Here is a 56,164-nt window from a genome sequence, read left to right as displayed (position 1 = left end):
TCGAAGAACCCGAAGGACAACTTCGACTTCTTCCCGCTGACCGTCGACGTCGAGGAGCGCTCCTACGCCGCCGGCAAGATCCCCGGCTCGTTCTTCCGCCGCGAGGGCCGCCCCTCCACCGAGGCGATCCTGGTCTGCCGTCTGATCGACCGGCCGCTGCGCCCCTCGTTCGTCGAGGGCCTGCGCAACGAGGTCCAGATCGTCATCACGGTCCTCAGCATCGCGCCGGACGAGTTCTACGACGCCCTCGCGATCAACGCCGCGAGCGCGTCCACGCAGATCTCCGGCCTGCCGTTCTCCGGCCCGGTCGCCGGCGTCCGCCTGGCGCTCATGTCCGACGGCTCCGGCAACGACCAGTGGGTCGCCTTCCCCAAGGCCTCCCAGCTGGAGAACGCCGTCTTCGACCTCACCGTCGCGGGCCGCGTCGTCACCAACGAGGACGGCTCCTCGGACGTCGCCATCATGATGGTCGAGGCCGAGGCCACGGAGTCCTCCTGGAACCTCATCAAGGCGGGTGCGACCAAGCCCAGCGAGGACGTCGTCGCCGAGGGCCTCGAGGCCGCCAAGCCCTTCCTCCGCGCACTCGTCGAGGCGCAGGCGAAGCTCGCCGCCGAGACCGCGAAGCCGGTCAAGGACTACCCGGTTTTCCTGCCCTACGCGCAGGAGACCTACGACAACGTCGCCGAGCTCAGCTACGACGAGCTCGTCCGCGTGTACCAGATCGCCGACAAGGTCGAGCGGCAGGACGCCGACGACGCCCTCAAGGCGCGCGTCAAGGAGCAGATCGCCGAGCGCATCGCCTCGGGTCAGCTGTCAGCCGAGGCCTACAACCAGGTCGGAGCGGCGTACAAGTCCGTCACGAAGGTGGTCGTCCGCGGCCGCATCCTCCGCGACGGCGTGCGCATCGACGGACGCGGCCTGGCCGACATCCGCCCGCTCGACGCCGAGGTGCAGGTCATCCCGCGCGTCCACGGCTCGGCCATCTTCCAGCGCGGCGAGACCCAGATTCTGGGTGTCACCACGCTGAACATGCTCAAGATGGAGCAGCAGATCGACTCGCTGTCGCCCGTCACCAAGAAGCGGTACCTGCACCACTACAACTTCCCGCCCTACTCGACCGGTGAGACCGGCCGCGTCGGATCGCCGAAGCGTCGCGAGATCGGGCACGGCTTCCTCGCCGAGCGCGCCCTCGTGCCGGTGCTGCCGAGCCGCGAGGAGTTCCCCTACGCGATCCGCCAGGTCTCCGAGGCGCTGAGCTCCAACGGCTCGACCTCGATGGGCTCGGTCTGCGCGTCGACCCTGTCGCTCCTCAACGCCGGAGTGCCGCTGCGCGCCCCGGTCGCGGGCATCGCGATGGGCCTCGTGTCCGACGTCGTCGACGGCCAGACCCGCTACGCGGCGCTGACCGACATCCTGGGCGCCGAGGACGCGCTCGGCGACATGGACTTCAAGGTCGCCGGAACCGCCGAGTTCGTCACGGCCATCCAGCTCGACACGAAGCTCGACGGCATCCCGTCGTCGGTGCTCGACGCCGCGCTCAAGCAGGCCAAGGACGCCCGCACCACGATCCTCGCGGTGCTCACGGCGGCCATCGACCAGCCCGACGAGATGGCCCCGACCGCGCCCCGCGTGATCTCGGTGCAGATCCCCGTCGACAAGATCGGCGAGCTGATCGGCCCCAAGGGCAAGACGATCAACGCGATCCAGGACGAGACCGGCGCCGACATCTCCATCGAGGAGGACGGCACCGTCTACATCGGAGCCGTCGACGGCCCGTCGGCCGAGGCCGCGCGTGCGCAGGTCAACGCCATCGCGAACCCGACCAACCCCGAGGTCGGCGAGCAGTTCCTCGGAACCGTCGTCAAGCTCGCGACGTTCGGCGCGTTCGTCTCGCTCCTCCCCGGCAAGGACGGACTGCTGCACATCAGCGAGGTCCGCAAGCTCGCCGGCGGCAAGCGCGTCGAGAACGTCGAGGACGTCCTCGGAGTCGGTCAGAAGCTGCTCGTCCAGATCACCAAGATCGACGACCGCGGCAAGCTGTCCCTCGCGCCCGTCGTGGCCGAGGAGGCCGAGGCAGAGGCTCCCGCCGAGAGCTGATCCCTCCTGCACGACCGTGACGCCCGTTCCACTCCGGTGGGGCGGGCGTCCGTCGTCGGCGGGGGCATGGGGTACGGTGGCGGGACCGCGCCGCACCGCCCCGACCGGAGGACTCCGTGACCGACCCGACGCCCCTGGCCACCGAGCCGGAGACGCCCCTCCTCTCACGCACCCTGGGTCGGACCGGCCTCCCCGTGCATCCTCTCGCCCTCGACGGCTCCGTCTTCGGCTGGGCCGCCGGGATCGACGACACCACCGAGGTGCTCGACGCGTTCGGCCGTCTCGGCGGCACCCTGATCTCGACCGCGGACCACTACGCGACCGGTCGGAGCGAGTACATGATCGGCCGCTGGCTCGAGCAGAGCGGGCTGCGCGAGCGGATGCTGGTCGCGACGAAGGTCGGCCGGCACCCGGACGCGCCGGGCCTCGCCCCGGAGGACGTCCGCATCGCGATCGAGGGGAGCCTCGAGCGGCTCGGCACCCGGATCGACCTGCTCTCGTTCGACAGCGAGGACCCCGGGATCCCCATCGCCGACAGCCTGGCGGCGGTCGCGCCGTTCCTGGCGGACGGCTCGGTCGGCGCCCTGGGCGCCGCGCACTTCAGCGGAGCCGCGATCACGGCGCTGCACGAGACGGCGACCGCGTTCGCGCTGCCGTCGCTCTCGGCCGTCGTGTCGGAGTACAGCCTGATGGAGCGCCGGACCTACGAGACCGACGTCGCCCCCGAGGTGGTGCGGCTCGAGCTCGGCACCCTCGCGCGGCTGCCCCTGGCGAGCGGCTACCTCACCGGCGCCCTGCGCAGCCGCACGGACGAGCCGGAGTCGGCCCTGTTCGAGGCGGGCCTGGACTACGTCGGCCGCCACGGCTCCCGCGTGCTCGCGGCCCTCGACGAGATCGCCGGGGCCCACGGCACGGAGCCCGGCGTGGTCGCGCTCGCCTGGGTGCTCTCGCACCAGGAGGTCTCGGCGGCGATCGTCCGGGCGCGGAACGCCGCGGAGCTCGAGTCGCTGTTCGCGGCGGCCGCGCTCCCGCTGACCCGCAGCGACGTCGCTCAACTGGACCGCGTCTCCGCCTGAGGCCCTCGCCCGCTGGTCCACCGCCGTCGGGCGCCGCGCCCCGCGCCGTGCTCGGAGCGGGGCGCGGCGAGGTTCAGCGGCGCAGGATGCGCGCCTCCCACGGGCCGAGCGTCGACCCGGTCGCACCGGCGACGTTGCCGAGGACCGTCTCGGCAGCCGCCCACTCCTCGAGCAGCGGCACCTCGAGCGGCTCACCGGACACGTTCCCGACGACGAGCAGCTCGCCCGGTCCGGTGCGCGTGAAGGCGAAGAGCGCGGGGTGCTCGGGCTCCAGCAGCGCGAAGCGGCCCAGCTGCACCGTCTCGTCGGCGTGCCGCAGCGCGATCAGCGCCCGGTAGTACTCGAAGACCGACCGCTCGGCGGCCCGATCGGCGGCGACGTTCACCTCGGCGGCGTTCGGGTTGACCGCGATCCACGGCTCGCCGGTCGTGAAGCCGGCCTGGAGGCTGTCGTCCCACTGCACCGGCGTGCGGGCGTTGTCGCGGCTCTGCGCGCGCAGCCCGGCGAGCACGGTCGCCGGGTCCTCGCCGCGCTCGCCGACGGCCTCGGCCCAGTAGTTCAGGGACTCGACGTCGCGGAAGTCCTCGATGCCGGCGAACGGGACGTTCGTCATCCCGATCTCGTCGCCCTGGTAGATGTACGGCGTGCCGCGCTGGAGGTGGAGGAGCGTCGCCCAGAGGGTCGCGGACTCGTAGCGGTGCGCGCCGTCGTCCCCGAAGCGCGAGACGAGACGCGGCTGGTCGTGGTTGCCGAGGTACAGGCTGTTCCAGCCGCGCTCGGCCAGGCCGTCCTGCCAGCGCGCGAGGTTGGCCTTCAAGGCGACCAGGTCCAGCGGCACCGGGTGGAACTTGTCGACTCCGTGGTCGATGCCGACGTGCTCGAACTGGAAGACCATGTCGAGCTCACGCCGCTCGGGATCGGTCACGAGCACCGCCTCCTCGAGGGTGACCCCGGGCATCTCGCCGACGGTGAGGAAGGAGCCCTCGCGGTGCGCGAACACGGCCTCGTGCATCTCGCGGAGGTACTCGTGGAGCCGCGGACCCACCCCTCCGACGATGCCCGCGCCGCCCTGCTCGCCGTCGACGGCTCCGACGTCCTTCGAGACGAGGTTGATCACGTCCATCCGGAAGCCGTCCACTCCGCGGTCGAGCCAGCGGTTCATCATCGCGTGCACCGCGTGCCGCACCTCGGGGTTCTCCCAGTTGAGGTCCGGCTGCTGCACCGCGAAGAGGTGGAGGAAGTACTCGTCCGTCGCCGGGTCGAGCGTCCAGGCCGGGCCGGAGAAGTAGGAGCGCCAGCCGTTCGGCTCGGCGACGTCGAGGCCGGCGCCGGCGGCCGCCTCGAGCTCGCGGCCGGGCTCGGCCGAGCGGCGCCCGCGGCGCCACCAGTACCAGTCGCGCTTCGGGTCCTCCTGCGAGGAGCGGGACTCGACGAACCAGGCGTGCTCGTCGCTCGTGTGGTTGACCACGAGGTCCATCACGATGCGGATGCCGCGCTCGTGGGCCTCCGCGAGGAGCAGGTCGAACTCCTCCAGCGTCCCGAACCGCGGGTCGATGTCCTCGTAGTCCGAGATGTCGTAGCCGTTGTCGTGCTGCGGCGACGGGTAGACCGGCGAGAGCCAGATCACGTCGACCCCCAGGTCGGCGAGGTGGTCGAGCTTCGAGCGGATGCCGCCCAGGTCGCCGATGCCGTCGCCGTTCGAGTCCGCGAACGAGCGCGGGTAGATCTGGTAGACGACGGCGCTCGTCCACCAGGGCGCTGACGTCTCCCGCTCGGGGGAGTCGGAGGTCGGGGCGGCGGTCTCGGAGGGGGTCGGGGCGGCGGAGTCCATGGTCGCGAATCTAGCCCGGACGGCCGACACGGAGGGGCCCGCCGCACCGCTCGCCGGCGCGAGTCGACCCCGCCGGCGGCGCCCGTGTAACGATCTGGTGAACCGTGCGCGACCCGGCGGAGTGGCGGCTACGGCGCTCGGATACTCTCTCCCCTGGCGGGACCCGAGCCGCCGCAGGGAGAGTGGTGGCGTGCCCAGGGACAGGACCGGCGCCGTCGTGCGGGCTCCCCGTCACAGTGCCGTCCCGCTCCCGCCCGCGGCCTCCCGCGCAGCCTCCTCGAGCGGCGTCCTCGCCGAGACCGGCCCCGTCGAGCCGACCGCCGTCGCACCCTCGCACCGCCGGCCGATGGGCGACTCCGGCCACGATCTCTTCCCCTTCGTGCTCGACGCGGCGGCGCTCGGCCGCGACGACGGTGCCGCGCTGCTCGAGCGCTACGCGGCGTGGGGCGGCAACGGCGTCGTCGTCACCGACTCGAGCCTCGCGGAGGGCGTCGGCGGCTGGCCCGCCGGACACCGCGACCGGGACCGCTTCCTCCTGATCGGCCGCTTCGCCGCTCCGGTCGGCGCGCCCGCGACGCCGCGTGCGCTCGTGGACCGTGTCGAGGGGGCGCTGCGCCGCCTCCGCACCGATCGCCTCGATGTGCTGGCGGTCCGCCCCGACGGGGCCGGGCGCCTCGACGAGCTCCTCAGCGCTGTCGACGTGCTGCTGGCGCGCGGGCTGGTGCGGTCGGTGGTCGCCTCCGGATTCTCCCCGGAGGAGCTGTTCGAGGCGCGCGTCCTGGCCGCCCACGGGCTGCCCCGCCTCGCCGGCGCGGAGGTCCGCTGGAACCTGCTGGAGCGGCCCGGCTCGGAGGGCGATCTCGGCCTCGTCGCCGCCGGCCAGGGACTCGCCCTGCTCGCGACCGTCCCCCTCGCCCACGGGTTCCTCCGCGGCGCCGAGCGCACCCGCCGCGAGCTCGGCCGCCTGCCCGACGGGGCACTCGCCGCCGCCCACCTCGGGCGCCGCGGACGCCGGGTCCTCGCCGTCCTCGACGCGATCGGTGCCGAGCTCTCGGCCGCTCCCGCCGCCGTCGCCCTGGCCTGGCTGCTCGGCCGGCCGCGGCTGACCGCCGCGACGGTCGCCCCGCGCTCACCCGCCGACGTGGACGCGCTGGTGCGCGCGGTCTCGCTCGAGCTCGACCCCGGACACCTGGCCGCGCTGGAGCGCGCGCGCCGCTGACCGCGCCCGTCCGCGACGCCCCCTGCACCTCTCCGGCCACGGCGCGACAGCCCGGCTCGGGCCGCCGTCGCGGTGGCCTAGGGTGGGCACGATGAATCACGGAGTCGCACTGCCCCTCGACCAGCCGGAGACGTCAGTCCGGGCCGCAGGCGGATCCACGGTCCGCCGCTCCGTCCTCCCGAGCGGTGTCCGCATCCTCAGCGAATCGGTGCCCGGCGCCCGCAGCGCCACGATCGGCTTCTGGGTCGCCGCGGGTTCTCGCGACGAGCGGCCCGGCCGCCCCGCGACCGCGGGCGAGCCCGCCGTGCCCTCCAACGTCGGCTCGACGCACTTCCTCGAGCACCTGCTGTTCAAGGGCACGCAGAAGCGGTCCGCCCTCGACATCGCCGTGTCCTTCGACTCCGTGGGCGGGGAGCACAACGCTCTCACCGCCAAGGAGTACACCTGCTACTACGCCAAGATCCAGGACCGCGACCTCCCGATGGCGGTCGAGGTGATCGCCGACATGGTGACCTCGAGCCTGATCGATCCGGACGAGTTCGAGACCGAGCGCGGGGTCATCCTCGAGGAGCTGGCGATGGCGGACGACGATCCGGCCGACGTGGCGGGCGAGAAGCTGTTCGAGGCCGTGTTCGGCGACCACCCGCTGGGCCGCCCGATCGGGGGCACCGCCGCGACCATCGGCGAGGCCACCCGGGACGCGGTCTGGGCGCACTACCGCGCCGCCTACCGCCCGCGAGACGTGGTGATCACCGTCGCCGGCGCCGTCGACCACGAGGCGCTCGTCGCGCTGCTCCAGCGGGTCCTCGTCGCCGACGGCTGGGACCTCGGCACGGCGGCCCCGCCCGTCGAGCGGCGCGTCGGCGGCCGTGCGTCCTACACCCGCGGCAGCGCCCTGTCGGTGGTGCACCGCCCCACCGAGCAGGCGAACCTGCTGGTCGGCTTCCCCGGTCTCGCCGCGGGCGACGAGCGGCGGATGACGATGGGCGTCCTCAACTCGATCCTCGGCGGCGGCATGTCCTCGCGGCTGTTCCAGGAGGTGCGCGAGAAGCGCGGCCTGGCCTACTCCGTCTACTCCTTCGCCCCGTCCTACTCGGACGCGGGCCTCTTCGGGCTCTACGCCGCGTGCACCCCGGCGAAGGCGGGGACGGTCGCCGAGCTCCTGCTCACCGAGTTCCACCGCCTCGCCGAGGACGGCGTCACCGACGACGAGCTCGCCCGCGCCCGCGGCCAGCTCTCGGGAGCGGCGGCGCTCGCGCTGGAGGACTCCGACACCCGGATGTCGCGCCTCGGACGCGCCGAGCTGACCTTCGGCGAGTTCGTCGACCTCGACGAGAGCCTCCGCCGACTCGCCCTCGTCGGCGCGGAGGACGTCCAGGCACTCGCGGCAGACTTGGCCCGGGGGCCGTCGTCGATCTCGGCCGTCGGCGCGGTCGACGAGTCGGCCTTCGCCGGGATCGCCGGGATCGAGAGCGCCTCCGCGATCTGATCCGATCGTCGAACGCCCGCTGACCGCGCACCGCCGCGCCGCACCAGGGAGGACCCCGTGTCCCACTACATCTACCTCGTCCGCCACGGCGAGCAGCAGGACGCCGAGCACGGCATGCCGGACGGCCCGCTCTCGGCCCGTGGTGAGCGCCAGGCGAGGCTCATCGCCGAGCGGCTCGGCGGAGTCCCCTTCACCGGAGCGTGGCACTCGCCGCTGCGCCGGGCCGAGGAGACGGCCGCGCGCTTCCAGACGCTTCTGCCGAGCCTGCCGCTCCAGCCGTCCTCGCTGCTGTTCGACTGCATCCCCTCGGGGCCGACCCCGGACATGCCCAAGGCGTTCGAGCCCTTCTTCGGCAGCGTCACCGCGGCCGAGATCGAGGCGGGGCACGCGCAGATGCAGGACGCGGTGGCCGAGTTCCTGGCGCCGTCGCGCGAGGACCGCCACGACCTCCTCATCACCCACAACTTCGTGATCGGCTGGTTCGTCCGCCACGTGTTCGACGCTCCCGACTGGCGGTGGCTGGGCCTCAACCAGGCCAACTGCGGGCTGACGATCATCCGCGTCCGCTCCCGCAAGCCGCCGGTGCTCGTCGTGCACAACGACCTCTCGCACCTGCCCGTGGAGCTGCGCACCGGCCTGCCCGAGGCCCAGCCGTACTGAGCCGCGGGCTACGCTGAGTCGGTGACTACCTCCGTCGCCGTGGTCGGCGCGTCCGGCCGACTCGGCTCGTTCACCTGCTCGCTCATCGAGGCGTCGAGCGAGTTCTCGCTCGTCGCGCGGCTCGGCTCGCGGAGCGATCCCGCCGAGATGCTCGCGGCCGACGTCGTCGTCGACATGACCGTGCCGGCCGTCAGCCAGCAGATCGTCGACTTCGCCGTGGCCAACGGGAGGAAGGTGCTCGTCGGCACCTCCGGCTGGACCGGCGACCGGATCGCGGCCCTCCGGCGCAGCGTCGCCGAGCAGCCGGAGTCCGGCGTCGTGATCATCCCCAACTTCTCGCTGGGCTCGGTGCTCGCGACCGCGCTGGCCACCGTGGCCGCGCGCTTCTTCGACGCCGCCGAGATCGTCGAGACCCACGGCGCCCGCAAGGTCGACTCGCCCTCCGGGACCGCGGTCCGCACGGCCGAGCTGCTGCTTCGCGCCCGGGCCGAGCTCGGTCCGGTGCAGGCTCCGCACACCGACCAGCGGGCCCGCGGCCAGCAGGTCGCGAGCGTCCCGGTCCACAGCCTCCGCCTGCCCGGAGTGGAGGCACGCCAGGAGGTCGTCTTCGGCGGCACCGGCGAGACGGTCACCATCCGGCACGACACCACCTCGCAGGCGTCCTACGAGCAGGGCGTCCTGCGCGCTCTCGACGCGGTCCGGACGACCACGGGCGTGGTGGTGGGCCTCGACGCGCTGATCGACCTGCGCGCCGCCTTCGACGCCGCGCCTCTCGACGAGCGGCCGGTCGACGAGCAGCCCGTCATCGACCGGGCTCCGTCCGGCCAGGCCGCCGCAGCGACGAGCACCCCGTGAGGACCCGCATCGGCGTCGTCCTGATGGCGGTCCTGCTCGCCCTCTACCTGTTCGTCTGCCTGCAGTACTCCGTCGTCGCCTTCGCCGCGGCGACGGTGCCCGGCATCGTGATGGGCGTCGGCCTGCTGATCCTCGGCGCCGTCGGCGTCTGGGGGCTCGTGCGCGAGCTGCTGTTCGGGCTCCGCGCCGAGAAGCTGGCCCGTCGGCTGGAGGGCGAGAACGCGCTGCCGCAGGAGGTCCTCGACTCGCGGGCCAGCGGGCGTCCGCTCCGGGAGGAGGCGGACGCGCTGTTCCCGCAGTACGCGGAGGAGGTCGACGCGCAGCCCGGGAGCTGGCGTGCCTGGTACCGCCTCGGCCTCGCCTACGACGCCAGTGGCGACCGCAAGCGCGCCCGAGGCGCCATCCGCCGGGCCATCGCGCTGGAGCACGAGGCTCCGGCCTGACCGCTCGGCCGCGACTCGAGCGCGGCTCTCCGGGCGAGAACCGCTCGGGCGGCCGGGATCAGGCGAGCACCCACTCCAGCGCCGCGCCGACCGTGCGGTGGCGGAACTCGAAGCCGTCGTCGAGCAGCCGCTGGGGGACCAGGCGCTGGCTCGAGAGCAGGAGCTCGTGCCCGGCGTCGCGCAGCGCGAGCTCGATGATCTTCTCGGGGACGGCCAGCTTGAACGGGCGGTGCAGCTGCTCGGCGAGGGTGCGCATCACGTCGTTCGCGGTCGCCGGCACCGGTCCGGCGAGGTTCACCGGGCCCGAGAGCGAGGACGTGAGCAGGTGGCGGATCGCCGCGGCCTCGTCGTAGAGGCTGATCCAGGGCCAGGCCTGGTTGCCGCTGCCGAGGGGTCCGCTGAGGCCGAGCTTCGTCAGGGGCAGGAGCGGCTTGAGCGCGCCGCCGTCGCCGAGGACGAGCCCGGTGCGAGCGGTGACCACCCGCGTGGCCTCGGGCGCGAGGTGAGCGGCCTTCTCCCAGCGGTCGACGACGTCGGCGAGGAACCCGTCGCCGCGCGAGGACTGCTCGGTGAGCTCCTCGCCCGGGCGGTCTCCGTAGTAGCCGACCGCGGAGGCGTTGATCAGCGTCGTCGGCGGGGTCGAGGACATCCGCATCGCGTCGGTGAGGGTCTGCGTGGACTGGATCCGCGAGTCGAGGATCTCCCGCTTGTAGGACGCGGTCCACGGCAGGCGGCTGATCGAGGCGCCGGAGAGGTTGATCACGGCGTCGACGCGGTCGAGCACGCTGAAGTCGAGCATGTGCGAGGTGGGCGCCCAGTGGAACTCGTCCGGGCTCGACGGCGCGTGGCGCACCAGGCGCAGGATCTCGTGCCCCTCGGCGCGCAGCTGGCGGGTCAGCTCGGAGCCGATCATCCCGCTGGCGCCCGAGATCAGGACGCGGAGCCGGGGAGCGGACGCGTCCGGCCGGGCCGAGGGCAGCTCGGACGGCGTCGACACGTGCTCGCCCGGCGTGCGCGCGGCGCGCCGCGGCGAGCCGGAGTCCGTGGTCCCGTCGTGGTCGGAGTGCCGTGCGGATGAGTCGCTCATGGTGCCTCCCGGAGCCGGTCGCGGGCCGCCCGCGAAGCGGACCCAGCCTAGAGCCTCACGCCCGGGAGCCGGCCGAGCGCCCGACCAGGCCGGCCCGCGCGAGCACGAGGTAGAGCTCGCAGCCCAGGCAGAGGCCGAACACGGCGTTGAGGAAGGCGGCGAGGAAGGCGACGGCCGCGGCGACCGGAACCGATCCCGGGACGCCGGCGACGTGCAGGAGGACGCCGGCGCCCGTCACCACCAGGCCGATCAGCTGGGCGAAGCGCGGGGGGCGGGCGTCCTCCCACTCGCGCGGCGGTGCCAGGTGCGGCCGGACCACCCGGCGGAACAGCACCGCCCAGGGGCCGGATCCGACGCCGCGCGCGGCAGACCAGGCGAAGAGGGCGGCGAGCGCGAGCAGCAGGAGGAAGCCGGGCTGGGAGAGCCGGCCGTCGAGGTCGGCCCGGGCCGCGGCCGCGAGCCCGAGGCCCACGGCCGTGAGGAGGAGTGCGGCGGTGACTCCGGCGGCGACCCTCGGACCGCGGGGATCGACGGTGCCGGACGGGGGAGTGGCGCCGGTGGTGGAGGGGGAGCGGGTGCTCATCATGTCTCCTGGAGTCGGTCGAGCTCGATGGTCAGGGCGGCGCGGGTCGGAGCGCCGCCGATGCGGCTGCGCGGCACTCCGTCTCGATCGAGCAGGAGGAGCGTGGGCGTCTGCCGGACGCGGAAGCGCGCCGCGAGGTCGGGGCGGTGCGTCAGATCGACGTCGAGGTGCGCCAGCCCGGGCCGCTGCTGGGCGAGCTCCCCGAGCATCCGTCGCACTGCAGGGCACCGCGTGCAGACGTCGGTCGAGAACTGCACGACTGTGGCCCGGGTCCCGAGCACTGCGCCGGGGACGAGCTCGCCGGGGTCGATCGCGGGGTCCTGGCGCGAGGGGGCGCTCGCGACGCGCCCGGAGCGGGCCCGATGGACAGCCCCGAGGACGACGCCCAGCACGACGAGGCCGAGCAGTGCGGCGAGGATCGTCACGGACTCCATCCGAGAAGCGTAGGTCGGCGCAGGCGCTGCGCGGACGACTGTTTCGGGATGTGACGACGGCCGCGGTCGGAGCGTGGTCTAGGTTCGATCCGTGACCGAACAGAGCAGCCTCAGCGCAGACCCGAGCAGTCCCGTCTTCCGCAGTGATGTCGTCGTCGAGCTGGTCCGCGCGAGCGCCCACGACTCGGACGTGCTGTTCGCGGCCCGCGTCTCGACCCAGGGCGAGAAGACTCTCGCCGAGGCGCTCGACGGCGAGGAGTCCGACGCCGAGCTGCAGCGCAAGCGCGACCGCGGACTGATCAACTACCTGATGCGCGACCGCCACGGCTCGCCGTTCGAGCACAACTCGATGACCTTCTACGTGCAGGCGCCGATCTTCGTCTTCCGCGAGTTCATGCGGCACCGCATCGCCTCCTACAACGAGGAATCGGGCCGCTACCGCGAGCTCCGCCCGGTCTTCTACGTGCCCGGCCCCCGCCGCAACCTCGTGCAGGTCGGCAAGCCCGGCGCCTACTCCTTCGAACCGGGCACCGCGGAGCAGGCCGAGCTCGTCGCCGAGGAGACGCGCCGCGTCAGCACGCAGGCCTACGAGTCGTACCGGCGGATGCTCGGCGAGGGCGTCGCCCGCGAGGTCGCCCGGATCGTCCTCCCGCTGAACATCTACTCGTCGATGTACGTCACGCTCAACGCCCGCTCGCTGATGAACTTCCTCTCCCTGCGCACCAAGCGCGAGGACTCGACGTTCCCCTCCTTCCCGCAGCGCGAGATCGAGATGGCGGCCGAGCAGATGGAGACGCACTTCCAGGAGCTGATGCCCCTCACGGCCGCCGCCTTCACAGCGAACGGCCGCGTCGCCCCGTAGCCCGCCGCCCGGCGAGGACGAGCGGGCCGTCCCGCCCGATCGCCTGCTGCCGTCCGCGCGGGCGGCTCCGGGAACCTCCTCCCGGCGGCGCGGCGGCGACCCGCTACCCTGGCAGCGTGTCAACTCCGGAGAATCCCTTCGGCCAGGTCCTGGTCGCCCTGGTCACCCCGTTCACCGCCGACGGCGAGGTCGACTGGCCCGGTGTCGAGAAGCACATCGACGACTGCATCGCAGCGGGCGCGGACGGCATCGTGGTCACCGGGACCACGGGCGAGACCAGCACCCTGACCGACCCGGAGAAGATCCGCCTCGTCGAGGTCGGCCGCTCGGTCGCCGGGGGCCGCGCGAAGATCATCACGGGAGGCGGCTCGAACGAGACCGCCCACGCCATGCAGCTCGCCCGTCAGAGCGAGAAGGCCGGCGCCGACGGCAACATGATCGTCACCCCCTACTACAACAAGCCCACGCAGGCGGGCGTGCTCACCCACTTCCGGATGATCGCGGATGCGACGGACCTGCCGGTGATCCTCTACGACATCCCCGGCCGCACCGGCGTGCCGATCCGCTACGAGACGATCCTGCGGGCGGCCAAGCACCCGAACATCCTGGCCGTGAAGGACGCGAAGGGAGATCTCTCCGAGGTCAGCCGCGTGCTCAACCAGACCGACCTGATGTACTTCTGCGGCGACGACGCGAACGTGCTGCCCGAGCTCGCCATCGGCGCCACGGGGCTCATCGGCGTCACCGCGAACATCGCCGCCGCGCCGTATCGCACGATCGTCGACGCCGTGAACGCGGGCGACCTCCACGCGGCCACCCGTGCGCACCAGCAGCTCGAGCCGCTCGTGCGCGCCGTGATGACGCACGTCCCCGGGACCGTCGCCGCGAAGTACATCCTGCACGGCCTCGGCCGCATCTCCTCGCCGCGCGTGCGGCTGCCCCTGGTCGGCCCGGAGGAGTCGGAGGCGGCGCTCATCGAGGACGAGCTCGGCCTGGTCCGCGACATCCCGGGCGTCGACTTCCGCAACTTCCGGCCCGACCGCAACGCCGCGGCCGGCGGCGCCCTCCCGAAGGTCGCCGGCACCACCCGCTGAGCCCGAGCGGCACGTCCCGAGAAAGCACCGCTGGAGAAGGAGGGCGCATGCCCGGTCCCGTGATCATCCCCGCCCCGCTCGCTCCGGGAACGCTCCGGATCATCCCCCTCGGCGGCCTCGGCGAGATCGGCCGCAACATGACCGTCTTCGAGATCGACGGCAGGCTCCTGATCGTCGACTGCGGCGTGCTCTTCCCGGAGGAGGACCAGCCGGGCGTCGACCTGATCCTCCCGGACTTCACGCCCATCCGGGACCGGCTCGACGACATCGTCGGAGTGGTCCTCACCCATGGCCACGAGGACCACATCGGCGCCGTCCCCTACCTGCTCCGGCTGAAGCGCGACATCCCGCTGATCGGCTCCACCCTCACGCTCGCCCTCGTCGAGGCGAAGCTCAAGGAGCACCGGATCACGCCGTACACGCTCACGGTGAAGGAGGGCGACGTCGAGAACCTCGGGCCCTTCGAGCTCGAGTTCGTCGCCGTGAACCACTCGATCCCGGACGCGCTGGCCGTGTCGATCGTCACCGACGCGGGCTCGGTGCTGCACACCGGCGACTTCAAGATGGACCAGCTGCCGCTCGACGGCCGGATCACCGACCTGCGCGCCTTCGCCCGCCTCGGCGAGGAGGGAGTCGACCTGTTCATGGTCGACTCCACCAACGCCGACGTCCCCGGCTTCACGCCGAGCGAGCGCGACATCGGCCCGGTCATCGAGAGCGTCATGGCCAGGGCGACCCGCCGCGTCATCGTCGCGAGCTTCTCCAGCCACGTGCACCGGGTGCAGCAGGTGCTCGACGCGGCTCACGCCACGGGCCGCCGCGTGGCGCTGCTCGGCCGCTCCATGGTCCGCAACATGCGCATCGCCGCGGATCTCGGCTACCTGCACGTCCCTCCGGGAGTCCTGGTCGACATGAAGAAGTCGGGCGACGTCCCCGAGGACAGGATCGTCTACATGTCCACCGGGTCGCAGGGCGAGCCGATGGCCGTCCTCAGCCGGATGGCCAACCTCGATCACCAGATCGAGCCGGGGGAGGGCGACACCGTGATCCTCGCCTCCAGCCTCATCCCCGGCAATGAGAACGCGGTGTACCGGGTCATCAACGGGCTCACGCGGCTCGGAGCGACCGTCGTGCACAAGGGCAACGCGAAGGTGCACGTGTCCGGGCACGCCGCGGCCGGCGAGCTCCTCTACTGCTACAACATCCTCAAGCCGCTGAACGTGATGCCGGTGCACGGCGAGTACCGGCACCTGGTCGCGAACGCGCAGCTCGCGCGTGAGACCGGGATCGCGGAGGAGAACACGATCATCGCCGAGGACGGCACCGTGATCGACCTGCTCGACGGCAGGGCGACCGTCGTCGGACGGCTCGACCTGGGGTTCGTCTACGTCGACGGATCGTCGGTGGGCGAGATCACCGACGCCGACCTCAAGGACCGGCGGATCCTCGGCGAGGAGGGCTTCATCTCGATCATCGTGGTGGTCGAGGCGGGCACGGGGCGGATCGTCGTCGGCCCCGAGATCCACGCGAAGGGCTTCGCGGAGGACGACAGCGTCTTCGACGAGGTCAAGCCGCGGATCGCGGCCGCGCTCGAGGAGGCGGTGCGGAACGGGGCGAGCGATCAGCACGCGCTCTCGCAGGCCGTCCGTCGCGTCGTCGGCCGCTGGGTCAACACCTCCTACCGCCGCCGGCCCATGATCGTGCCGCTCGTCATCGAGGCCTGAGCCTCCCGGCCGGCGGCGGATCGGCGCCGGCCGTCGCGGCGCGGGTCACCGGCCCTGACGGGGGCGGCGGGTACGGTGGCCTCATGGCGACCAGTACCAAGACGACCTCGCGCGGGCGCGGCAGCGCGACTCCGCGCTCCGGCGCGCCGCGATCCGGACGGGGCTCGGGCAAGGCGGCCGCCGAGACGAAGACGGTGGCCTTCGAGTCCGCCCCGCGCACCAACCCCGCCGTGCGGCTCTGGATGGCGCTGGCCCACCTCGCGGGCGGCGCCGCCCGCGCCCTCGGTCCCGAGCGGCTGGCGAAGGAGGAGCGCCGCGACGGCGTCCCCTTCCTGCTGCTGCTGCTGGCCGTCGCGGGCGCGGTGGTCGAGTGGTTCCTCGCGACCGACCCGGTCGCCCTGGTGCTCGACGCGTGGAGCTTCGGCGGCTTCTTCGGCCGGGTCGCCTACGTGCTGCCGGTCGTCCTTCTCCTCTTCTCCCTCTGGCTCTTTCGGCACCCCCGGTCCGTCGACGACAACGGGCGGATCGGCGTGGGCGTCATCACGCTGCTCGTCGCCTCCGCCGGCATCTGCCACGCGCACCTCGGCCTGCCGCAGCCCGGCCAGGGCATCGCGACCATGGCGGCCGCGGGAGGCGTCCTCGGCTGGCTGGTGGGCGCCCCGCTCGCGGCGATCGCCACCGTCCCCGGCGCGACCGTGCTGCTGTCGCTCGTGATCCTGCTGTCGCTGTTCATCATCACCAAGACCCCGCCGAACCGCATCGGCGCGCGCTCGCGGGAGCTCTACGGCTACCTCTTCGGCGCCCCCGTGCTCGACGACGAGGAGCGCGCCCGCCTCAAGGCCGAGCGGGCCGCCGCCAAGGCCGCGGCGAAGGCGGAGGCCGAGCAGGAGGAGGACGCGCAGCAGGACGGCGGAGAGCTGCCCTGGTGGCGGCGCACCGAGTCCGGGCGCGAGGACGAGCCGACCGCGCAGACCGAGCTCCCGATCGACTCCTTCACCGAGGTGCTCGAGGGCACCGCTCCCGCCCGCGGCCGCGCGAAGGGCTTCGACACCGCGCTCGAGGAGCGCGACGACGAGGCCCACCCGCCGACCCGCTCCTACGCCACCGAGGTGCTGGACGAGGCCGAGACCGCCGAGGCCGCGCTCGCCCGCTTCGAGCAGACGGGCGCTCCCCGCGGTGCGACCGGCGTGGTCGACGACGACGCGACCGAGGTCATCCGGCTCGACCGCCTCGACGTGGCGCCCGCCGTCCCGATCCCGCCCGTCATCGAGACCGGCCCGATCGCGCCCCTCGACGAGGAGGACCCGACCGCCGGTTTCGACTCCTCGTTCGAGGACGACGCGCCGTACCGCCTCCCCTCGGCGGCCGCCCTCTCGACGGGCACGCCCTCCAAGGCGCGCTCGGCGGCCAACGACGAGATGGTCCGCGCCATCACCGAGGTGCTGCAGCAGTTCAACGTGGACGCGACGGTCACCGGCTTCTCCCGCGGCCCGACCGTCACCCGCTACGAGATCGAGCTCGGCCCCGGCGTCAAGGTCGAGCGCGTCACCGCGCTCAGCAAGAACCTCTCCTACGCCGTCGCCAGCAACGAGGTCCGGATCCTCTCCCCGATCCCGGGCAAGAGCGCGATCGGCGTCGAGATCCCCAACACGGACCGCGAGATCGTCTCGCTGGGCGACGTCCTCCGCTCGCCGGCCTCGACGACGTCCACGCACCCGATGACCATCGGCGTCGGCAAGGACGTCGAGGGCGGCTACGTCGTGGCGAACCTCGCCAAGATGCCGCACCTCCTGGTCGCCGGCTCCACCGGCTCCGGCAAGTCCAGCTTCGTCAACTCGATGATCACGAGCCTGCTGATGCGCGCGCGCCCGCAGGACGTGCGGATGGTCCTGATCGACCCCAAGCGCGTGGAGCTCACCATCTACGGCGGAGTGCCGCACCTGATCACTCCGATCATCACGAACCCCAAGAAGGCCGCCGAGGCGCTGCAGTGGGTCGTGAAGGAGATGGACATGCGCTACGACGACCTGGCGTCGTTCGGGTTCCGTCACATCGACGACTTCAACGCGGCCGTCCGCGCGGACGAGATCAAGCTCCCCGCGGGCAGCAGCCGCGTCCTCAAGCCGTACCCGTACCTCCTCGTGGTGGTCGACGAGCTCGCCGACCTGATGATGGTCGCCCCGCGCGACGTCGAGGACTCGATCGTGCGCATCACCCAGCTCGCGCGCGCCTCGGGCATCCACCTCGTGCTGGCCACGCAGCGGCCGAGCGTCGACGTGGTGACCGGCCTCATCAAGGCGAACGTGCCCAGCCGCCTCGCCTTCGCGGTGACCAGCGTGACGGACTCGCGGGTCATCCTCGACCAGCCGGGAGCCGACAAGCTCATCGGGCAGGGCGACGGCCTCTTCCTCCCCATGGGCACCAACAAGCCGATGCGCGTCCAGGGCGCCTGGGTCCGCGAGGACGAGATCGCGAAGGTCGTCGAGCACGTCACCCGTCAGGCGCAGCCCGAGTACCGCCAGGACATCACCGTGCAGGCGCAGCGCAAGGAGATCGACTCCGACATCGGGGACGACCTCGAGCTGCTGGTCGCGGCGGCCGAGCTCGTCGTCAGCACGCAGTTCGGCTCGACCTCGATGCTGCAGCGCAAGCTCCGCGTCGGCTTCGCCAAGGCCGGCCGGCTGATGGACCTGCTCGAGTCGCGCGAGGTCGTCGGCCCCTCCGAGGGGTCGAAGGCTCGCGACGTGCTGGTCACCGCCGAGCAGCTGCCGGGCGTCCTCGCGCGCATGCGCGGCGAGGACCCGGGTGAGGGGCCGGCCGCGCCGTCCTCGGTCGCCCCGGACCCGTACGCGGATCCGCTGGCCGAGCCGACGGGGCCCGCCGCCACCGACTACCACGACGACGACGAGGGGTCCGGCGAGGACGCCTGGACGCTGACGGGACGCGAGTGACCGACCCGGTCGCCCGCACTGCGAGGAACGGCGGAGCACGATGACCCACCCCACCGCACCGGCTCCGGCCGCGTCGGGCAACTGGAACCTGCCGAACGCGATCACGGTCGTTCGGATCCTGCTGGCGCCCGTCTTCTTCTGGCTCCTGCTGGCCGACGGGGGGCAGGACGGCGGGATCCGGATCGCCGCGGCGCTCCTCTTCATCGTCGCGATCGCCACGGACGGCATCGACGGGCACATCGCCCGGAGCCGGGGCCTCGTGACCGATCTCGGCAAGCTCCTGGATCCGATCGCCGACAAGGTGCTGACCGGTGCGGCGCTCGTCGGGCTCTCGATCCTCGCGGAGCTGCCGTGGTGGGTGACGATCGTCATCCTGGTGCGCGAGATCGGCATCACCGTCTTCCGGATGGCCGTGCTCTCGGACCGGGTGATCCCGGCGTCACGGGGCGGCAAGCTCAAGACGATCGTGCAGTCGATCGCGATCTCCCTCGCTCTGCTGCCGCTCTGGGCCGTCCTCGGCGAGTGGGTCCACTGGCTGAACGGGATCACGATGACGGCCGCGGTGGTGCTCACGGTCGCCACCGGGATCGACTACCTCGCCGACGCCGCCCGCCAGAGCCGGGCCGCCCGGTCGACGCGGTGACGGCCGCGCAGCTGATCGCCGAGCTCCGGCGGCGGGGTGTCGACCTCGCCGTCGCGGAGTCGCTCACCGGCGGCGCGCTCAGCTCCGCCCTCGTGGAGGTGCCCGGCGCCTCCGCCGTGTACCGCGGGGGAGTGGTGAGCTATGCCACCGACCTCAAGGACCGGCTCCTCGGGGTCGACGCGCGCGTCCTCGGCGAGCGGGGGCCCGTCGATCCCGGAGTCGCCGTGCAGATGGCGCGCGGAGCGTCCTCGCGGCTCGCAGCCGACGGGCGTCCGACGCTCGGCCTGGCGACGACGGGGGTCGCCGGTCCGGATCCGCAGGGGGATGCGGCCGTCGGCACCGTCTTCGTGGCGGCCGTCCTCGGCGAGGACGAGCTCGTCCGTGAGCACCGGTTCGACGGCGACCGCGCCGCGATCCGCGCCGCCTCGGTCGACGCGGCTCTCGCCCTCGGCGCGGAGCTGATCTCCCGCGGCGCATGAGGCGGATACCCAGCGAGGGCCCTCCGGGAATCGGAATGCGCCGCATTGCGGCCCGGTTACAACTGGTGTCGCTCACACGCAAAGTCCAGTCATCCGGTATTAGAGTCGACACCATACGAACCGGGTAGTGAACAGCTATCCGGTTCTCTCGTCCCAGCCCCCCGATCACCCGCTCCGGAATCTCCGGCGCTCGTGCTCGCGGTGCAGGTGCACGACATGCGGTTGACGTGGAGAAGGAGGGTCCAGTGGTTCTAGTTCGTCAGGAGATCGGCGATGTCCTCAGGGACTTTCGCCTGCAGAAAGGTCGTACGCTCCGTCAGGTGGCGAGCAAGGCGAGCGTTGCGCTCGGCTACCTGAGCGAGGTCGAACGCGGTCAGAAGGAGGCCTCCTCGGAGATCCTCGCCTCTGTCGCCGACGCCCTCGACACCCCCATCTCGGTGATCATGCGCGAGGTCGGCGATCGTCTCGCCGTCATCGAGGGCATCGACACCATCCCCGACACCATTCCGGCCGACATGGTCGCCGGCTTCGACGCGGACCTCGTCACGCAGTAGTCGGCCCCCGTCCCCTCCACTCACCGCACCCGTTCCACGCGAAGGGCGCCCAGGCTCCGGCCGGGCGCCCTTCGGCGTTCCCGGGGGAGTGCGGCCTCCGGGCAGCGGCTACCGTGGACGCATGCGCTTGAGCGAGTTCCGGCAGCTGGTGGACGACGAGTTCGGCGGCGCCTATGCCCGTGTCCTGGTCTCGGACCTCGTGCTGACCGAGCTCGGGGGCCGCACCGCCGAGCGCGCCCTCGCGGACGGAGCGGAGCCGCGCGAGGTCTGGCTCGCCCTCTGCCGCGCCAACGACGTCCCGGAGGCCCGGTGGCACGGCGTGGATCCGCGGAAGCGCCACCGCTGACGCTCCCGTCGCCGAAGCCGTGTTCGACACGCCGACGGCTCGTGCTCGAATCCGTGTTCGAACGGGTCTAGGCTCCTCCACAGAAGCAGGAACGGCCCCGTCTCCACGGAGTCGCTCTCGCTCGGCCCCGATGTCGGTGGTCGGGCGTACCGTCGGAGACACCTGAACGGACCTGCTTCACCGCCTTGTCGCAGCCGGCCGGCACTGTCACTCCGACAGCCACCGGCATGTCGCGACAGCCTGTAGGCGACACCACCACGAACACGAGAGCGAGACGGCCATGCCCAGTTCCTCCGACCGCGAGAAGTCCCTCGAGACCGCACTCGCCCAGATCGACCGCCAGTTCGGCAAGGGCGCCGTCATGCGCCTCGGAAGCGACGACCGCGCTCCCGTCGAGGTGATCCAGACCGGTTCGATCGCGCTCGACGTCGCGCTCGGGATCGGCGGGCTCCCGCGTGGCCGCATCGTCGAGATCTACGGCCCCGAGTCCTCCGGAAAGACCACCCTCACGCTGCACGCGATCGCGAACGCGCAGCGCAACGGCGGCATCGCCGCCTTCATCGACGCGGAGCACGCGCTCGACCCCGAGTACGCCAAGAAGCTCGGCGTCGACATCGACTCCCTCCTCGTGTCGCAGCCCGACACCGGAGAGCAGGCGCTCGAGATCGCCGACATGCTCGTGCGCTCGGGCTCGATCGACCTCATCGTGATCGACTCCGTCGCGGCCCTCGTGCCGCGTGCCGAGATCGAGGGCGAGATGGGCGACTCCCACGTCGGCCTGCAGGCCCGCCTCATGTCCCAGGCGCTGCGCAAGCTGACCGGCGGACTGAACACCACGAACACCACGATGATCTTCATCAACCAGCTGCGCGAGAAGATCGGCGTCTTCTTCGGAAGCCCCGAGACCACGGCGGGCGGCAAGGCGCTCAAGTTCTACGCGTCGGTCCGCCTCGACATCCGCCGCATCGAGACGCTGAAGGACGGCACCGACGCGGTCGGCAACCGCACCCGCGTCAAGGTCGTGAAGAACAAGATGGCCCCGCCCTTCAAGCAGGCCGAGTTCGACATCCTCTACGGCGTCGGCATCTCCCGCGAGGGCAGCCTGATCGACTTCGGTGTCGAGCACGAGATCGTCCGCAAGTCGGGCGCCTGGTACACCTACGACGGCGACCAGCTCGGCCAGGGCAAGGAGAAGGCGCGCCAGTTCCTCATCGACAACCCCGATGTGGCCGCCGAGATCGAGAAGCGCATCCTGGTCAAGCTCGGCGTGATCGTCGACCCGAACGCGGCCGTCGAGGCCGCGCCGGTCGCGATCGAGACCAAGCAGCCCGTGCGCAAGGGCGCCTAGCCCGTGGCGGAGAAGGCCGCGGAGGGGGCGAAGGGCCGCCCCGTGGCCTTCCTGCCCTGGGTCGACCGGGGTGCGGCGGGCGACGAGGGCTGGGCTCCGGCGGCGCCGGACGCCGACGGGGCCGGGTCGCTTCCGGAGCCGTCCGGAGCCGGGACGCCGAGCACCAGTGCTCCCCGGACGGTCGCAGGAGAGTCGGGAGGCTCCGCCCTCGGCGGCGCCGCGTCTCCGGCCTCCGAGCGGATCGCCGAGCTCTCGGCTCACGTCGCCCGGCGCACGCCGGCGTTCGTCGAGAAAGCGGACGACGAGGACGACGACGACGCGATCGCGATCCCGGAGGAGATCGATCCCGAGCAGGTCGCGGATCGGATCGTACGGGGGCTCTCCCGCAAGAGCCTCTCGGTCGCCGAGGTCGAGGCGCGCCTCTACACGGAGGGCGTCGCCGAGAAGGACGCCCTCGAGATCCTCGAGCGCTTCACGCGCTTCGGCTACCTCGACGACCTCCGCATGGCGGAGCAGCTGGTCGTCTCGCTCCGCGACCGCAAGAAGCTCGGCCGCTCCTCCATCCAGCAGGAGCTGCGCGCGCGGAAGATCGACCCCGAGGCGATCGCGTCAGCGCTCGACGAGCTGGACGGCGACGACGAGTACCGCACGGCGCTCGAGCTCGCGCGCAAGCGCCTGCCGAGCCTGCGCTCTCTCTCCGACGAGGTCGCCGAGCGCCGGCTCACGGGATTCCTCGCGCGCCGCGGCTACGCCGGCGGACTCGTGCAGCGCGTCGTCCGCGAGACGATCCGCAAGCCGGGGTCGAGCGTCCGCTTCCGCTGACACGGCGGGCCGAGGCGGTCCGACCGGAGCGTAGAATCCCACACCATGAGCACGCTCGGTACCGCCCCGTCGCCCGTCGCCGAGACCCGGCCGAGGACCTACGAGGTCCGTACGTTCGGATGCCAGATGAACGTGCACGACTCCGAGCGGCTGAGCGGTTCGCTCGAGGCGGCGGGCTACGTGTCCGCCGATGGAGCCGAGGCCGACGTCGTCGTGATCAACACCTGCGCGGTGCGCGAGAACGCCGACAACAAGCTCTACGGCAACCTCGGCCACCTCGCGTCGGTGAAGCGCCGACACGAGGGGATGCAGATCGCGGTCGGCGGCTGTCTCGCGCAGAAGGACAAGAACGTCATCCTCGACCGTGCCCCGTGGGTCGACGTTGTCTTCGGCACGCACAACATGGGCGCCCTCCCGAGCCTGCTCGAGCGCGCCCGCCACAACGACGAGGCGCAGCTCGAGATCCTCGAATCGCTCGATGTCTTCCCCTCCACGCTCCCCACGAAGCGCGACTCGACCTACAGCGGCTGGGTCTCGATCTCGGTCGGCTGCAACAACACCTGCACCTTCTGCATCGTCCCCTCGCTCCGCGGCAAGGAGAAGGACCGGCGTCCCGGCGACGTGCTCGCCGAGATCCAGGCGCTCGTGGACGACGGCGCGATCGAGGTCACCCTTCTCGGCCAGAACGTGAACTCCTACGGCGTCGAGTTCGGCGACCGCCAGGCGTTCTCGAAGCTGCTCCGCGCGGCGGGCACCATCGACGGGCTCGAGCGGATCCGCTTCACGAGCCCCCATCCCGCGGCCTTCACCGACGACGTGATCGACGCCATGGCCGAGACGCCAGCGGTGATGCCGCAGTTGCACATGCCGCTCCAGTCCGGCTCCGACCGCATCCTCAAGGCGATGCGCCGCTCCTACCGCTCCGAGAAGTTCCTCGGGATCCTCGACCGGGTGCGCGATCGCATCCCGCACGCGGCGATCAGCACCGACATCATCGTGGGCTTCCCCGGCGAGACGGAGGCCGACTTCCAGGAGACCCTGCGGGTGGTCGAGGCGGCCCGCTTCGCCTCCGCCTTCACCTTCCAGTACTCCATCCGGCCCGGCACCCCGGCCGCGACGCTGCCCGACCAGATCCCCAAGGCGGTCGTCCAGGAGCGCTACGAGCGGCTCGTCGCCCTGCAGGACGCGATCAGCGAGCAGGAGAACTGCACCGTCGTCGGCCGAGAGGTCGAGGTCCTCGTCGCGACCGGCGAGGGCCGCCGCGACACGGAGACGCACCGGCTGAGCGGACGCGCCGAGGACAGCCGTCTGGTGCACTTCGACGTGCCCGAGGGCTCCGAGCAGCCGCGTCCCGGAGACGTGGTCTCCGTCCGGGTCACCCGTGCCGCCCCCTTCTACCTCCTGGCGGATTCGCCCGACGGCGCGCCGCTCCGCATCCGCCGCACCCGCGCGGGCGACGCCTGGGACCGGGCGCAGACCGAGTCCTGCGGAGTTCCGGCCGCCCCGGGCGCGAGCGGGGCGCCCCGGGTCTCGCTGGGCCTGCCGTCGCTGCGCGTGCGCGACGCCGGCACGGTGACGACGCCGATCTACGACGCCCTCGATGGCGAGCGCTGAGACCGGAGCCTCCGATACCGCGCCGGAGCTGATCGCGGTCGTCGGCGCGACCGGCACGGGCAAGTCCGACCTCTCGCTCGATCTCGCCGAGGCGATCCGGCAGGACGGCGGCGCCGCTGAGATCGTGAACGCCGACGCGATGCAGCTCTACCGCGGGATGGACATCGGCACCGCGAAGCTGCGCGCCGACGAGCGGCGGGGCGTCCCGCACCATCTGCTCGACGTCCTCGGCGTGACGGAGGAGGCGTCGGTCGCCCGCTACCAGAGCGAGGCGCGGCGGGTGATCGAGAGCGTGCTGGCGCGCGGGGCGACGCCGATCCTCGTCGGGGGCTCCGGTCTGTATGTCTCCAGCGTCGTCTTCGAGTTCTCGTTCGCGGGCACCGACCCGGCCGTCCGGCGCCGGCTCGAGGAGACCGCCGAGCGGGAGGGCCTGGGCGCCCTCGTCGAGCGGTTGCGCCGGATCGACGCCGGAGTGGCCGAGCGGATCGGTCCGCACAACGCCCGGCGCATCGTCCGCGCGCTCGAGATCGCGGAGCTCACCGGCGGGAGCACGCACAGCGCGCTGATGTCCGACGAGCCGGTTCCGTGGCGCCCCGCCTCTGTCCTGTTCCTCGAGGCTCCGCGGGAGGAGCTGGTGCAGCGCCTCGACCGGCGGGTGGAGCGGATGTGGGCGGCCGGGATGCTCGACGAGGTCGAGCGGCTCGTCCCCCTCGGCCTGGAGCGCGGCGTCACAGCCGGGCGGGCCATCGGGTACGCCCAGGCGCTCGCCCAGCGTGCCGGCGTCCTCCGCGAGGAGGAGGCGATCGCGGCGACGCAGGCGCTCACGCGCCGCTACGCACGTCGGCAGAACAGCTGGTTCCGGCGCTACGCCGGCGCCCACCGGCTCCCGTACGACGCGCCGGACCTGGTGTCGCGGGCGCACGCCGCCGCCCAGGCCGCCGCTCCCGCTCCTCGCTAGGCTGTGCGCCATGACGATCGAGCTGCACTTCACCAAGGGCCAGGGCACCGGCAACGACTTCGTGCTCTTCAGCGACCCGGACGGTGAGGTCGACCTCTCGCCCGCGCAGATCGCGATGATCTGCGACCGCCACTTCGGCGTCGGCGCCGACGGCGTCATCCGTGCCGTCCGCTCCCGCGCGATCCCGGAGGGCGCCGCGGCTCTGGCCGAGGAGAGCGAGGCGGAGTGGTTCATGGACTACCGCAACGCCGACGGCTCGATCGCCGAGATGTGCGGCAACGGCATCCGCGTCTACGCCGCGTTCCTGCTCGCGGGCGGCCTCGCGGCGCTCGAGCCCGGCGACACCCTGCCGATCGGCACCCGCGCCGGCGTCCGCGACGTCACCCGCAGCGGTGCCGGGTTCCAGGTCGACCTCGGCCGCTGGGAGCTGGCGGGCGGCGAGCCCCTGGTGCGGGCGAAGGAGCTCAAGGTCGCGCGCCCCGGTCTCGGGATCGACCTCGGCAATCCGCACGTGGTCGTCGCCCTCAGCAACGACGAGGAGCTCGACTCCGCCGACCTCTCCTACATCCCGCAGCTCGACCCGGAGCTCGAGGACGGCGCGAACGTCGAGTTCGTGGTTCCCGGCGAGCCCCTGGTCCACGACGGGATCGGGCGGATCCGGATGCGCGTGCACGAGCGCGGCAGCGGCGAGACCCTGAGCTGCGGCACGGGTGCCGCGGCGGCGGCACTGGCGGTGCGCTACTGGGCGGGAGCGCGCGCTCCGCAGGCCTGGCGCGTGGAGGTCCCGGGCGGCACGCTCGGCGTGACGATGTTCGCGGCGGAGGAGGGCGAGCACGTCGGGCTCTCCGGCCCGGCCGACCTCGTCTTCACCGGGACGATCCGGATCGACTGAGGACCCGGTCAGGCCAGGCGGGTCGTCCGCAGCACACGGAAGCCCTTCGCCGAGGAGACGCGCTCCACGTCGAGCCGCCCGGCGAACGCGGCGCCCAGCCAGGTCTGGAGCGAGTCGGAGCCGAGGTTGCGCTGCACGACGAGCCAGGCGTCCGCGCCCTCCTCGAGCCGCGGCAGCCAGCGTTCGAGCAGGAGGTGCAGCTCCTCCTTGCCGATGCGGATCGGCGGGTTCGACCACACGGTGCGGAAGCGGACGTCGTCGGGAACATCCTCGGGCAGCACGGCGTTGACGTTGAGGACGCCGAGTTCCTCGCAGTTGCGACGGACCAGCTCGAGCGCCCGCTGGTTGACGTCGACCGCCCACACCCGGGCGTCGGGGGAGGCGAGGGCGAGCGCGAGGGCGATCGGGCCCCAGCCGCAGCCGAGGTCCAGCAGGTCCCCGTCAGCGGGGGCGTCGGGCACCGCGTCCAGCAGGACGCGTGTGCCGAGATCGACGTGACCGGGGCTGAACACCCCTCCTGCCGTCGTGACCTCGAGGTCGCGGCCGGCCAGGCGGGCCTGGATCCTGCGGGGCCGGAGGTCGCCGTCGGGAGTACTCGAGAAGTAGTGCTCGGCGGCCATGAGAAGTGAATCTATCAAGACCTGAGGAGTTAGTGTTATCCGGATGACGGAAGACCTGAACGAGACCGACACGACCGAGGCCGTGGACGTCGTCTCGAGGGTCCTGGCGAACGCGCAGTCGCGTTCGGCAGGGTACTCGCGCTTCGTCGCGGGTGGAGCCCAGGCGCTGCAGAGCGCCGGCCACGAGGGCGAGAACAGCGACGGCGAGCAGTTCGACCGCGACGACCGGCAGGCGCTGCGACGCGTCGCCGGCCTCTCGACCGAGCTCGAGGACGTCACGGAGGTCGAGTACCGCCAGCTGCGCCTGGAGAACGTCGTGCTCATCGGCGTGTACTCGCAGAATTCGCTGGAGGACGCGGAGAACTCGTTGCACGAGCTCGCCGCGCTCGCGGAGACGGCGGGAGCGACGGTCCTCGACGGCCTGCTCCAGCGCCGCCCGCACCCCGATCCGAGCACCTACCTCGGCAAGGGCAAGGCCCAGGAGCTCGCGGGGCTCGTCGCGGCCCTCGGCGCGGACACGGTCGTCGCCGACACCGAGCTCGCACCGAGCCAGCGGCGTGCGCTGGAGGACGTGGTGAAGGTCAAGGTGATCGACCGCACCGCGGTGATCCTCGACATCTTCAGCCAGCACGCGAAGAGCCGTGAGGGCAAGGCGCAGGTCGAGCTCGCGCAGCTCGAGTACCTGCTCCCGCGACTGCGCGGCTGGGGCGAGTCCATGTCCCGCCAGGCCGGCGGCCAGGTGGGCGCGGGAGCCGGAATGGGCTCGCGCGGTCCGGGTGAGACGAAGATCGAGCTCGATCGTCGCCGCATCCACACCCGCATGGCGCGCCTGCGCAAGCAGATCACGGCTATGAAGCCCGCCCGCGAGGCCAAGCGCGCGAACCGCAAGCGCAACGCCGTCCCCTCGGTGGCGATCGCGGGGTACACGAACGCCGGCAAGTCGAGCCTGCTGAACCGGATGACGCACGCGGGCGTCCTCGTCGAGAACTCGCTCTTCGCGACCCTCGACGCCACCGTTCGCAAGGCCCAGACGAAGGACGGGCGCCTCTACACGCTCGCCGACACGGTCGGCTTCGTGCGAGCGCTTCCGCACCAGCTCGTCGAGGCCTTCCGGTCGACGCTCGAGGAGGTCGCGGACTCCGATGTCATCGTCCACGTCGTGGACGCCTCCCACCCCGATCCGGCCGGGCAGATCGCCACCGTGCGCGACGTGATCGGCGAGGTGGGCGCCCGCAGCATCCCCGAGATCATCGCCTTCAACAAGGCCGATCTGGTGGACGAGGGCACGCGGCTGGTGCTGCGCGGTCTCGCTCCCGATGCGGTCTTCGTGTCGGCGCGCAGCGGCGAGGGCATCGACGAGCTGGAGGCGCGGATCGCCGAGATCCTGCCCGAGCCGGACGTCGAGATCGACCTGCTCGTGCCGTACGACCGTGGCGACGTGATCTCGCATCTGCACCGCAGCGGCCGGATCCTGTCGACGCAGTACGTCGAGGGCGGCACCCACGTGGTCGCCCTCGTGCACGCCGATCTGGCGGGCTCGCTCACCGAGTTCGCGGTTCCGCGCGCGGCCGTCCAGGCCTGATCGCCACCACCCGAGCGCCCGTCTCCCCGTCAGGGAGGCGGGCGCTCGGCGCATCCGGGAGGGGGGGCGGCGACCCGCACCACCGACCGGCGGCGGCCGGAGGGTTCGGCGACGGGGTTTCGGCGGCCCTCCTCCGCCTTCCCGTGACCGCGACGGAGGGGCGCGCGCCCCGATCGCCGGTGCCCGTCGAACGCAGGAGGGGCCCGGCCGGCTGCAAGCCGGTCGGGCCCCTCCTGCACGCCCGGTGTCAGACCGAGCGGAGGACCGCCACGATCTTCCCGAGCACCTCTGCCTCGTCGCCGAGGATCGGCTCGAAGTTGGAGTTGCGGGGCAGCAGCCAGGTGTGGCCGTCGCGCTGGCGCAGCACCTTGACGGTGGCCTCGCCGTCGAGCATGGCCGCCACGATCTCGCCGTTCTCGGCGGTGCGCTGCGAGCGGACCACGACCCAGTCGCCGTCGCAGATCGCGGCGTCGATCATCGACTCGCCGACGACCTTGAGCATGAAGAGCTCGCCCTTGCCGACGAGCTGCCGGGGAAGCGGGAACACCTCGTCGATCTGCTGGTCGGCCATGATCGGCACGCCCGCCGCGATCCGGCCGACGAGGGGGACCATCGCCGCGTCGCCGACCGTCGCGGTCGACTCGAACGACCCGTCGTCCTCCGTCGAGCTGGGGACGTCGATGAGGATCTCGAGGGCGCGGGGCCGGTTCGGGTCGCGGCGCAGGTAGCCGCTGAGCTCGAGCTGGTTGAGCTGGTGGGTGACGCTCGACAGCGAGGCGAGGCCGACCGCGTCGCCGATCTCGCGCATGCTCGGCGGGTAGCCGCGGCTCGACACCGAGCGCTGGATCGCGTCGAGGATCGCGAGCTGCTTGGCGCTCAGGCTCTTCCGGCGCCGACCTGCGGCCGCCTTCGTCTTGGCGGCCGGGGTCCCGGCCCTCTGCGCGTCGCTCACGATGCTCCCTCTTCCCGATGCGCACGCCGCGTGCGCGCCCGCCCGGTCGCGACCCGACAAGGAATGTCGGTGGTCGCTGCTGTACTACGACCAGGCTCTCGAAACTGTATCCGCCGGAACTCCCGACTCGGAACATTCGTTCGAGTGTGTCGCGCGCAAGTCCGCACGCGGATCAGCTGGAACGGTCTCTTGACCGCTTCATCGTTCGAAGATATGTTCGGTACAGGCGTTCGGGGCGGCCCTCCCGGCCGAGGGCCTCTCCGAATCCCTGTTGAAAGGAGCGATCCCATGACCGCACAGCTCACCTCCCGCCCGCTGCAGCGCTCGTCCGCGGCCCGGCCCGTCGAGGTCCTGCCGTCCGCTTCCGAGCCGATGAACGCGTTCGGCGAGGCGCGGATCGTCCGCACCCGTCTCCGCCTCACGCGCCGCGGCCGCGCCGTGGTGGCCGCTCTGGGAGCCCTGCCGATCGTCGCGGGTGCCTTCGCCTTCGGGCTCAACGGCGGTGGAGCGGTCGCGTCGAGCGACGCCGCTGCAGTCGAGTTCCAGTACGTCACCGTCCACGCGGGCGAGTCGCTCTGGTTGCTCGCCGAGGAGCTCGCCCCGCAGGCGGACCCGCGCGACGTGGTCGACGACATCCTCTCCCTCAACCAGCTCTCGAGCGCGGGCGTCGAGCCCGGGCAGCGCCTCGCCGTCCCGGCCGAGTACGACACCGCTCGCTGAGCCGGGCTGCCCGGTCGTCCGCGTCGGGCGCTTCGGGCGCTTCGGGCGCTTCGCTACCATTCCCTGGTGACGACTCTCGACGACCTGCCCCTCCGCGACGACCTCCGAGGCAAGCACCCGTACGGCGCACCCCAGGCGGTCGTGCCCGTCGCCCTCAACGTCAACGAGAACACCCACCCGGTCCCGGACGACGTGATCGCCGACATCGTCGGGCGGGTCTCGGAGGCGCTGCGCACCGTCAACCGGTACCCCGACCGCGAGTTCCGAGAGCTGCGCGACTCCCTCGCCGGCTACCTCGGTCACGGGCTCACCGCGGACGGCGTGTGGGCTGCGAACGGATCGAACGAGGTGCTCCAGCACGTCCTTCAGGCGTTCGGCGGTCCCGGGCGCTCGCTGCTGGGGTTCGCGCCCACCTACTCGATGTACTCGATCCTCGCGTCGGGGAGCGGAGCGGAGTGGATCCCCGCTCCGCGCGAGGCGGAGTTCGAGATCGGAGCCGAGTACGCCGCGGAGCAGGTGCGCCGGGCCCGGCCCGACATCGTCTTCCTCTGCGCGCCGAACAACCCGACCGGGACGCCGCTCGACCTCGCCGTGATCGAGGCGGTCTACGACGCGACCGACGGCATCGTCGTCGTCGACGAAGCGTACGCCGAGTTCGCCGGCAGGGGCGCGCCCACCGCGCTGAGCCTCCTCCCCGGGCGACCGCGCCTGCTCGTGTCCCGCACCATGAGCAAGGCCTTCGCCTTCGCCGGTGTCCGCCTGGGCTACCTCGCCGCCGACCCCGCGGTGATCGACGCGCTCCGCCTCGTCCGCCTCCCGTACCACCTGTCGGCCCTCACCCAGGCCGCCGCGACCGCCGCCCTCGCTCACGCCGACGAGATGCTCGCCATGGTCGGCGAGATCATCGTGCAGCGCGACCGGATGATCGACGGACTGCGCGCCCTCGGCTACCGCCCGTACACGACCGGCAGCAACTTCGTCCTCTTCGGCGGCGTCGCGGATCCGGCCGCCGTGTTCGAGGGCCTGCTCGCCCGCGGCGTGCTCATCCGCGACGTCGGCATCCCGAACCACCTCCGCGTCAGCGCCGGCACCGAGGAGGAGACGACCGCGTTCCTCGAGGCGCTCGCCTCCCTCCCCGCACCGTCGGCCGACCCCGCGGTGGCGCTTTCGCGCGAGTAGAGGTCCGCCCTGGGTCGGTGACGCGGCGCGAATAGACTGGGAGGCATGACCTCCCCGAGCGCCGCACCCGGGCGCACCGCCTCCCTCAGCCGTGCCACCAGCGAGTCGAGCATCGAGCTCTCCCTCGACCTCGACGGCACGGGCGTCGCCGATCTCGAGACCGGCGTGCCCTTCTTCGACCACCTGCTGACGGCGTTCGCGAAGCATTCGCTCACGGACCTGCGCGTCCGGGCCCGCGGCGACATCGAGATCGACATCCACCACACCGCGGAGGACATCGGCATCGTGCTCGGCACGGCCATCCGACAGGCTCTCGGCGACAAGGCCGGGATCTCCCGCTTCGGCGACGCGCTCGTCCCCCTCGACGAGGCGCTCGTGCAGGCCGTCGTCGACATCTCGGGGCGCCCCTACCTCGTGCACACCGGCGAGCCGGAGGGCTTCGCGCTGCACCTGATCGGCGGCCACTTCACCGGGTCGATGGTGCGCCACGTCTTCGAGGCGATCGCGTTCAACGCCGGCCTCACCGTGCACGTCACGGTGCTCGGCGGCAGGGACCCGCACCACATCGCCGAAGCGGAATTCAAGGCGTTCGCCCGCGCCTTCCGTCAGGCCAAGGCCCTCGACCCGCTCGTCTCCGGCGTGCCGTCGACGAAGGGCGCGCTGTGAGCTCGGCCCGCCCCTCCGTCGTGGTCTACGACTACGGCTCGGGGAACGTGCACTCCGCCGTCAAGGCGCTCGAGCTCGCCGGGGCCGACGTCGAGCTGACGGGGGACCGGCAGCGGGCGCTGGAGGCGGACGGCCTCCTCGTGCCCGGCGTCGGCGCCTTCGACGCCGTGATGTCGGCGCTGACCCGCGCCCGCGGCGGCGAGATCATCGAGAAGCGCCTCGCCGGCGGGCGCCCCGTCCTGGGCATCTGCGTCGGGATGCAGGTGCTCTTCGAGCGCGGCGTCGAGCGCGGGGTCGAGAGCGAGGGCCTGGGCGAGTGGCCGGGGACGGTGGACCTCCTCCCGGCCGAGGTCGTCCCGCACATGGGCTGGAACACCGTCTCCGCTCCCGAGGGCTCGGTGCTCTTCGACGGCATCGCCGAGGAGCGCTTCTACTTCGTGCACTCCTACGGCGCCCGCGAGTGGTCGCTCGACGTGATGCCCCCGTTCCCGCGTCCCGCGGTCACCTGGGCCGATCACGGAGGCCCCTTCATCGCCGCGGTCGAGAACGGGCCGCTCTCGGCCACGCAGTTCCACCCCGAGAAGTCGGGGGCCGCCGGGCTCCGGCTGCTGGCCAATTGGCTGGGCACCCTCCGCACGAACTAGGATCGGCCGGTGGTCGGCGCCTCCAGGGGCCGGCACCGGCTCCGAGACTGAGGATGACGATGAGCGAGTTCACCAAGGCCCCGGGCCTGGTCCTCCTGCCCGCGATCGACGTGGCGGGCGGCAGGGCCGTGCGGCTCACGCAGGGCGAGGCCGGGACCGAGACCAACTACGGCGACCCGATCGACGCCGCGGGCGACTGGGCCGACCAGGGCGCGGAGTGGATCCACCTCGTCGACCTCGACGCCGCCTTCGGCCGCGGCGACAACCACGGCATCATGAAGAAGGTCATCCGGCAGGTGAAGGGCGTCAACGTCGAGCTCTCCGGCGGGATCCGCGACGACCGCAGCCTCGAGTCCGCGCTGAGCGCCGGCGCGAAGCGCATCAACCTCGGCACCGCGGCGCTCGAGAACCCCGAGTGGGCCGCGAGCGTCATCGCGCAGTACGGCGACCAGATCGCCGTTGGTCTCGACGTCCGGGGCACCACGCTCGCCGCGCGCGGCTGGACCAAGGAGGGCGGCGACCTCTGGCAGGTCCTCGACCGCCTGGAGGAGGCCGGCTGCACCCGCTACGTCGTCACCGACGTCACGAAGGACGGCACGCTCAAGGGCCCGAACCTCGAGCTCCTCGAGCAGGTCATGGCCCGCACCCACCGCCCCGTGATCGCCTCGGGCGGCATCTCGAACCTCGACGACATCGCCGCGCTGCGCGACCTCGTGCCCCAGGGGCTCGAGGGCGCGATCGTCGGCAAGGCGCTGTACGCGGGCGCGTTCACGCTCGCGGAGGCCCTGGATGTCGCATCCGAGTGAGCCCCGCCCGCTCCCGGCGCATCTGACCGACTCCGCCGGCACCCCCTGGGCGGGCCGGCACTTCGAGCCGAGCGCAGCACCGGAGGACGACGGGAGCGCCCCGGAGGCGCTGGTCGCCGCGCTCGAGTCCTTCACCCGCGGCACTAGCGGCCCGGAGGCCGTGGTCGACGCGCTCCGCACGTCCCGCCTGCTCATCCCGCTGGTCGCCCGCCTCGGCGAGGAGGCCGAGGGGGTCGGGGGACTCCGGGCGGACAAGACGCAGGAGCTCGCGATCGTCACGGTCGCCGGACCCGACGGACGCACGGTGCTCCCCGTCTTCAGCGGCGTCGAGAGCATGCGCCGGTGGGACCCGGCCGCCCGTCCCGTCCCTGTCGACGGGCGCCGCGCGGCCCTGGCGGCCGTCGCGGAGGGCACCGAGGTGATGGTCCTCGACCCCGCGTCCGAGCGGGAGTTCGCGGTCCGGCGCCCGGCCCTCTGGGCGATCGCGGAGGGCGGCGACTGGCGGCCGGCCCCCGCCGATGCGGAGGTGCTCCTGGCTCTGCGCGCGGCTGCGGAGGGGGAGCGGGCGGTCGCCTCGCTCGAGGTGCGCGCGGGAGACCCGGAGCAGCGCCTCGCGGGGCCCGAGCTCGTGGTGGTCCTGAGCCTGCGCCCGGGGCTCGATCAGGACGCGCTCGGCGCCCTCGTCGCGCGATTGGGGGAGCGGTGGGCGGCCGACGAGACCGTCGCGCAGCGCGTCGACTCGATGACGCTGCAGCTCGCCGCCGCCCGCTGACTCCCGATCAGGTGACCGGGCCGGTCCACTTCTCGCCCGGGCCCTTGCCGATCGGGTCGGCGATCGGGGACGCCTCACGGAACGCGAGCTGGAGGGTGCGGAGGCCGTCGCGCAGGCTCCGGGCGTGCATGTCGCTGATGTCGGGCGCCCCGGCCGTGACCAGGCCCGCGAGCGCGTTGATGAGCTTGCGCGCCTCGTCGAGGTCGACCTGCGCTCCGGGCTCGTCGGCGAGCCCGCACTTGACGGCGGCCGCGCTCATCAGGTGCACGGCGGCGGTGGTGATGATCTCCACCGCCGGGACCTCCGCGATGTCGCGCGCGGCCTCCACGTCGGAGGCTCCGCCGTCCTCGCCGAATCGTCGCGTGTAGTCGTCGTCGTACTGGGCCATGGGTCCTTCGTTCGTCGTCCGTGGTGGAGGGGCGCGGCCGCCGGAGCAGAGGATCGAGGGGCGGCCGGATCCGGTCTGTCGGGCGGGCCGCCGGTCTGCTATGGTTATCCGGGCTCCGAGGCATGTCCTCGGTTCGAAAGTGGAGATTCTCCCACCCGCGCTTGACCGCTTCACAAGGTTACCGGGTCAGAAGCACTCCGCCCCCGAGGGTCGTCAGACCACCGGAGGCAGGGCTGCGGCTCTCGAGGTCCGCCTCGGGAACCGCGTCACAGGGTGCGAGCGCCGTGCTGCAGGCACGACGTGGACGGGACGATCACCTCTCTCGGGTGCGCTGGAGAAGACTCCGGCAGCGCAGCTGCACTCACCGAGATCAGAGGAGAAACGCAATCAGCGATCCCCGTACCAACGACCGTATCCGCGTCCCCGAGGTCCGCCTCGTGGGTCCCGCAGGAGAACAGGTCGGCGTCGTCAAGATCGAGGTCGCCCTGCGACTCGCGCAGGACGCAGACCTGGACCTGGTCGAGGTCGCCCCCAACTCCAAGCCGCCCGTGGCCAAGATCATGGACTACGGGAAGTTCAAGTACGAGCAGGCTCAGAAGCTCAAGGAAGCCCGTCGCAACCAGGCGAACACGATCCTCAAGGAGGTCCGTTTCCGCCTGAAGATCGACAAGCACGACTACGAGACCAAGCGCAAGCGCGCCGAGGGCTTCCTCAAGGCCGGCGACAAGGTCAAGGCGATGATCCTCTTCCGCGGTCGCGAGCAGTCGCGCCCCGAGATGGGCGTCCGCCTGCTCCAGCGCTTCGCGGAGGACGTCGCCGAGTTCGGCCAGGTCGAGTCCACCCCGACCATCGACGGTCGCAACATGGTGATGGTCATCGGCCCGCTGAAGAACAAGTCCGAGGCGAAGGCCGAGGCCAATGCGGTCCGCGCCGCTCGTCGCGAGGCCAACACCCCCGAGGACACGGCCGAGGCCGAGTCCGTCTAGTACTTCGCCGCCCCGGCCTCGGGGCCGGTGGACGCCCCGCTCGCGGGGCACCGGTTTCGCCCCGCCGAGCGCGGAGTGACGTTCACAAGGAGAGAACATGCCCAAGATGAAGACCCACTCGGGTGCCAAGAAGCGCTTCAAGGTGACCGGCTCCGGCAAGGTCATGAAGCAGCAGGCCGGCATGCGTCACAACCTGGAGTCCAAGTCCAGCGTTCGCACGCGCCGCCTCAACCAGGACCAGGTCCTCGCCCCGCAGGACGCCAAGGTCGCCAAGAAGCTTCTCGGTCTGTAGCCCACCGCCGGCGCAGCCCGCTGCGCCGCGTGGTCGCTACTCAGCCGACACGGATCGATAGGAAGAAACAGCAATGGCAAGAGTGAAGAGGGCCGTCAACGCCCACAAGAAGCGTCGCGTCATCCTCGAGCGCGCCTCGGGCTACCGCGGCCAGCGGTCGCGCCTCTACCGCAAGGCGAAGGAGCAGGTCACCCACTCCCTCGTCTACTCGTACCGCGACCGCCGCGCCAAGAAGGGCGAGTTCCGTCGTCTCTGGATCCAGCGCATCAACGCCGCGTCCCGCGCGAACGGCCTGACCTACAACCGCTTCATCCAGGGCCTCGCCCTGGCCGGCGTCCAGGTCGACCGCCGCATCCTCGCGGACCTCGCGATCACCGAGCCGGCCACGTTCGCCTCGCTCGTCGCGACCGCGAAGAGCGCGCTGCCCGCCGACACCTCGGCGCCCAAGGCCGCAGCGTAGTCAGCACGGCTTCCCGGAGGGGGTCGCGACCGAGAGGTCGCGGCCCCCTCCGTCGTTCGAGGGCCCTCCCGCGCCGTGTCTGCGGGGGCGGCGATCACCGCGCCGATAGGCTCGCCGCATGCTCGACAACCCCCGCTCTCCCCGTGTCCGCTCCGTGGCGAAGCTCACCCGCCGCCCGGCCCGGCTCGAGACGGGGCTCTTCCTCCTCGAGGGCCCGCAGGCACTCTCCGAGGCTCTGCAGTACCGCCCGGAGCTGATCGTCGAGTCGTTCGCGACTCCGACCGCTCTGGAGCGGCACCCCGAGATCGTCGCCGCGGCCGCCGAGGCGGAGGTGGAGATCGAGTACGTGACCGAGGACGTCCTCGACGCGATGGCCGACACCGTCACTCCGCAGGGCTTCGTCGCGGTCTGCCGTCAGTTCCCCACGTCGCTCAAGGACGTCGTCGCCTCCGAGCCGCGCCTCGTGGCGGTGCTCGAGGAGGTCCGCGATCCGGGCAATCTCGGCACGATCATCCGTGCCGCCGACGCCGCCGGCGCTGACGCGGTCGTGCTGTCCGGCCGCTCGGTCGACCTCTACAACCCCAAGGTCGTGCGCTCCACGACCGGCTCGCTCTTCCACCTCCCGGTCGCGGTCGGCGCCGACCTCGCCGACGTGCTGGGCCGGCTCCGCGGCGTGGGACTGCGCTCCGTCGCGGCCGACGTGAAGGGGGAGGACCTGCTCGACGTCCGCGCCCGCGGGGACCTCGCCCAGCCGACCGTCTGGGTCTTCGGCAACGAGGCGCGCGGCCTCGAGGAGGAGTCGCTCGCCCTCGTCGACGGCGTGGTCGCGGTGCCCATCTACGGGGCGGCGGAGTCGCTCAACCTCGCGACCGCGGCCTCCGTCTGCCTGTACGAGAGCGCCTTCGCGCTGCGTTCCTGAGAGGAACCGGGCCGAGGGTGCCGCGAACCTGGAGAACAGGGCGCGTTGTTACCCTTCGGTTAAGAATTCCCTCATGATTTGACCGGCCCATCCCCGTGTGCTTCTCTGACGGCATGGTCACAGCCCCGCAAGACGAGCGCGCCGCCGCTCCCGCCGGTGAACCCCTCGTCGTCCTCTCCGGGGTGCAGAAGCACTACGGCGACTTCCAGGCTCTGAAGGACATCGATCTGACGGTGCACCGGGGCGAGGTCGTCGTGGTCCTCGGCCCCTCCGGATCCGGCAAGTCGACGCTCTGCCGCACGGTCAACCGGCTCGAGACGATCTCGGGCGGCACCATCACCATCGACGGTCAGAAGCTCCCGGAGGAGGGCAAGGGCCTCGCCGCGCTCCGCGCCGACGTCGGGATGGTCTTCCAGTCGTTCAACCTCTTCGCGCACAAGACGATCCTCGAGAACGTCACCCTCGGCCCGATCAAGGTCCGCGGGCTCTCCCGCAAGGACGCGGAGGCCCAGGCCACGGCACTGCTCGACCGGGTCGGCGTCGGCCACCAGGCCGCCAAGACCCCGGCCCAGCTCTCCGGCGGGCAGCAGCAGCGCGTCGCGATCGCGCGGGCGCTGGCGATGAAGCCCAAGGTGATGCTGTTCGACGAGCCGACCTCGGCGCTCGACCCCGAGATGATCAACGAGGTCCTGGACGTGATGGTCGGGCTCGCCAAGGACGGGATGACGATGATCGTCGTCACCCACGAGATGGGCTTCGCCCGGAAGGCCGCCGACCGCGTCGTGTTCATGGCCGACGGCGAGATCCTCGAGGACACCGACCCGGAGTCGTTCTTCACCGCGCCCCGCACCGACCGGGCCAAGGACTTCCTCTCCAAGCTCATCACGCACTAGAAGCGCGATCCGCAGCCACCAGGCAGGTCGGACCCGTGACCCGGGAGCCGACCCGACATCGCCCGCTCCGGCGGGCCGAACCCCAGGAAGGACGATCATGCGCATCAGGCTCATGTTCATGACCGCGGGACTCGCAGCAGCGACCCTCGCCCTCGCCGGCTGCTCCGGCGACTCCGGAACCGCCGGCGGCGGCGCCGGTGGAGGCTCCGAGGGAGGGACCTCCGCGTACGAGGTCGCCTCCGACGTCACTCTCGACGGCAGCCCGACCTTCGACGCGATGACCGCGGACGGCAAGGTCGTCATCGGCGTCAAGGAGGATCAGCCCGGGCTGGGCTACCTCGACGCGGCGACCGGCGAGCGCTCCGGGTTCGACATCGAGATCGCGAAGTGGACCGCCGCCTCGCTCGGCTTCGCGGCCGACGCCATCGAGTTCAAGGCGATCCCGTCGGCCAACCGCGAAGCGTCGATCGTGAACGGCGACATCGACTACTACGTCGGCACCTACTCGATCACCGACAAGCGCAAGGAGCAGGTCGGCTTCGCCGGACCCTACTTCGAGACCGGCCAGCAGCTGCTCGTCGCGGCCGACAACGACACGATCACCGGACCGGACGACCTCACCGCCGACACCACCGTGTGCTCGGCCACCGGCTCCACCCCGATCCAGAACATCCGCACCAACTACCCCGAGGTGAAGACCGAGGAGTTCGACACGTACTCGCAGTGCGTGGACGCCCTCTCCGACGGCACCGTCGACGCCGTCACCACCGACGGCGCGATCCTGATCGGTTACGCCGCTCAGAAGCCCGACGAGCTCAAGGTCGTCGGAGAGCCCTTCAGCACCGAGCTCTACGGCATCGGCCTGCCCAAGGACGACGACGCCCTGCGCCACTTCGTCAACGGCATGCTGACCGACGGCGGCGAGACCTGGAGCGCCATCTACGACGAGACGCTCGGCCAGTCCGGCACGACCGTCACCCAGCCGGCGGTGAACGACTACTAGGAGGCGCCCCGGGCGGCCCGACCGCCGCCCGGGGGTCCCCTCTCCTCGACCACCACCACCGCTCCGACAGAAGGGCCAGCCGTATGGATGTCCTGTTGAACAACCTCGACGTCTACGTCCCGGCCTTCGGCAACACCCTGATCCTCTTCAGCGTCTCGCTCGTGTTCGCCCTGCTGATCGGCACGGTGGTCGGCGCGATGCGCGTCTCGCCCGTCCCGATCGCCCGCGCGGTCGGCACGGTGTACGTGAACACCATCCGGAACACCCCGCTCACGCTGGTGATGTTCTTCTTCGCCTTCGGCTACCCCAAGCTCGACCTGCCGCAGGTGGACTACACGAACCTGGCGATCTGCGCCCTCAGCCTCTACACCGCGACCTACGTCGCGGAGGTGCTGCGCTCGGGCATCAACACCGTGCCGATCGGCCAGGCCGAGGCCGCCCGCGCGATCGGCCTCGACTTCGGCCTCACGATGACGCAGGTCGTCCTGCCCCAGGCCTTCCGCTCCGTGATCCCGCCGCTCATGAGCGTCCTGATCGCGCTGCTGAAGAACACCACCGTCGCCGCCGGCTTCTCGGTCGCGGAGGCGGGCACCATCGTCCGCGTCCTCAACGAGCGCGGCGAGAACAGCCTCATCGTCGTCCTCTGGGTGGCCCTGGTCTTCGTGGTCCTGGTCACCCTGCTCTCGCTCGTCCAACGTCAGCTCGAGAAGAAGTGGAGGGTCGCCCGATGAGCTCCGTCCTCTTCGACAACCCCGGCCCCCGGGCCGTCGTGCGCAACCGCGTCATCGGCGTCGTCGTCGTCCTGCTGATCGCGGCGTTCCTCGGCTTCGTGGTCTGGCGCTTCGCGGAGTCCGGCCAGTTCGACGCCTCCAAGTGGCGCGCGTTCGGCTACCCGCTGGTCTGGCAGAGCATCGGCGGCGCCCTCGGCCGCACGCTCGCGGCCTTCGCCACGGCGGGCGTCGCCAGCCTCGTCCTCGGCCTCCTCCTGGCGATCGGCCGGCTCTCGGACCGGCGCTGGATCAACGTCCCCGTCACGCTCTTCATCGAGCTGTTCCGGGCGATCCCCGTCCTGATCCTGATGATGCTGATGTACTACGGCCTGCCGTTCGCGGGCCTCAAGCTCAGCCCCTACCTCGCCGTCGTCATCGCCCTGACCCTCTACAACGGCTCCGTCTTCTCCGAGATCTTCCGCGCCGGCATCGAAGCCCTCCCGCGAGGACAGAAGGAGGCGGGCTACGCGATCGGCCTGCGCAAGTCCGGCGTGATGCGGCTCATCCTGTTCCCCCAGGCGATCCGCTCGATGCTGCCCGTGATCATCGCCCAGCTCGTCGTCGCCCTCAAGGACACGGCGCTCGGCTCGATCATCACCTACAACGAGCTGCTGTACTACGCGCGCTACCTGGGCAACCAGTCGAGCCTCGACAGCCCGATCATCCCGGCTGCGATCGTCATCGGAGCGATCTACATCGGCATCTGCCTCCTCCTCTCGGGGCTGGCGAAGTGGATCGAGATCCGCACGAAGAGCGGCGGACGCGGCGGCCGCACCATCGGCGGCCACCCCGCAGCCCGCGCGCAGACGGACACGCAGCTGATCGCTGTGCAGGACTGAACTGTGAGGATCGCCCGAGGGCGATCCTCACCGCGGTCGGCTTCCTGACGGGGTCGGGTTCCGCAGAGCGTCCTGCGTCCGGATACGGAGAATCGCTGACACGCGATTCTCCTGTTCGCCTCGAGGGTCCGGCGATCGCTCAGCGCATCGAGCGGTGGTGCTCCGCTCCGGCGTCGTCGACGCGGAGGCGGTGGTGATCGGGGAGCCGCGATCGGTCCGGGCGTCTTCCCGTCCGGCGGTGCCCCGCCTCCTGCCGGTGGAGCGGCCTCCGACCCCGGCGTAGCGAGAACCCGCCCCTGCTGGTCGAGCAGCGCCGGTGGCGGGGCTTCGAGAGCCGTCGGCGCAGACGGGGGCCGGCCGCGGGCGAGCGCGACGAGCACCGCGCGCGGGCGGCGGGAGGGGGCGGAGGCCCTCGCCTACACTGGGGGATCGTGTCAGACAGCAACCCGATCACCGACGAGGCCGTCACCGCGGCGGTCGCCGACGCCCTCGCCGCCATCGGCGCGGCGGGCGACTCCACCGCTCTGAAGTCCGCCCGAGCCGCCCACCTCGGCGAGGGGTCCGCCCTCGCCCGCCTCAACGCGCAGATGCGCTCCGTCCCGCCCGAGCACAAGGCGGCGTCCGGCAAGCTCGTCGGCGGTGCCCGCAAGCAGGTGGGCGACGCCTACGCCGCCCGCGAGGCCGAGCTCGTCGAGGCGGAGGACGCGGCCGCGCTCGAGGCCGAGCGCGTGGACGTCACCGCCGGCGCCAGCTTCGTGCGCCGCGGCGCCCGCCACCCCCTCTCGCTCCTCCAGGAGTCGATCGCCGACGTGTTCGTCGGGATGGGCTGGGAGATCGCGGAGGGGCCGGAGCTCGAGAACGAGTGGTTCAACTTCGACGCCCTGAACTTCGACGAGGACCACCCGGCCCGCGCCATGCAGGACACCTTCTTCGTCGACCCCGTCGACTCGCACCTGGTGCTGCGCACGCACACCTCGCCGGTGCAGATCCGCTCGATGCTCGAGCGCCCGCTGCCGCTCTACGTGATCGCTCCCGGACGGGTGTACCGAACCGACGAGCTCGACGCGACGCACACGCCCGTGTTCACGCAGTTCGAGGGTCTCGCCCTCGACCGCGGCCTGACCATGGCGCACCTGCGGGGCACCCTCGAGCACGTCGCGCGGATCCTCTTCGGCGACGACGCGCGCATCCGCCTGCGCCCGAACTACTTCCCCTTCACCGAGCCCAGCGCCGAGCTGGACGTCTGGCACCCGACCTTCGTCGGCGGTGCCCGCTGGATCGAGTGGGGCGGCTGCGGCATGGTCAATCCGAACGTGCTGCGCGCGGCCGGGATCGACCCGGAGGAGTACTCCGGGTTCGCCTTCGGCATGGGGATCGAGCGGACCCTGATGTTCCGCAACGACGTGAAGGACATGCGCGACATGGTCGAGGGCGACGTCCGCTTCAGCGAGCAGTACGGGATGGTGATCTGATGCGCATCCCGCTGAGCTGGCTGGGGGAGTACGTCGACCTCGAGCAGGACGTCACGACGGAGTCCGTGCACGCGGCCCTGGTGTCGGTCGGCCTGGAGGAGGAGGACGTCCACCGCTTCGAGGTGACCGGCCCCGTCGTCGTCGGTGAGGTGCTCGACCTCGCTCCGGAGCCGCAGAAGAACGGCAAGACCATCAACTGGTGCCACGTCCGCGTGGCCCCGGAGGGCGGGCGTGCCGCCGACGGCGGAGAGGACGTCCGCGGCATCGTCTGCGGAGCCCACAACTTCGCGGCCGGCGACAAGGTCGTCGTGTCACTGCCGGGCGCGGTCCTGCCCGGGCCGTTCCCGATCTCCGCGCGGAAGACCTACGGGCACGTGTCCGACGGGATGATCGCCTCGAGCCGCGAGCTCGGCCTCGGGGACGACCACGACGGCATCCTCCGCCTCGCCTCACTCGGGCTCGACCCGGAGCCGGGCACGGACGCCGTCGCGCTCCTCGGTCTCGACGACGCCGCGGTCGAGGTCAACGTGACGCCCGACCGCGGCTACGCCTTCTCGATCCGCGGCATCGCCCGCGAGTACGCCCACGCCACCGGAGCCGCCTTCCGCGACCCCGCTCAGGCGCTCCCTCCGCACGAGCGCACGGAGACGGCGCCCGTCTTCCCCGTGTCCGTGGCCGACGAGGCGCCGATCCGCGGCCGTGTCGGCGCCTCCGTGTTCGTCACGCGCGTCGTCCGGGGCGTCGACGTCTCGCGACCGACGCCGCCGTGGATGCTCGCGCGACTGCGCCTGGCCGGCGTCCGCTCGATCTCGCTCGTCGTGGACATCACCAACTACGTGATGTTCGAGCTCGGCCAGCCGCTGCACGGCTACGACCTGGCGACCCTGCAGGGCGGCATCGTGGTGCGGCGCGCCGCGCCGGGGGAGACCCTCGAGACGCTCGACGGCCAGACCCGGCGCCTGCACGCGGAGGACCTCGTCATCGCCGACGACGGCGGGGCGATCGGCCTCGCCGGAGTGATGGGAGGCGCGCGCACCGAGATCTCGGACGCCACGTCCGACGTCCTGCTCGAGGCGGCGAACTTCGACCCGGTCTCGATCGCCCGGACGGCTCGCCGGCACAAGCTGCCGAGCGAGGCGTCGCGGCGCTTCGAGCGCGGCGTCGACCCCGAGGTGGCCTCGGTCGCCGCGGCCCGCGCGGTGCAGCTGCTGGTAGAGCTCGCCGGCGGCACGGCGGACGAGCTCGGCTCGGTCCTGGCCGACCCGCGCACGGCGGAGCCGGTCGAGCTGCCGGACGGCTACGTCGCGGGCCTCATCGGCGTGGAGTACACCCCGGAGGAGATCCGCGGCGCGCTCGTCGAGATCGGCGCCTCCGTCGAGACCGGCGGAGCGGGCCTGCTGGTGACTCCGCCGAGCTGGCGCCCCGACCTCGTCGACCGCGCCTCGCTCGCGGAGGAGGTCGCCCGCATCACCGGGTACGACCGCATCCCGGCGATCCTGCCCGTCGCGCCTCCCGGCCGCGGGCTGACCCCGGGCCAGCGGCTGCGCCGCACCCTCGCCCAGGCGCTCGCCGCCGCGGGTCTGACCGAGGTGCTCTCGTACCCGTTCCTCTCGCGCTCGATCAACGACCGGCTCGGCTCGGTCGACGGGGAGCCGCAGGAGCAGATCACGCTCGCCAACCCGCTCGACGCGACCGCGGGCCAGCTGCGGATCTCTCTGCTGCCGGGTCTCGTGCAGGTCGCGGCCCGCAACCGCTCGCGCGGCCTGACGGATCTCGCGGTCTACGAGCTCGGCTCCGTCTTCCTCCCGGCCGCCGGCGGCCCGTTCGGCTCCGGGGCGCTCCCTGCGGGCGGGGCGCGTCCGTCCGCGGAGGTCGAGGCCGAGCTGAACGCGGGCATCCCACCGCAGCCGCGGCACCTCGCGGCGCTGCTCACGGGTGCCGCCGTCGTGCGCCAGCCCGGTGTCGCCGGCCGTGACGTCGACTGGCGCGACGCCCTCGACGTGGTCCGCGAGGTCTCCGCGGCGACCGGCACCGAGCTGGTGCTGCGCCAGGGGGCCCACGCCGCGCTGCACCCGGGCCGCACCGCCGAGGTCGTTCTCGACGGCGCGGTCATCGGGCACGCGGGGGAGCTGCTCCCGGCGCTCGCCGAGGAGCTCGACCTGCCGCGCCGCGTCGCCGTGGTCGAGCTCGACCTGGAGCCGCTGCTCGCGCGGGCCGGGAGGGTCGTCGTGGCCCGCCCGGTGGGCGCGCTGCCCGCCGCGACCCAGGACCTCTCGCTCGTCGTGCCGGTCGGCACCGCGGCGGCTGACGTGCGCGCCGCCGTCGCCGAGGGGGCGGGCGAGCTGCTCGAGGCGATCCGCCTGGTCGACGACTACCGCGGCACCGGGCTCGCCGAGGGGACGAAGTCGCTGACCTTCGCGCTGCGCTTCCGCGCGCCGGACCGCACGCTCACCGCGGCCGAGGCGACGGCCGCGAAGGAGAACGGCGTGGCCGTGGCGGCGGAGCGCTTCGGCGCCCGACTCCGCGAGTGAGGCCGGGGGTCCCGTCCGGTTCGGCCGGGCGGGGCCCCGCACCCGCACCGGCTAGGCTCTCGGGCATGACTTTCTCCGTGGCGGTGGCCGGTGCGAGCGGCTACGCGGGCGGCGAGCTGCTGCGACTGCTCGCCGACCACCCCGAGTTCGAGGTGCGCACGGTGACGGCGCACGCCAACGCGGGTCAGCCCCTCGTCGCCGTGCACCCGCACCTCCGCTCGCTCCGCGACCTCGTCCTCGTCGACACGACGACCGGGAACCTCGCCGGGCACGACGTCGTCTTCCTCGCCCTCCCGCACGGGAAGTCGGGCGAGATCACCGCGACCCTCCCCGAGGACGTCCTCGTCGTCGACTGCGGCGCCGACCACCGGTTGACCGACCCGCAGGACTGGGCCGACTTCTACGGGGGCGACTTCGCCGGGGCCTGGCCCTACGGGCTCCCGGAGCTGCTGATCGGCGGCGGCGGACGCAAGCAGCGCGAGGCGCTCGCCGGAGTGCGGCGCATCGCCGTCCCCGGCTGCAACGTCACGGCGATCACGCTCGGCCTGGCCCCCGGCCTGCACGCCGGAGTGATCGAGTCGTCGGACCTCGTCGCGGTCCTCGCCGTCGGCCCCTCGGGTGCGGGCAAGAGCCTGCGGACCGACCTCCTCGCCAGCGAGCTCCTCGGCTCCGCGCACGCCTACGGCCTCGGCGGAGTGCACCGCCACAATCCCGAGATCCGGCAGAACCTCCTGCTCGCCGGAGCCGGATCCGTCTCGATCTCGTTCACCCCGGTCCTCGTGCCGATGTCCCGGGGCATCCTGGCGACCTCGACCGCGCGCCTCGCCCCCGGCGTCTCCGCGCAGGACGTGCGCGCCGCGTGGGAGACCGCCTACGGCGACGAGACCTTCGTCCAGCTGCTCCCGGAGGGCTCCTTCCCCCGGACGGCCGACGTGGTGGGGGCGAACACCGCTCTGATCGGACTCGCCGTGGACGAGCGGGCCCGCCGCGTCGTGGTCGTCTCGGCCATCGACAACCTCGTCAAGGGCACCGCGGGCGCAGCCGTCCAGTCCACCAACATCGCCCTGGGACTCCCGGAGTCCCTCGGCCTGAGCGTGAACGGAGTCGCGCCGTGAGCGTCACCGCAGCAGCAGGGTTCCGGGCGGCGGGAGTCGTCGCCGGGCTGAAGTCGACCGGAGCGCGCGACGTCGCGCTCGTGCAGAACCTCGGCCCGCTGCAGAGCGCCGCCGCGGTCTTCACGAGCAACCGCTGCAAGGCGAACCCCGTCCTCTGGAGCGAGCAGGTGATGCGCGACGGCGTCGTCTCGGCGATCGTCCTCAACTCCGGCGGCGCCAACTGCTACACGGGTGCTCAGGGCTTCCAGGTCACCCACCGCACCGCGGAGCTCGTGGGCGAAAGCCTCGAGGTGTCCGCCGGCGACGTGCTGGTGTGCTCCACCGGGCTGATCGGCGACCAGCTCGACCTCGCGAAGCTCACCGCCGGCGTGACCGGCGCCTCCGCCGAGCTCGCCGGGGGACCCGAGGCGGGCGAGGCGGCCGCCCGCGCGATCATGACCACCGACACGGTCCCGAAGCAGGCGGTTATCCGCTCCGAGCAGGGCTGGAGCATCGGCGGCATGGCCAAGGGCGCCGGGATGCTCGCGCCGGGTCTGGCGACGATGCTGGTCGTGATCACGACCGACGCGGCCCTCGAGTCCGCCGCTCTCGACACCGCCCTGCGTGCCGCGACCCGCGTCACCTTCGACCGCCTCGACTCGGACGGCTGCATGTCGACGAACGACACCGTCGCACTGCTCGCGAGCGGCGCCAGCGGTGTCGAGGCCGACGCCGACGAGTTCACCGAGGCCCTGACCGCGGTCTGCCGCGACCTCACCCTGCAGCTGCAGGCCGACGCGGAGGGCGCCGCCCACGACGTCGCGATCCGCGTGCTGAACGCCGCGACCGAGGACGAGGCCGTGGTCGTCGCCCGCGCCGTCTCCCGCAGCAACCTGTTCAAGGCCGCGATCTTCGGCAAGGACCCCAACTGGGGCCGCGTCCTCGCCGCCGTGGGCACGACCGATGCGCAGTTCGACCCGTACGGCATCGACGTCGCGATGAACGGGGTGCAGGTCTGCCTCGCGGGCGAGCCGCACAAGAGCCGCGACCTCGTCGACCTCGCCCCTCGGCAGGTCGCCGTCGACATCGACCTGCACGCCGGCGACGCGACGGCCACGATCTGGACAAACGACCTCACGCACGACTACGTGCACGAGAACTCCGCGTACTCGAGCTGAGGCGGCCATGAGCGACGACACCACCCTCTCGGCCGAGAGCCGCGCCGAGCGCGACGCCGCACCCGGGAAGGCCGCGACGCTCATCGAGTCGCTGCCCTGGCTGCAGAGCTTCCACGGGCGCACGATGGTGATCAAGTTCGGCGGCAACGCGATGGTGTCGGAGGAGCTGCAGCGCTCCTTCGCCCAGGACATGGTCTACCTGCGCTACGCCGGGATCCGCCCCGTGGTCGTCCACGGCGGTGGGCCCCAGATCTCGCGGATGCTCGACCGGCTCGGGATCGAGAGCGAGTTCCGGGGCGGCTACCGGGTCACGAGCCCCGAGGCGATGGAGGTGGTGCGGATGGTGCTCACCGGCAGCATCAGCCGCGACATCGTCCGCCGGATCAACGAGCACGGCCCCCTCGCCGCCGGCATCTCCGGTGAGGACGCGGGCCTCTTCGTCGGCCGCCGCCGCGGTGTCGTGATCGACGGCGAGGAGCACGACCTCGGACTCGTCGGAGACGTGATCGCCGTGGATCCCGCCGCCGTCCTCGCTCAGCTCGAGGCCGGCCGGATCCCGGTCGTGTCCTCGATCGCCCCCGACTCGGACGACCCCACGCAGTCGCTGAACGTCAACGCCGACGCCGCCGCCGCCGCGCTGGCCGTCGCGCTCGGCGCCGAGAAGCTCGTCGTCCTCACCGACGTGGCCGGCCTCTACTCCGACTGGCCCGACCGCGAGTCGCTCGTCTCGCACATCCGCTCGGACGACCTCGCGGCTCTGCTGCCCTCGCTCGAATCGGGCATGATCCCCAAGATGACCGCCTGCCTCGACGCCGTGCGCGGGGGAGTGCCCAAGGCCGCCATCATCGACGGCCGCATCCCGCACTCGATCCTGCTCGAGGTGTTCACCTCGGAGGGCATCGGCACCGAGGTCGTCGCCTCGCTCGACCCCCGCGACCGGGAGCGAATGTCGGGCCGCTGATCCTCAGCGGCCCCGGCTCCGAGCGCCCGTCCCGTCCGGGACGCGCGCACCGTCGGCCCTCGCGGCCGGACCGCTCCGATCGAAAGGCCACCATGTCCATCCCCACGACCGCGTCCCGCACCGGCTCGGCGCGCGACCGCTACTCCGCCGCGATGATGCAGACCTTCGCGCCGCCGCTCGCCGTGCTCGAGCGCGGCGAGGGCTGCCGGGTCTGGGACGTCGACGGGCGGGAGTACCTCGACTTCCTCGGCGGCATCGCCGTCAACTCGCTCGGCCATGCGCATCCCGTGTTCGTCGAGGCCGTGACGCGCCAGGCCGGTGCGCTCGCCCACGTCTCCAACTACTTCGCGACCGCCCCGCAGATCGAGCTCGCCGAGACCCTGCGCCGCCTCACCGGGGCCGGGGAGACGGGCCGCGTCTACTTCGCCAACTCGGGCACCGAGGCCAACGAGGCGGCCTTCAAGCTGGCGCGGCTGAACGCGGCCGGCGGCCGGCACCGCGTCCTGGCGCTGCAGAACGCGTTCCACGGGCGGACGATGGGCGCGCTCGCTCTGACCGGCAAGGCGGCCATGCGCGCGCCGTTCGAGCCGATGCCGGGAGGGGTCGAGCACCTCGAGGCGAGCATCGAGGCCCTCGAGGCGGCTCTCGACGAGTCCGTCGCCGCGCTGATCGTCGAGCCCATCCAGGGGGAGGCGGGCGTCATCCCGCTGCCGGCCGGCTACCTCGAGCGCGCGCGGGAGCTCACCCGCGAGCACGGCGCGCTGCTCATCGTCGACGAGATCCAGACCGGGGTCGGGCGGACCGGACGCTGGTTCGCCTACCAGGAGGCGGGGATCCTGCCCGACGCCGTCACCCTGGCCAAGGGGCTCGGCGGAGGCTTCCCCGTCGGAGCGCTGGTGACCTTCGGCGAGGCGTCCGACCTCCTGCAGAAGGGCCACCACGGCAGCACCTTCGGCGGCAATCCGCTCGCGACCGCCGTGGCCGGAGCCGTGCTCGCCGAGATCGAGCGCGCCGACCTTCTCGGCAACGCGCGGGAGCGCGGGGCGCAGATCGTCGACGCGCTGACCGCTCTCGACTCGCCCCTGATCGGAGGGGTCCGCGGCGCGGGCCTCCTCCTGGGCATCGCCCTGACCCGGCCGGTCGCCGCCGAGCTCGCCGCCGCCTGCCTCGACGCCGGCCTGATCGTGAACGCGGCGAACGACTCGAGCATCCGGCTCGCGCCTCCGCTCGTGGTGACCGCCGCCGACGTCGCCGAGTTCGCCGATCGCTTCGGCCGCGCACTGCAGACCCTCTGACCCCGTACCTCCACCGAAAGCGACCAGCACCGTGACCCGCCACTTCCTCCGCGACGACGACATCACTCCCGCCGAGCAGGCCGAGATCCTCGACCTCGCCCTCGAGATCAAGCGCGACCGCTTCTCCCGGAAGCCCCTCGCCGGGCCGCAGACCGTCGCCGTGATCTTCGACAAGTCCTCCACGCGCACCCGTGTCTCCTTCGCGGTCGGCATCGCCGATCTCGGCGGGAGCCCCCTGATCATCTCGACCGCGAGCAGCCAGCTAGGCGGCAAGGAGACCGCCTCCGACACGGCGCGGGTCCTGGAGCGCCAGGTCGCCGCCATCGTGTGGCGCACCTACGCGCAGTCGGGCCTGGAGGAGATGGCGCGCAGCACGCGCGTGCCGGTCGTCAACGCGCTCTCGGACGAGTTCCACCCGTGCCAGCTCCTCGCCGACCTGCTGACCATCCGCGAGCACCGCGGTCACCTCGCCGGACTCACGCTCACGTTCTTCGGGGACGGAGCGAGCAACATGGCGCACTCGTACCTCCTGGCGGGGGCCACGGCCGGCATGCACGTCCGAATCGTCTCCCCGGAGTCGTACTCGCCGGACGCGGCGGTCCTGGCCGATGCGCAGCGCATCGCCGCGACTACCGGCGGATCGGCGATCACCACGACCGACCCCGACGAGGGCGCGGCCGGCTCCGACATCGTGATCACGGACACGTGGGTGTCGATGGGCAAGGAGGACGAGAAGGCGGCGCGCGTCGCGACCTTCGGTGCCTACCGGGTCGACGCCGCCACGATGGCCGCTGCCGCTCCCGACGCGCTGTTCCTGCACTGCCTGCCCGCGGACCGCGGCTACGAGGTGACCGCCGACGTGATCGACGGCCCGCAGAGCGTGATCTGGGACGAGGCGGAGAACCGCCTGCACGCGCAGAAGGCCCTGCTCGTGTGGCTCCTGGAGCGCGCCGGCACCGCCGACGCCGCTCAGTAGACTCGACAGCCGAACCCGAGGAGAACCATGACGGAACGACCCTCCGCCCGCGCGGGCGAGGCCGGAGCCCTCTGGGGCGGCCGCTTCGCCGGCGGCCCCTCGCCCGAGCTCGCCGCGCTCTCGAGGTCGACCCACTTCGACTGGCAGCTCGCCCCCTACGACCTCGCCGGCTCCCGCGCCCACGCCCGGGCGCTCGCCGGAGCGGGCTACCTCGACGACGCCGAGCTCACCGCGATGCTCGCGGCGCTCGACCGGCTCGAGGCTGCCGTCGCCGACGGGAGCTTCGCCGCCGACGAATCCGACGAGGACGTGCACGGCGCCCTCGAGCGCGGCCTGATGCTCGAAGCCGGTCCCGAGCTCGGCGGCAAGCTCCGCGCGGGGCGCTCGCGCAACGACCAGATCGCCACCTTCGTCCGGATGTACCTCCGCGACCACGCGGCGCTCGTCTCGGAGCTGGTGGTGCAGCTCATCGACGCCCTCGCCGCGCAGGCGTCGGCGCACCCGACGGCGATCATGCCCGGGCGCACCCACCTCCAGCACGCTCAGCCCGTGCTCCTCGCGCACCATCTGCTCGCCCACGGCTGGGCGCTGCTGCGCGATCTGGAGCGCCTGCGGGACTGGGCCGTCCGGGCGGACGTCTCGCCCTACGGCTCGGGCGCCCTCGCCGGCTCGACCCTCGGCCTGGACGCCGAGGCGGTCGCCCGCGATCTCGGCTTCGCGTCGAGCGTGCCGAACTCGATCGACGGGACGGCCAGCCGCGACCTCGTCGCCGAGTTCGCCTTCGTCAGCGCCATGATCGGGATCGACGTCTCGCGCATCGCGGAGGAGGTCATCCTCTGGAACACGCGGGAGTTCGCCTTCGTCACGCTCGACGACGGCTACTCGACCGGGTCCTCGATCATGCCGCAGAAGAAGAACCCCGACATCGCCGAGCTCGCCCGGGGGAAGTCCGGCCGGCTGATCGGCAACCTCACCGGGCTGCTCGCGACCCTCAAGGCGCTGCCGCTCGCCTACAACCGCGACCTGCAGGAGGACAAGGAGCCGGTCTTCGACTCGGTGACGACCCTCGAGGTCCTGCTGCCCGCGTTCACCGGCATGATCGCGACCCTCACCTTCCACACCGACCGGATGGCGGAGCTCGCGCCCCAGGGCTTCTCCCTCGCGACCGACGTGGCCGAGTGGCTCGTGAAGAAGCACGTGCCCTTCCGGGACGCCCACGAGATCACCGGCGAGCTGGTCAAGCTGGCGGAGTCGCAGGGGAGGGGGCTCGAGGATCTCGACGACGCCGCGCTCGCCTCGGTGTCGCCGCTGCTCACGCCCGACGTGCGCTCCGTTCTCAGCATCGAGGGATCGGTGGCGAGCCGGGACGGTGTCGGCGGCACGGCTCCCGACCGCGTCTCGGAGCAGCTCGCCCGGCTGACCGAGCGCGTCCGGGTCGTGCGCGGATCCCTCCGGGGGGAGCGCCCGTGACCCTTCGAGGAGCGCCGGGCGACGACGGCCGTCCGCCGCTGCGCCCCTGGCAGCAGCGGACTCTGGTGCTCGTCGCCGCAGTCGTCATCGTCGCGGTGATCGTGATCACCCTCGTGTCGGGCCAGAGCTTCTTCTGAGCGCCGACCTCCCCGATCTCTCGCGCTCGGCCCTCGAGGTGGCACCGCAGCTGCTCGGCCGCGTCCTCCTGCACCGCACGCCGGAGGGCGTGGTCGGCGTCCGGCTGACCGAGGTCGAGGCGTACCTCGGAACCGGTGAGGATCCGGGCTCGCATGCGCACCGCGGACCGACACCCCGGACGGCTCCCATGTTCGGTCCGCCCGGGTCCGTGTACGCGTACTTCACGTACGGGATGCACACCTGCGTGAACATCGTCTGCTCCCCGGCGGGCGCGGCGTCGGCGGTGCTGCTGCGCGCAGGCGAGGTCGTATCGGGGGAGGATCTCGCGATGATCCGGCGCGGACCCGTTCGCAGCCGGGATCTGGCCCGCGGACCCGCGCGGCTGGCGAAGGCCCTCGGAGTCCGTCTCACCGAGTCGGGCGACCCGCTCGAGGCGGCGTTCGAGCTGCTGCCGGGGGAGAGGCCGTCCTCCGTGGCGGCGGGCCCGCGCACCGGCGTCTCGGGCCCGGGCGGCGGGGACGACTTCCCGTGGCGCTTCAGCATCCCGGGCGACCCCACCGTCTCGCCCTACCGGAGAGCAGTGCCCCGGCGGCGGCCCGGAGCTCAGCCCGCGAGGTAGAGCCGGGCGAGAACGCCGAGAGCCGCCGCCCAGGCGAGGCTCGCCAGCGTGCCGATGATGAACCGCTCGCGCGCCTCCGGGGAGGCGAGCTCGCTGAAGCGGCCGACGCCCTTGATCGCCACCACGACCGCGATCCCCTCGGGGAGACCGCTCATCAGTGCGCCGGCCGTCGCGATCCGCTCGAGGACCCCGATCGTCGTCCCCCCGCGCAGCACCTCGATCGGCTGGCCGATCGCCGAGGGCGCGCTCCCGGCGGCGGGGCGGGAGGTTCCGGCGACCATGATGCCGCCGTGGCTGCCGCTGCGGGAGTCGGCCGTCGCGAGCCGGAGGGTGAGCAGCACGACCGGCCCGCCGCCCGCGATCGCCAGCGCGAAGGCCAGCACCGCCACCAGGACGGAGTGGATCGGGGGCGCGGACGGTCCGGCGACCGCCGTGAGCAGGAAGGCGGCGGCCGCCGCCACGAGGGGGATCCAGGCGAGCTGCGGACGGCGAAGGCGCACGGCGAGCACCGCACCGGCGAGTCCGGCGAGCAGCACGAGCACCACGCCCGTCCACGAGGCGGACTGCAGCGCGGAGGCGAGGAGCAGGGCGGGGGATCCGGGGGGTGCCGTCATCGGGGTGTCCTCTCGTCGGTGGGGTCGAGCGTACGGTCGACCACTGTCAGCAGGCGCGCGAGCGCGTCACGGGCGGGAGCGTCGACTCGAGCACTCGCCGCGCGGACCCGGAGGCTGACCGCCTGCGGGCTGACGGCGAGGCGCTCGGCCGCATCCTTCTGGGAGAGGCCGCTCTCGAGCAGGTCGACGATCTGCCAGCCGGCCTCGGAGCGCGCGTCGCGCAGCAGGAGGAGCGGATCGATCAGCGCCTGGACGTCCGCCGGTGCCGGCGCCGCCGTTCCCGGTGCGTCCGGATCGAGGGAGAAGCGCGTCGGCCGGCCCTTCGCCGCCTCGACCGCCCGGCGCGCCGCGAAGTACGCCTCCCCGGTCGCCGCTCTCGTGGTCGCGGGGAGTGGCCGGTCGACGGGGCCGATCCCGAGGCCGATGCTCCAGTGGCCGGTCCGGTGCAGCTCGAGCACGAGCGCGACGACGGCATCGGCCCGGTCGAGCACGCACTGGAACTCGTCGCCCGCCGTCCGCTCCGGGGGCAGGACGAACGACGCCCGACCGTCGTCGATCAGGCTCGCGATCGCCTGGTCCACGCGGTCGTGGTCGTGCCTGCTGTCGCGCTGATCCGCGGTGATGACGAACATCGGACCTCCTCGATCAAGTATCGGCACTTGATCGCCCCGGATCAAGCCTGTGCGCTTGACTCCCGGAGACCGGCTCCTTCCCGCCGCGGTAGCCTGGTCGGGTGATCGACCAGCACCTCCCCGGGTCCGCGACGAGCCCGCGGCTCGACCCCGCCTTCGACTCCGTGTGGGACGAGCTGGTCTGGCGAGGCTCGGTGCACGTGTCGACCGATGCGGGAGCGTTGCGCGAGCTGCTGTCGGGGGAGCCGATCACCTACTACTGCGGGTTCGACCCGACCGCGCCCAGCCTCCACCTCGGGAACCTGGTGCAGCTGATCGTCATGCGCCGGCTCCAGCTGGCCGGGCATCGGCCGCTCGGGCTCGTCGGCGGCTCGACCGGGCTGATCGGGGATCCGCGTCCGACGGCCGAGCGGACGCTGAACTCGCGCGAGACGGTGACGGCGTGGGTCGAGCGCCTCCAGGCGCAGGTGTCCCGGTTCGTTCCCGCGGGCGGCGACAACGGGCTGCGCCTGGTCAACAACCTCGACTGGACCGCTCCGCTGTCGGCGATCGACTTCCTGCGGGAGATCGGGAAGCACTTCCGTGTGGGGACGATGCTCAAGAAGGACGCGGTCAGCGCCCGCCTCAACTCCGACGCGGGGATCAGCTACACCGAGTTCAGCTACCAGATCCTGCAGGGACTCGACTACCTGGAGCTCTACCGGCAGTACGGGTGCGTCCTGCAGACCGGCGGCAGCGACCAGTGGGGCAACCTGACGAGCGGGACCGACCTGATCCACCGCACGGAGGGCGTGTCGGTCCACGCGATCGGTACACCCCTGGTGATGAACTCCGACGGCACAAAGTTCGGCAAGAGCGAGGGCAACGCCGTCTGGCTCGACTCCGAGCTCACCAGCCCGTACGCGTTCTACCAGTTCTGGGTCAACACGGACGACCGTGACGTCGCCGACCGCCTGCGGATCTTCACCTTCCTGCCGCGCACGGAGATCGAGCGCCTGGAGAAGGCCGCCGCCGACGAGCCGTTCCGCCGGGAGGCGCAGCGCGCGCTCGCCTGGGAGGTCACGTCGCTGGTGCACGGAGCGGAGGCGACGCGGTCGGTGATCGACGCCTCGGCCGCGCTCTTCGGCAAGGGCTCGCTCGAGGGGATCGACCCGGTCATCCTCCGCGGCGCGCTCGAGGCGGTGCCCTCGATGGAGGCGACACCGGAGACGCCGGCGCTGCAGGCGTTCGTCGAGACCGGACTCGTCGCCAGCACGGGGGAGGCGCGACGGGCACTCGCTCAGGGAGGGCTGTCGGTGAACAACACCGCCCTCCCGTCCGAGACCGTCACGCTCGGCGAGCTCCCGTTGATCGACGGGATCGCCGTCCTCCGTCGCGGCAAGAAGAGCTTCGCCGGGGCCTTCGTCCGCTGACCGCGTGCCCGCTCTCCTCGAGCGGACGCGGACGATGACGGCGGTCTCATCAACACGGTGTCCCGTGTCCCGTGTCCGGTGTCCGGTGTCCGGTGTCCGGTGTCCGGTGTCCGGTGTCCGGTGTCCGGTGTCCGGTAGCCGGTGTCCGGTAGCCGGTGTCCGGTGTCCGGTAGCCGGTAGCCGGTAGCCGGTGTCGGGTACCGAGTCGACATTCAGCGACGCACGGCCCCTGAATCGCGACACGCCCGGGACGCAGGCGATTTGCCGCTCGGCCGAGGCCCGACGTAATGTAACTCCTCGTCACCCCAAAGGAGCGGCAAGCGGGAGTCAGGCGCAGAGCGTCGAGACCAGCTGGCCCACCTCAAGCGGGGACCATCCCCTCGCTCCCAGGCCTGTTAGAGATTCGTCTCTTGAAGACTGCGGGATCGCGAGCGTAAGATGCAAAGCCTCCACGGGACACGGTCCCGGCTTCGTTGCAAGGCTTCACGGCCGAGCCCGGTGCAGCGGTGCGGTCCTCGATCGTGCAGCGAACACCACGACGAAGCCGGACTTGACACGGCCTGCGGATGTGCTAGGTTAGTCGAGTTGCCACGGAGGCGATCGGGACTTCGGTTCTGACAAGCCTAACCGGTCTCGGCAAGCAAAACAAATCGAGTGGCTCACGCCCTCGTACAGCAATCTTCGATCACTTCCGTTGTGAAGCACCGTTCTGGTGTGGAGGCGGGATGTGTCCGATTCTTGAGAACTCAACAGCGTGCACTATGTTCAATGCCAATTTTATACCCCGGCCTTGATCTTCGGATCGGGTTGGGATTCCTTTGGAAATTGATGTCAGCTTCCGGCTTTCGGGTCGGAGAGATGTCTTATTTGCTAGAGGTCAAACTTGACTCTCCTTCTCTTCGGGGTTGGGGGTCGTAATTTTTTTACGGAGAGTTTGATCCTGGCTCAGGACGAACGCTGGCGGCGTGCTTAACACATGCAAGTCGAACGATGAAGCCCAGCTTGCTGGGTGGATTAGTGGCGAACGGGTGAGTAACACGTGAGTAACCTGCCCTTGACTCTGGGATAAGCGCTGGAAACGGCGTCTAATACCGGATACGACCTGCCCCGGCATCGGGTGCGGGTGGAAAGTTTTTCGGTCAAGGATGGACTCGCGGCCTATCAGCTAGTTGGTGAGGTAATGGCTCACCAAGGCGACGACGGGTAGCCGGCCTGAGAGG

54 protein-coding genes, 1 rRNA gene and 1 pseudogene (1 of these 56 cut by a window edge) are annotated in these 56,164 nt (G+C 72.0%); 47 read left to right on the top strand and 9 right to left on the bottom strand.

The window, feature by feature from the left end; all coding sequences use genetic code 11:
- Both C5C74_RS02695 and C5C74_RS02690 read left to right on the top strand, forming a co-directional pair.
- Positions 1 to 2,097 carry the 3' portion of a polyribonucleotide nucleotidyltransferase gene (locus C5C74_RS02695; RefSeq protein WP_104226293.1) on the top strand. Its footprint begins 162 nt before the window's first position, so only the last 2,097 of its 2,259 coding nucleotides appear in the window; its start codon lies off the left edge, out of view; the stop codon is at positions 2,095 to 2,097.
- A gap of 116 nt (positions 2,098 to 2,213) precedes the next feature.
- Positions 2,214 to 3,173, top strand: a complete 960-nt coding sequence (locus C5C74_RS02690; protein ID WP_104260622.1) for an aldo/keto reductase — start codon at positions 2,214 to 2,216, stop codon at positions 3,171 to 3,173.
- Between the two features lie 73 nt (positions 3,174 to 3,246).
- Here C5C74_RS02690 and C5C74_RS02685 read toward each other — a convergent pair whose 3' ends face one another.
- Positions 3,247 to 5,004: an alpha-glucosidase gene (locus tag C5C74_RS02685; RefSeq protein ID WP_104255563.1), complete on the bottom strand. Its 1,758-nt coding sequence runs from the start codon at positions 5,002 to 5,004 to the stop codon at positions 3,247 to 3,249.
- 190 nt (positions 5,005 to 5,194) lie between these two features.
- Between C5C74_RS02685 and C5C74_RS02680 the strand changes: the two genes are divergently transcribed.
- The 5 genes from C5C74_RS02680 (at position 5,195) to C5C74_RS02660 (ending at position 9,670) form a co-directional block, all read left to right on the top strand.
- Complete coding sequence (locus tag C5C74_RS02680) at positions 5,195 to 6,223, top strand: aldo/keto reductase (RefSeq protein ID WP_146076624.1); 1,029 nt, start codon at positions 5,195 to 5,197, stop codon at positions 6,221 to 6,223.
- A gap of 91 nt (positions 6,224 to 6,314) precedes the next feature.
- A complete protein-coding gene (locus C5C74_RS02675; RefSeq protein ID WP_104224504.1) occupies positions 6,315 to 7,712 on the top strand; it encodes a pitrilysin family protein in 1,398 nt (465 codons plus the stop codon).
- Between the two features lie 57 nt (positions 7,713 to 7,769).
- Positions 7,770 to 8,372, top strand: coding sequence for a histidine phosphatase family protein (locus C5C74_RS02670; RefSeq protein ID WP_104224462.1), 603 nt, complete (start codon positions 7,770 to 7,772; stop codon positions 8,370 to 8,372).
- 21 nt (positions 8,373 to 8,393) lie between these two features.
- Positions 8,394 to 9,227, top strand: a complete 834-nt coding sequence (gene dapB / locus C5C74_RS02665; RefSeq protein WP_104350933.1) for a 4-hydroxy-tetrahydrodipicolinate reductase — start codon at positions 8,394 to 8,396, stop codon at positions 9,225 to 9,227.
- Entirely contained in the window at positions 9,224 to 9,670 is a 447-nt protein-coding gene (locus C5C74_RS02660; protein ID WP_104250175.1) for a hypothetical protein, read from the top strand. The genes dapB and C5C74_RS02660 overlap by 4 nt, the downstream gene beginning before the upstream one ends.
- A gap of 58 nt (positions 9,671 to 9,728) precedes the next feature.
- Here C5C74_RS02660 and C5C74_RS02655 read toward each other — a convergent pair whose 3' ends face one another.
- Genes C5C74_RS02655 through C5C74_RS02645 form a run of 3 tightly spaced genes read right to left on the bottom strand, consistent with a single transcriptional unit; the run spans position 9,729 to position 11,774 of the window.
- Positions 9,729 to 10,757 (bottom strand): TIGR01777 family oxidoreductase, encoded by a 1,029-nt coding sequence (locus tag C5C74_RS02655; protein ID WP_104238626.1) that lies wholly within the window; start codon positions 10,755 to 10,757, stop codon positions 9,729 to 9,731.
- A 55-nt stretch (positions 10,758 to 10,812) separates the two neighbouring features.
- Positions 10,813 to 11,340, bottom strand: coding sequence for a DUF4395 domain-containing protein (locus C5C74_RS02650; protein ID WP_104233265.1), 528 nt, complete (start codon positions 11,338 to 11,340; stop codon positions 10,813 to 10,815).
- A complete protein-coding gene (locus C5C74_RS02645) occupies positions 11,340 to 11,774 on the bottom strand; it encodes a thioredoxin family protein (protein WP_104350932.1) in 435 nt (144 codons plus the stop codon). The genes C5C74_RS02650 and C5C74_RS02645 overlap by 1 nt, the downstream gene beginning before the upstream one ends.
- A gap of 91 nt (positions 11,775 to 11,865) precedes the next feature.
- Between C5C74_RS02645 and thyX the strand changes: the two genes are divergently transcribed.
- The 13 genes from thyX to dapF all read left to right on the top strand — a co-directional run bounded on the left by thyX (position 11,866) and on the right by dapF (position 26,061).
- Complete coding sequence (gene thyX, locus C5C74_RS02640; protein WP_104226301.1) at positions 11,866 to 12,636, top strand: FAD-dependent thymidylate synthase; 771 nt, start codon at positions 11,866 to 11,868, stop codon at positions 12,634 to 12,636.
- A 116-nt stretch (positions 12,637 to 12,752) separates the two neighbouring features.
- Positions 12,753 to 13,730 carry a 4-hydroxy-tetrahydrodipicolinate synthase gene (gene dapA, locus C5C74_RS02635; RefSeq protein WP_104224469.1) on the top strand — a complete coding sequence of 326 codons (978 nt, stop codon included), beginning with the start codon at positions 12,753 to 12,755 and terminating at the stop codon, positions 13,728 to 13,730.
- Between the two features lie 47 nt (positions 13,731 to 13,777).
- The gene (locus tag C5C74_RS02630; RefSeq protein WP_104276117.1) at positions 13,778 to 15,454 is read left to right on the top strand and encodes a ribonuclease J; all 1,677 of its coding nucleotides are present in this window, start codon (positions 13,778 to 13,780) and stop codon (positions 15,452 to 15,454) included.
- Positions 15,455 to 15,537: 83 nt separating this feature from the next.
- On the top strand, positions 15,538 to 18,405 hold the full coding sequence (locus tag C5C74_RS02625; RefSeq protein ID WP_104350931.1) for a DNA translocase FtsK: 2,868 nt from the start codon (positions 15,538 to 15,540) through the stop codon (positions 18,403 to 18,405).
- Between the two features lie 40 nt (positions 18,406 to 18,445).
- Positions 18,446 to 19,048: a CDP-diacylglycerol--glycerol-3-phosphate 3-phosphatidyltransferase gene (gene pgsA, locus C5C74_RS02620; protein WP_104226303.1), complete on the top strand. Its 603-nt coding sequence runs from the start codon at positions 18,446 to 18,448 to the stop codon at positions 19,046 to 19,048.
- On the top strand, positions 19,045 to 19,527 hold the full coding sequence (locus tag C5C74_RS02615) for a CinA family protein (RefSeq protein ID WP_104224473.1): 483 nt from the start codon (positions 19,045 to 19,047) through the stop codon (positions 19,525 to 19,527). The genes pgsA and C5C74_RS02615 overlap by 4 nt, the downstream gene beginning before the upstream one ends.
- Positions 19,528 to 19,772: 245 nt before the next feature.
- On the top strand, positions 19,773 to 20,081 hold the full coding sequence (locus C5C74_RS02610; RefSeq protein ID WP_068207524.1) for a helix-turn-helix domain-containing protein: 309 nt from the start codon (positions 19,773 to 19,775) through the stop codon (positions 20,079 to 20,081).
- A gap of 121 nt (positions 20,082 to 20,202) precedes the next feature.
- Entirely contained in the window at positions 20,203 to 20,427 is a 225-nt protein-coding gene (locus C5C74_RS02605; RefSeq protein WP_104224474.1) for a DUF3046 domain-containing protein, read from the top strand.
- Between the two features lie 280 nt (positions 20,428 to 20,707).
- On the top strand, positions 20,708 to 21,775 hold the full coding sequence (gene recA / locus C5C74_RS02600; RefSeq protein ID WP_104224475.1) for a recombinase RecA: 1,068 nt from the start codon (positions 20,708 to 20,710) through the stop codon (positions 21,773 to 21,775).
- Between the two features lie 3 nt (positions 21,776 to 21,778).
- Positions 21,779 to 22,597: a regulatory protein RecX gene (locus tag C5C74_RS02595; RefSeq protein ID WP_104260626.1), complete on the top strand. Its 819-nt coding sequence runs from the start codon at positions 21,779 to 21,781 to the stop codon at positions 22,595 to 22,597.
- 45 nt (positions 22,598 to 22,642) lie between these two features.
- On the top strand, positions 22,643 to 24,211 hold the full coding sequence (miaB, locus tag C5C74_RS02590; RefSeq protein WP_104350930.1) for a tRNA (N6-isopentenyl adenosine(37)-C2)-methylthiotransferase MiaB: 1,569 nt from the start codon (positions 22,643 to 22,645) through the stop codon (positions 24,209 to 24,211).
- The gene (gene miaA / locus C5C74_RS02585; protein ID WP_104350929.1) at positions 24,198 to 25,169 is read left to right on the top strand and encodes a tRNA (adenosine(37)-N6)-dimethylallyltransferase MiaA; all 972 of its coding nucleotides are present in this window, start codon (positions 24,198 to 24,200) and stop codon (positions 25,167 to 25,169) included. The genes miaB and miaA overlap by 14 nt, the downstream gene beginning before the upstream one ends.
- Before the next feature lie 10 nt (positions 25,170 to 25,179).
- Positions 25,180 to 26,061, top strand: a complete 882-nt coding sequence (gene dapF / locus C5C74_RS02580; protein ID WP_104250184.1) for a diaminopimelate epimerase — start codon at positions 25,180 to 25,182, stop codon at positions 26,059 to 26,061.
- A gap of 8 nt (positions 26,062 to 26,069) precedes the next feature.
- On the opposite strand, the gene C5C74_RS02575 is transcribed toward dapF, so the two are convergent.
- Positions 26,070 to 26,681, bottom strand: coding sequence for a class I SAM-dependent methyltransferase (locus tag C5C74_RS02575; RefSeq protein WP_104224480.1), 612 nt, complete (start codon positions 26,679 to 26,681; stop codon positions 26,070 to 26,072).
- A gap of 43 nt (positions 26,682 to 26,724) precedes the next feature.
- Between C5C74_RS02575 and hflX the strand changes: the two genes are divergently transcribed.
- Positions 26,725 to 28,263 carry a GTPase HflX gene (gene hflX / locus C5C74_RS02570; RefSeq protein WP_104224481.1) on the top strand — a complete coding sequence of 513 codons (1,539 nt, stop codon included), beginning with the start codon at positions 26,725 to 26,727 and terminating at the stop codon, positions 28,261 to 28,263.
- A gap of 247 nt (positions 28,264 to 28,510) precedes the next feature.
- On the opposite strand, the pseudogene lexA reads toward hflX, so the two are convergent.
- Positions 28,511 to 29,110: pseudogene (lexA, locus tag C5C74_RS02565) on the bottom strand (transcriptional repressor LexA); the annotation flags it as partial.
- 393 nt (positions 29,111 to 29,503) lie between these two features.
- On the opposite strand from lexA, the gene C5C74_RS02560 reads away from it, so the two are divergent.
- The 6 genes from C5C74_RS02560 (at position 29,504) to C5C74_RS02535 (ending at position 34,002) form a co-directional block, all read left to right on the top strand.
- On the top strand, positions 29,504 to 29,935 hold the full coding sequence (locus C5C74_RS02560; protein ID WP_308471005.1) for a LysM peptidoglycan-binding domain-containing protein: 432 nt from the start codon (positions 29,504 to 29,506) through the stop codon (positions 29,933 to 29,935).
- A 66-nt stretch (positions 29,936 to 30,001) separates the two neighbouring features.
- Positions 30,002 to 31,114, top strand: coding sequence for a histidinol-phosphate transaminase (locus C5C74_RS02555; RefSeq protein ID WP_181074976.1), 1,113 nt, complete (start codon positions 30,002 to 30,004; stop codon positions 31,112 to 31,114).
- Between the two features lie 45 nt (positions 31,115 to 31,159).
- Positions 31,160 to 31,780, top strand: a complete 621-nt coding sequence (gene hisB, locus C5C74_RS02550) for an imidazoleglycerol-phosphate dehydratase HisB (protein ID WP_104224484.1) — start codon at positions 31,160 to 31,162, stop codon at positions 31,778 to 31,780.
- Positions 31,777 to 32,424: an imidazole glycerol phosphate synthase subunit HisH gene (gene hisH, locus C5C74_RS02545; RefSeq protein ID WP_104224485.1), complete on the top strand. Its 648-nt coding sequence runs from the start codon at positions 31,777 to 31,779 to the stop codon at positions 32,422 to 32,424. Before hisB ends, hisH begins: the two co-directional genes overlap by 4 nt.
- A 59-nt stretch (positions 32,425 to 32,483) precedes the next feature.
- Positions 32,484 to 33,230, top strand: a complete 747-nt coding sequence (gene priA, locus C5C74_RS02540; RefSeq protein ID WP_104224506.1) for a bifunctional 1-(5-phosphoribosyl)-5-((5-phosphoribosylamino)methylideneamino)imidazole-4-carboxamide isomerase/phosphoribosylanthranilate isomerase PriA — start codon at positions 32,484 to 32,486, stop codon at positions 33,228 to 33,230.
- Positions 33,214 to 34,002 (top strand): SseB family protein, encoded by a 789-nt coding sequence (locus C5C74_RS02535; RefSeq protein WP_104260631.1) that lies wholly within the window; start codon positions 33,214 to 33,216, stop codon positions 34,000 to 34,002. The genes priA and C5C74_RS02535 overlap by 17 nt, the downstream gene beginning before the upstream one ends.
- Before the next feature lie 7 nt (positions 34,003 to 34,009).
- Here the strand turns inward: C5C74_RS02535 and C5C74_RS02530 are convergent, their stop codons facing one another.
- On the bottom strand, positions 34,010 to 34,390 hold the full coding sequence (locus C5C74_RS02530; RefSeq protein WP_104313470.1) for a DUF1844 domain-containing protein: 381 nt from the start codon (positions 34,388 to 34,390) through the stop codon (positions 34,010 to 34,012).
- 437 nt (positions 34,391 to 34,827) lie between these two features.
- On the opposite strand from C5C74_RS02530, the gene infC reads away from it, so the two are divergent.
- The 18 genes from infC to C5C74_RS02445 all read left to right on the top strand — a co-directional run bounded on the left by infC (position 34,828) and on the right by C5C74_RS02445 (position 52,286).
- A complete protein-coding gene (infC, locus tag C5C74_RS02525) occupies positions 34,828 to 35,376 on the top strand; it encodes a translation initiation factor IF-3 (RefSeq protein ID WP_374952931.1) in 549 nt (182 codons plus the stop codon).
- 97 nt (positions 35,377 to 35,473) lie between these two features.
- A complete protein-coding gene (rpmI, locus tag C5C74_RS02520; RefSeq protein WP_055793295.1) occupies positions 35,474 to 35,668 on the top strand; it encodes a 50S ribosomal protein L35 in 195 nt (64 codons plus the stop codon).
- Between the two features lie 73 nt (positions 35,669 to 35,741).
- Complete coding sequence (gene rplT / locus C5C74_RS02515) at positions 35,742 to 36,128, top strand: 50S ribosomal protein L20 (protein WP_104224487.1); 387 nt, start codon at positions 35,742 to 35,744, stop codon at positions 36,126 to 36,128.
- A 118-nt stretch (positions 36,129 to 36,246) separates the two neighbouring features.
- Entirely contained in the window at positions 36,247 to 37,047 is an 801-nt protein-coding gene (locus C5C74_RS02510) for an RNA methyltransferase (RefSeq protein WP_104226312.1), read from the top strand.
- A gap of 113 nt (positions 37,048 to 37,160) precedes the next feature.
- Complete coding sequence (locus tag C5C74_RS02505; protein WP_104224489.1) at positions 37,161 to 37,940, top strand: amino acid ABC transporter ATP-binding protein; 780 nt, start codon at positions 37,161 to 37,163, stop codon at positions 37,938 to 37,940.
- A 97-nt stretch (positions 37,941 to 38,037) separates the two neighbouring features.
- Entirely contained in the window at positions 38,038 to 38,943 is a 906-nt protein-coding gene (locus tag C5C74_RS02500; protein WP_104350928.1) for a glutamate ABC transporter substrate-binding protein, read from the top strand.
- An 83-nt stretch (positions 38,944 to 39,026) separates the two neighbouring features.
- A complete protein-coding gene (locus tag C5C74_RS02495) occupies positions 39,027 to 39,674 on the top strand; it encodes an amino acid ABC transporter permease (RefSeq protein ID WP_104224491.1) in 648 nt (215 codons plus the stop codon).
- Positions 39,671 to 40,552, top strand: coding sequence for an amino acid ABC transporter permease (locus C5C74_RS02490; protein ID WP_104224492.1), 882 nt, complete (start codon positions 39,671 to 39,673; stop codon positions 40,550 to 40,552). The genes C5C74_RS02495 and C5C74_RS02490 overlap by 4 nt, the downstream gene beginning before the upstream one ends.
- Positions 40,553 to 40,983: 431 nt before the next feature.
- Complete coding sequence (gene pheS / locus C5C74_RS02485) at positions 40,984 to 42,024, top strand: phenylalanine--tRNA ligase subunit alpha (RefSeq protein WP_104350927.1); 1,041 nt, start codon at positions 40,984 to 40,986, stop codon at positions 42,022 to 42,024.
- A complete protein-coding gene (gene pheT / locus C5C74_RS02480) occupies positions 42,024 to 44,555 on the top strand; it encodes a phenylalanine--tRNA ligase subunit beta (RefSeq protein WP_104350926.1) in 2,532 nt (843 codons plus the stop codon). Before pheS ends, pheT begins: the two co-directional genes overlap by 1 nt.
- Positions 44,556 to 44,620: 65 nt before the next feature.
- Positions 44,621 to 45,670: an N-acetyl-gamma-glutamyl-phosphate reductase gene (gene argC, locus C5C74_RS02475; protein ID WP_104283775.1), complete on the top strand. Its 1,050-nt coding sequence runs from the start codon at positions 44,621 to 44,623 to the stop codon at positions 45,668 to 45,670.
- Positions 45,667 to 46,827 (top strand): bifunctional glutamate N-acetyltransferase/amino-acid acetyltransferase ArgJ, encoded by a 1,161-nt coding sequence (gene argJ / locus C5C74_RS02470; RefSeq protein WP_104350925.1) that lies wholly within the window; start codon positions 45,667 to 45,669, stop codon positions 46,825 to 46,827. The genes argC and argJ overlap by 4 nt, the downstream gene beginning before the upstream one ends.
- A 7-nt stretch (positions 46,828 to 46,834) precedes the next feature.
- On the top strand, positions 46,835 to 47,788 hold the full coding sequence (gene argB / locus C5C74_RS02465; protein WP_104224497.1) for an acetylglutamate kinase: 954 nt from the start codon (positions 46,835 to 46,837) through the stop codon (positions 47,786 to 47,788).
- A gap of 92 nt (positions 47,789 to 47,880) precedes the next feature.
- Entirely contained in the window at positions 47,881 to 49,083 is a 1,203-nt protein-coding gene (locus C5C74_RS02460) for an acetylornithine transaminase (RefSeq protein ID WP_104350924.1), read from the top strand.
- Between the two features lie 31 nt (positions 49,084 to 49,114).
- A complete protein-coding gene (gene argF, locus C5C74_RS02455; RefSeq protein WP_104350923.1) occupies positions 49,115 to 50,059 on the top strand; it encodes an ornithine carbamoyltransferase in 945 nt (314 codons plus the stop codon).
- Between the two features lie 27 nt (positions 50,060 to 50,086).
- On the top strand, positions 50,087 to 51,529 hold the full coding sequence (gene argH / locus C5C74_RS02450) for an argininosuccinate lyase (protein WP_104224500.1): 1,443 nt from the start codon (positions 50,087 to 50,089) through the stop codon (positions 51,527 to 51,529).
- Entirely contained in the window at positions 51,526 to 51,666 is a 141-nt protein-coding gene (locus C5C74_RS17245) for a hypothetical protein (RefSeq protein WP_160034127.1), read from the top strand. Before argH ends, C5C74_RS17245 begins: the two co-directional genes overlap by 4 nt.
- Complete coding sequence (locus C5C74_RS02445; RefSeq protein ID WP_104224501.1) at positions 51,663 to 52,286, top strand: DNA-3-methyladenine glycosylase; 624 nt, start codon at positions 51,663 to 51,665, stop codon at positions 52,284 to 52,286. Before C5C74_RS17245 ends, C5C74_RS02445 begins: the two co-directional genes overlap by 4 nt.
- Here C5C74_RS02445 and C5C74_RS02440 read toward each other — a convergent pair.
- Positions 52,271 to 52,900 (bottom strand): hypothetical protein, encoded by a 630-nt coding sequence (locus C5C74_RS02440; protein ID WP_258059401.1) that lies wholly within the window; start codon positions 52,898 to 52,900, stop codon positions 52,271 to 52,273. The two genes, C5C74_RS02445 and C5C74_RS02440, sit on opposite strands and share 16 nt — an antisense overlap.
- A complete protein-coding gene (locus tag C5C74_RS02435; RefSeq protein WP_104255580.1) occupies positions 52,897 to 53,532 on the bottom strand; it encodes a DNA-binding protein in 636 nt (211 codons plus the stop codon). The genes C5C74_RS02440 and C5C74_RS02435 overlap by 4 nt, the downstream gene beginning before the upstream one ends.
- A gap of 101 nt (positions 53,533 to 53,633) precedes the next feature.
- Between C5C74_RS02435 and tyrS the strand changes: the two genes are divergently transcribed.
- Both tyrS and C5C74_RS02420 read left to right on the top strand, forming a co-directional pair.
- On the top strand, positions 53,634 to 54,944 hold the full coding sequence (gene tyrS / locus C5C74_RS02430) for a tyrosine--tRNA ligase (RefSeq protein ID WP_104224503.1): 1,311 nt from the start codon (positions 53,634 to 53,636) through the stop codon (positions 54,942 to 54,944).
- Between the two features lie 922 nt (positions 54,945 to 55,866).
- A 16S ribosomal RNA gene (locus C5C74_RS02420) occupies positions 55,867 to 56,164 on the top strand; the annotation flags it as partial.

It is taken from the genome of Rathayibacter sp. AY1E8 (assembly GCF_002931415.1).
GTDB lineage: Bacteria > Actinomycetota > Actinomycetes > Actinomycetales > Microbacteriaceae > Rathayibacter.
Note: the sequence above shows the minus strand (reverse complement) of the source record. Positions and strands in the feature narration are given on the sequence as shown.

What these genes read in the sequence shown, in the direction of transcription:
- C5C74_RS02685 (WP_104255563.1), bottom strand. Translation starts at nt 5,004, where the DNA reads ATGGACTCCGCCGCCCCGACCCCCTCCGAGACCGCCGCCCCGACCTCC.
- C5C74_RS02675 (WP_104224504.1), top strand. Translation starts at nt 6,315, where the DNA reads ATGAATCACGGAGTCGCACTGCCCCTCGACCAGCCGGAGACGTCAGTC.
- C5C74_RS02655 (WP_104238626.1), bottom strand. Translation starts at nt 10,757, where the DNA reads ATGAGCGACTCATCCGCACGGCACTCCGACCACGACGGGACCACGGAC.
- C5C74_RS02650 (WP_104233265.1), bottom strand. Translation starts at nt 11,340, where the DNA reads ATGAGCACCCGCTCCCCCTCCACCACCGGCGCCACTCCCCCGTCCGGC.
- C5C74_RS02645 (WP_104350932.1), bottom strand. Translation starts at nt 11,774, where the DNA reads ATGGAGTCCGTGACGATCCTCGCCGCACTGCTCGGCCTCGTCGTGCTG.
- C5C74_RS02630 (WP_104276117.1), top strand. Translation starts at nt 13,778, where the DNA reads ATGCCCGGTCCCGTGATCATCCCCGCCCCGCTCGCTCCGGGAACGCTC.
- C5C74_RS02625 (WP_104350931.1), top strand. Translation starts at nt 15,538, where the DNA reads ATGGCGACCAGTACCAAGACGACCTCGCGCGGGCGCGGCAGCGCGACT.
- pgsA (WP_104226303.1), top strand. Translation starts at nt 18,446, where the DNA reads ATGACCCACCCCACCGCACCGGCTCCGGCCGCGTCGGGCAACTGGAAC.
- C5C74_RS02605 (WP_104224474.1), top strand. Translation starts at nt 20,203, where the DNA reads ATGCGCTTGAGCGAGTTCCGGCAGCTGGTGGACGACGAGTTCGGCGGC.
- recA (WP_104224475.1), top strand. Translation starts at nt 20,708, where the DNA reads ATGCCCAGTTCCTCCGACCGCGAGAAGTCCCTCGAGACCGCACTCGCC.
- miaB (WP_104350930.1), top strand. Translation starts at nt 22,643, where the DNA reads ATGAGCACGCTCGGTACCGCCCCGTCGCCCGTCGCCGAGACCCGGCCG.
- miaA (WP_104350929.1), top strand. Translation starts at nt 24,198, where the DNA reads ATGGCGAGCGCTGAGACCGGAGCCTCCGATACCGCGCCGGAGCTGATC.
- dapF (WP_104250184.1), top strand. Translation starts at nt 25,180, where the DNA reads ATGACGATCGAGCTGCACTTCACCAAGGGCCAGGGCACCGGCAACGAC.
- C5C74_RS02575 (WP_104224480.1), bottom strand. Translation starts at nt 26,681, where the DNA reads ATGGCCGCCGAGCACTACTTCTCGAGTACTCCCGACGGCGACCTCCGG.
- hflX (WP_104224481.1), top strand. Translation starts at nt 26,725, where the DNA reads ATGACGGAAGACCTGAACGAGACCGACACGACCGAGGCCGTGGACGTC.
- C5C74_RS02560 (WP_308471005.1), top strand. Translation starts at nt 29,504, where the DNA reads ATGACCGCACAGCTCACCTCCCGCCCGCTGCAGCGCTCGTCCGCGGCC.
- hisB (WP_104224484.1), top strand. Translation starts at nt 31,160, where the DNA reads ATGACCTCCCCGAGCGCCGCACCCGGGCGCACCGCCTCCCTCAGCCGT.
- priA (WP_104224506.1), top strand. Translation starts at nt 32,484, where the DNA reads ATGAGCGAGTTCACCAAGGCCCCGGGCCTGGTCCTCCTGCCCGCGATC.
- C5C74_RS02535 (WP_104260631.1), top strand. Translation starts at nt 33,214, where the DNA reads ATGTCGCATCCGAGTGAGCCCCGCCCGCTCCCGGCGCATCTGACCGAC.
- C5C74_RS02530 (WP_104313470.1), bottom strand. Translation starts at nt 34,390, where the DNA reads ATGGCCCAGTACGACGACGACTACACGCGACGATTCGGCGAGGACGGC.
- rpmI (WP_055793295.1), top strand. Translation starts at nt 35,474, where the DNA reads ATGCCCAAGATGAAGACCCACTCGGGTGCCAAGAAGCGCTTCAAGGTG.
- rplT (WP_104224487.1), top strand. Translation starts at nt 35,742, where the DNA reads ATGGCAAGAGTGAAGAGGGCCGTCAACGCCCACAAGAAGCGTCGCGTC.
- C5C74_RS02510 (WP_104226312.1), top strand. Translation starts at nt 36,247, where the DNA reads ATGCTCGACAACCCCCGCTCTCCCCGTGTCCGCTCCGTGGCGAAGCTC.
- C5C74_RS02505 (WP_104224489.1), top strand. Translation starts at nt 37,161, where the DNA reads ATGGTCACAGCCCCGCAAGACGAGCGCGCCGCCGCTCCCGCCGGTGAA.
- C5C74_RS02500 (WP_104350928.1), top strand. Translation starts at nt 38,038, where the DNA reads ATGCGCATCAGGCTCATGTTCATGACCGCGGGACTCGCAGCAGCGACC.
- C5C74_RS02495 (WP_104224491.1), top strand. Translation starts at nt 39,027, where the DNA reads ATGGATGTCCTGTTGAACAACCTCGACGTCTACGTCCCGGCCTTCGGC.
- C5C74_RS02490 (WP_104224492.1), top strand. Translation starts at nt 39,671, where the DNA reads ATGAGCTCCGTCCTCTTCGACAACCCCGGCCCCCGGGCCGTCGTGCGC.
- pheT (WP_104350926.1), top strand. Translation starts at nt 42,024, where the DNA reads ATGCGCATCCCGCTGAGCTGGCTGGGGGAGTACGTCGACCTCGAGCAG.
- argC (WP_104283775.1), top strand. Translation starts at nt 44,621, where the DNA reads ATGACTTTCTCCGTGGCGGTGGCCGGTGCGAGCGGCTACGCGGGCGGC.
- argB (WP_104224497.1), top strand. Translation starts at nt 46,835, where the DNA reads ATGAGCGACGACACCACCCTCTCGGCCGAGAGCCGCGCCGAGCGCGAC.
- C5C74_RS02460 (WP_104350924.1), top strand. Translation starts at nt 47,881, where the DNA reads ATGTCCATCCCCACGACCGCGTCCCGCACCGGCTCGGCGCGCGACCGC.
- argH (WP_104224500.1), top strand. Translation starts at nt 50,087, where the DNA reads ATGACGGAACGACCCTCCGCCCGCGCGGGCGAGGCCGGAGCCCTCTGG.
- C5C74_RS02440 (WP_258059401.1), bottom strand. Translation starts at nt 52,900, where the DNA reads ATGACGGCACCCCCCGGATCCCCCGCCCTGCTCCTCGCCTCCGCGCTG.
- C5C74_RS02435 (WP_104255580.1), bottom strand. Translation starts at nt 53,532, where the DNA reads ATGTTCGTCATCACCGCGGATCAGCGCGACAGCAGGCACGACCACGAC.